We start from the raw sequence: 54,948 nt of genomic DNA, 5'->3' as shown, positions 1-54,948 counted from the left end.
GACGTCCTCATGCTCGGCTACCTCTTCTCGCCCGCCGAACTCAGGGCCCTGTTCGGCCGGTTGGGTCATGACCTGGACGACGAGACCTGGCGGCGCACGGTGGACTACTACCTGCGCCGCACCAGCCACGGCTCCACACTCAGCGGCCTGGTGCACGGCTGGGTGCTGGCCCGGGCACGGCGCACCGAGGCGTGGGAGTTCGTCCAGGAAGCCCTGCTGGGGGACATCGCCGATCTGCAGGGCGGCACCACGGGTGAGGGCATCCATCTCGGTGCCATGGCCGGGACGCTCGATCTCGTGCAGCGCGGGCTGACCGGCCTGGAGACCCGGGAAGGCGCACTGTGGCTGGACCCGGTGCCGCTCCCGGAGCTGTCGGAGTACGGCTTCTCGATCCGCTACCGCGGCCACTGGGGCGTACGGCTGCGCATGCGGCCGGGCCTGCTGCACATCGACGTTCCGGCCTCCGACCGCTCCCCCATCCACGTGGAACTGCCCGACCGCACGGTCACCATCGAGCCGGGCGACACCTCCGAACTGACGTTGCCCCACTGGGAGTGAACGCCGATCGGGTCCTACGGCCATGGGGCCCTTGGCAGGCTCGACGAGCCCGATCAACCTGCCGCAGTTCGTGACCTAGAACCGGCTTGCGTCGATACTGGGCCCGAGACACCAGCAGCCCTGCCTGCCAGTCCCATCAGGAGGTTCCCATGAAGATGCTCATCAACGTCGCGGAGACGGTGGTCGCGGACGCGCTGCGGGGTATGGCGGCCGCTCATCCCGAGCTGACCGTGGATGTCGAGAACCGGGTGATCGTGCGGCGGGACGCTCCGGTGGACGGGAAGGTGGGGCTTGTCTCGGGCGGTGGGTCGGGGCACGAGCCGCTGCACGGCGGTTTCGTGGGTCCCGGGATGCTGTCCGCGGCCTGTCCCGGCGAGGTGTTCACGAGCCCGGTGCCGGACCAGATGGTGCGGGCGGCGGCGGCCGTGGACAGCGGCGCCGGGGTGCTCTTCATCGTGAAGAACTACACCGGTGACGTGCTCAACTTCGACATGGCGGCGGAGCTGGCCGAGGACGAGGGCATCCAGATCGCGAAGGTCCTCGTCAACGACGACGTGGCGGTCACCGACAGCCTCTACACGGCCGGCCGTCGGGGTACCGGAGCGACCCTGTTCGTGGAGAAGATCGCCGGCGCGGCGGCCGAGGAGGGCCAGCCGCTGGAGCGGGTGGAGGCGCTGGCCCGGCAGGTCAACGAGAACGCACGCAGTTTCGGTGTCGCGCTGAGCGCGTGCACCACTCCCGCCAAAGGCAGCCCCACCTTCGACCTGCCGCCCGGGGAACTGGAGTTGGGCGTCGGGATCCACGGCGAGCCGGGCCGGGAGCGGCGGGCGATGATGACCTCGCGGGAGATCGCCGACTTCTCGGTGAACGCGATCCTGGAGGACATGGACCCCCGCAACCCCGTCCTGGTCCTGGTGAACGGCATGGGCGCCACCCCGCTTCTGGAGCTGTACGGCTTCAACGCGGAGGTGCAGCGGGTACTCGTCGAGCGCGGGGTCCCGGTGGCGCGCACGCTCGTCGGCAACTACGTCACCTCGCTCGACATGGCCGGCGCCTCGGTGACCCTGTGCCAGGTCGATGAGGACCTGTTGCGGTTGTGGGACGCGCCGGTGCGTACTGCGGGCTTGCGCTGGGGCATGTGAGACAAGGTCAACTTCCGTACCACGCAAGGAGATTCTGTGCTCGACGCCGACTTCTTCCGCCGTTGGATGACGGCGACCGCCGCGTCCGTGGACCGCGAGGCGGAACGGCTCACCGCCCTCGACTCGCCGATCGGCGACGCCGACCACGGCAGCAATCTGCAACGCGGCTTCACGGCCGTGACGGCCACGCTGGAGAAGGAGGCGCCGGACACGCCCGGTGCCGTCCTGATGCTCGCAGGACGGCAGTTGATCTCGACGGTGGGCGGTGCGTCGGGGCCGTTGTACGGGACGCTGCTGCGCCGCACCGGCAAGGCGCTCGGCGACGGGGTCGAGGTCAGCGACCAGGAGCTCACGGACGCGCTGCGCGCCGGTGTGGACGCGGTGATGCAGCTCGGCGGGGCGGCGCCCGGCGACAAGACCATGGTCGACGCGCTCGTGCCCGCGGTCGACGCGCTCGGTGATTCCTTCGCGGCGGCACGGGCCGCCGCCGAGGAGGGCGCCCTCGCGACCACGCCGTTGCAGGCCCGCAAGGGCAGGGCGAGTTATCTGGGCGAGCGCAGCATCGGGCATCAGGACCCCGGCGCCACCTCCTCGGCGCTCCTGATCGCGGCGCTCGCGGAGGCGGCCGGTGAGTCCGGTGAGTGATGTGCCGAGCGCGGCCGGGGGCGGCAAGAAGCTGGTGGGCATCGTGCTCGTGTCGCACAGCGCGGCGGTGGCCGCCTCGGTCGCCGAGCTGGCGACGGGCCTCGCGGGCGGCGGCACGACCGCTCCGGTGGCGCCCGCGGGTGGTATCGAGGGCGGCGGTCTCGGCACCAGCACCGAGTTGATCTCCGCCGCGGCCGCCTCCGTGGACCGCGGCGCCGGGGTGGCCGTCCTCACCGACCTCGGCAGCGCGGTGCTCACCGTGAAGACCCTGCTGGCCGAGGGCGACGAACTCCCGGCGGGCACCCGCCTGGTGGACGCGCCTTTCGTGGAGGGTGCGGTGGCGGCGGTCGTCACGGCGTCCGCGGGGGCGGACTTGGCAGCGGTGGAGGCGGCGGCTTCGGAGGCGTACACCTACCGGAAGGTGTGACCCGGTCCCGGGGGCTTGCGGTGCGGGCTCAGTTCCGCCGGACGAACTCCCGGGCCAGTCGCTCCCCTTGAGCGGCGGCCGCCCGGCGGCTCTCGATCGGAGCGGCGCCGGAGTCCTTGAACAGGATGTAGGTGACCCCGGAGGGCGTCCCGCCGCCGCGCGGGTCGGGGCGGATACCGAGGGCCCGGGCGGTGGCGTACGACGCCTCGCCGATGATGTCGTGGGGGCCGATGTCGCCGACGACCGCGTACTGGACGCGGTCGCGGTGGATCACGGCGGCGACCGTGCCGCCCCGGACGCCGTGCTCGCGGTGGTCCCAGATGTGGCTCGGGGCGGGCACGACGACGTACGGCAGTCGCTCGGCGCTCAGCTGACGCCCGTCCGACTGCTGGTAGGCGGTGGTGTCGGAGAAGAGCGCGTCGGTGTACTCGTTGCAGTGGCGGCCGGGCTGTCCGTCGCAGTCGATGTCCATGTCGGCCTTCCAGTAGACGGCGCCGCGCTTGCCGCACACGGGGATGTCCGCGGGCGTCCCATCGTCGCTGCGGTAGCGGCCGCGCGAGACGGGCGCGCAGTCACGCACCGCGGCCAGGAGGTCCGCGGCCCGGACGTTCCCCGCACGCTCCTGCATGGCCTCGTGCATGGCCTGGGTTGGTGGGGCGGCGGCGGGGAGCGTGGTGGGGGCGAGCAGGGCAGCGCCGGCCGCGGCCAGCGTCAGCGACTGGACACGCACGATAAGAGACCCTCTCCTGGACGGTACTGACGGACACTCAGCCCAATCTGGTGGAGTCTCGATCATGTGGCCACCGTTGGAGGTCCGTACGGTGCACGCCCGGTGACGGTTCGTCGGGGGCCGGGCGGCCGGGTCGTCATTGGCTCCGGCCGCCCGGCCGCCCTCGCCGGCGCGGGATCAGCGACGACAGCGTTCCGCACCGTCGGCGTGAACTCCCCTGCGACAAGGCCGAGTTCAGCCGCGAAGAGGATCAGCATACGTAACGTGCGGTCGATATTGCGAACGGCGGCCCTCTTGATGTGGTCACGCCGACGGCGTCATATTGGTCCGGACCAATCCCGTCGAGGGAGGGCAGGGCTGTGCGACGCGTACTCCTGCGAGCCGCTGCGGTCTGCGGCGCGCTGCTCATGACGGTGTCCTGCGGCTGGGGCGGGCAGGACGCGGGCGGCAGCGGCCGGCTGCCCGCGGCTCCCGCGGGGGTCACGGCGGCCGCGGGCAGCGCGACCAGCGTGCACGTCATGTGGAACCGGGTTTCCGGGGACCCCGAGGTCGCGCACTACGAGGTGTATCGCGGCGCCACGAAGGTGAAGGACGTACCGGGTTCACAGCACATGGTCGACGTCACCAGGCTCAAACCGTCGACCACCTACGCCTTCTCCGTACGGGCGCGGGACGCCGACGGGAGGCTCGGGCCGCCCAGCGAACGCGTGCGGGCCACGACGTCCGCCGCGACCGCCGCCGACGACCGGGCTCCGAGCCGCCCGGAGCGCCCGCACGGCAGGGCCGCCGGGAGCCGTGCCGCCCAGCTGTCCTGGGCCAGGTCCACGGATGACCGAGGTGTGGCCTCGTACGACATCCATCAGGGCGACACGAAGATCCACAGTGTGGGCGGCGCACAGACCGCGACCGTGGTCACCGGGCTGCGGCCGGGCACGCGCTACTCCTTCACCGTCCGGGCACGCGACGCGGCGGACAATGCGTCGCCGGCGAGCGAGGCGGTACGGATCACGACGGCAGCGGGCTCGGACGACGAGCCGGGCACGGGCACGGACACAGCCATGGCGCCGACCGGCTTCCGCGCGACGACGCATCGCGCCGACGGGGCGTACTACCTCGACCTGTCCTGGGTTCCGCCGAGCGCCGAGATGATCGACGGCGTGATCACGGAGTACCAGATCCAGCTCGACCGGAAGCCGGCCACCTCGCTCGTCTGGGGCGGGACCGCTCCCCGCGACAAGGCGACGTACAGCTTCTACGTGGGGCGGGAGGCCGGGGTCACCCAGCGGGTGCGGATCAGGGCGAAGCTGCCGGACGGGACCTGGGGCGGCTTCTCGGCGGAGCGGACTGTGACGACGGGTGCGGCGCCCCCGTAGACGGGACGGCCCGGCCACGGCAGGAGCAAACAGACCATAGGGGAAGCCTAGGATTCCTCGTATGACCCATAGGGAATCCAATGGCACCACGTCCACCGCGCCGCTCGACATCTCGCTGCTCCGGACGTTCCTCGCCGTGCACCGGGCCGGCTCGTTCACGGCGGCGGCGCGGCTGCTCGGGCTGTCGCAGCCGACGGTGACGACGCAGATCCGGTCCCTGGAGGACCAGTTGGGGCGGGAGCTGTTCGAGCGGCGGCCGCGGGGCGTGGTGTCGACCTCGGTCGCGGACGAGCTGGCCGCGCAGGTCGCGGAGCCGCTGGACGCGCTCGCGACGGTCACGGACCGCGGCGGGTTCGGGGCGGACCTGGTGCCGGATCCGGTCCATGTGGCGGGTCCGGCGGAGCTGCTGTGCACGCGGGTGCTGCCCGCCCTCGCCCCGCTGACCGGCCAGGGGGTGCGGCTGCGGGTGACCACCGGGCTGACCGACGGCCTGTTGGAGGGGCTGCGGGGAGGCCGCTTCGACCTGGTGATCGCCACGTCACGGCCGCGCGGCCGCACGCTGAGCGCGCTGCCGCTGGCGGACGAGGAGTTCGTCCTCGTCGCCGCGCCCGCGTGGGCCGAGCGGATCGGCCCGGACCGGGTCGCCGCCGAGGGGCCCGCCGCGCTGCGCGGGGTGCCGCTGATCTCGTACGCCGAGGATCTGCCCATCGCGCGGCGCTACTGGCGGCACGTCTTCGGCGTACGGCTGACCGGTCAGGCCGCAATCACGGTGCCGGATCTGCGCGGCGTCCTCGCGGCGGTGGTCGCCGGCGGCGGGATCTCGGTACTCCCCCGCTATCTGTGCCTCGACGAGCTGGCCTCCGGCGCGCTGGTCCCTCTTCTGGCCCCGGAGGACCCGCCGATCAACACCGCCTATCTGACGCAGCGCCCAGGGGTGTCGGACAACCCGCACGTCGCGCTCGTCCGGGAGCGGCTCCTGGCGGCCGGCCGCACCTGGTGACCGGCCGCCGCGAGGTGACCGCCGACGCCGGTGACACGCCATCGGCGGTCGGCCGGATGGAGGAATTCGTCACCTGCCCGGTCCCGGCCCGCATGCGGAACCGGTGACCGTCACATTGGCTCGGTCCCAGAGCAGCACGGACGTTCCCAATCCTCGGCGGCGCATGGGATGTCCCGCCAACCGTGCCGCCGGAGGGCAGTCCAATGCGTACTACTCAGATGCTCGTCCGCTCCGGGCTGACCGTGGCGGCCGCCGCGCTGCCGCTGGCCCTGACCGCCGGGGCCGCCGCCGCGGTGAGCACGGGAATCAATGTGACCACCAGTGGATCGACGGTGCAGGTGACCACCACCGACTGCTCCACCAGAGCCAGTGGCTCCATGGGGAATGCCTCACTGCTCTCCAGCGGTCAGGTGAACTTCGCACAGGGGCGCCAGGCAGCCTTGTCCGGGACCAGCGGCAGTCAGTCGGCCGCATGGTCGAACGTCACCGCCGGCACCTACACGGTCATCGTGGTCTGCGCCGACGGCACGACTGCGGGCACCCAGTCCGTCACCGTCTCCCCGGTCTCGAGCCCCACGATCTCCGCGACGGTGTCACCCTCGCCCTCACCGTCGCCGTCGCCGACGCGCGGGGTCATGGGCGGTATGGGCGGCGCCACGAAGGACTACGGCCCCGTCACCTACGCGGTGGGCGGCGTCCTGGTGACGGCGGGTGTCGGAGCCACGGTCTGGGTCCTGCGCCGCCGCTCCAAGCCGCACCGGCTGTGAACACGGCGACGGCCCGGCACCCCGGCCGAAGTCGGGGTGCCGGGCCGCCGTCCTGCAACAGCTCAGTCCGTCACGTGGCCGGGTCCGTCACGGGCAACCGCTCGAACTCCTCCAGCGCATGTGTCAGCCAGCCCGTCCAGAAGGTCTCCAAGTCGATTCCGGCGCGCAGGATCAGGTGCTGGAGGCGGTCCTGCGGCGCGTCCTTGCCGGGCGGGAAGTCGCGCTCCTGGATCTCCTCGTACTCGGCCAACTGCCGCCGGTGCAGGTCGAGATGGCGGCGCAGATCCGCCTCGATGCCCGCGGTGCCGACCACCGCCGCGGCCCGCAGCCGCAGCAGCAGCGTGTCACGCAGGGGCTTCGGGTCCTGGGAGGCGGCGGTCCACCTGGCCAGTTCGGCGCGGCCCGCGGACAGGACCTCGTACCGCTTCTTCTGCCCGCGGGTCGGCTGCTGCGACGGCAGGGCCCTGATGTAGCCCTCGGTCTCCAGTTTTCCCAGCTCGCGATAGATCTGCTGATGCGTCGCCGACCAGAAGTAGCCGATCGACTTGTCGAAACGCCGGGTCAGCTCAAGCCCCGACGACGGCTTTTCGAGCAGGGCGGTGAGGATCGCGTGCGGGAGTGACATGGAGTCATCCTAGGGACGGGCCGTGCGCCTCCAGGTCCTGTCGTCAATCTCCCGTCGTCCGCCCGGAGGGCGGGCCCCGCGGCGTCAGGTGCGTGCTCTGGGGGTCCCCCCGGCCGAAGGCTGGGGGAGTGCCGGGCGCAGGCCCTCGTACTGGACCGTACTTGGGTCTGTGCCCGGTGCGGCGAGAGTGCGTGCATGGCGTCGCGGGGCAGGCGGGAGATTGACGACAGGACCTAGAGCGCCGCTGCCAGCTCCGTGCCCTGCTTGATGGCGCGCTTGGCGTCGAGTTCGGCCGCCACGTCGGCGCCGCCGATGAGGTGGACGCTGCGGCCCGCGGCGCTCAGCGCCTCGTACAGGTCGCGGCGTGGTTCCTGTCCCGTGCAGAGCACGATCGTGTCGACCGGGAGGACGGAGTTCTGTCCGTCGACGGTGACGTGCAGGCCGGCGTCGTCGATGCGGTCGTACTGGACGCCCGGGACCATGGTGACGCCGCGGTGTTTGAGTTCCGTGCGGTGGATCCAGCCGGTGGTCTTGCCGAGTCCGGCGCCGACCTTGGACGGCTTGCGCTGCAGCAGGTGGACGGTGCGCGGCGGGGCGGGCCGCTCGGGGGTGCCGAGGCCGCCGGATGCCCGGTACTCCATGTCGACGCCCCAGTGCCGGAAGTACGTCGCCGGGTCCTCGCTCGCCTTGTCGCCGCTGTCGGTGAGGTACTCGGCGACGTCGAAGCCGATGCCGCCCGCGCCGAGGATCGCGACACGGTCGCCGACGGGGGCGCCGTCGCGCAGCACGTCGAGGTAGCCGACGACGCTGGGGTGGTCGACGCCGGGGATCTCGGGGGTGCGCGGGCTGACACCCGTGGCGACGACGACCTCGTCGTACGCGGAGACGTCCTCGGCACTGACACGGGTGTTCAACCGCACGTCCACGCCGTGCAGTTCGAGCTGTGTACGGAAGTAGCGGATCGTCTCGTCGAACTCCTGCTTGCCGGGGACCTTGCGGGCCACGTTGAGCTGTCCGCCGATCTCGGGCGCGGCGTCGTAGAGGGTGACGTCGTGGCCGCGCTCGGCGGTGCTCACCGCACAGGCAAGTCCGGCCGGACCCGCGCCCACTACAGCAACTCGCTTGCGCAGCCGGGTCGGTGACAGGACGAGCTCCGTCTCGTGGCAGGCGCGCGGGTTCACCAGGCAGGAGGTGATCCTGCCGCTGAAGGTGTGGTCGAGGCAGGCCTGGTTGCAGCCGATGCAGGTGTTGATGGCCTCGGGCCGCCCGTCCGCGGCCTTGGCGACGAAGTCGGGGTCGGCGAGCATCGGGCGGGCCAGCGACACCATGTCTGCGTGGCCTTCGGCGAGCAACTGCTCGGCGAGTTCAGGGGTGTTGATGCGGTTCGTCGTCACGAGCGGGATCGAGACGGCACCCATGACCTTCTTGGTCACCCAGGCGTACGCGCCGCGCGGCACCGAGGTCGCGATGGTGGGGATCCGGGCCTCGTGCCAGCCGATGCCGGTGTTGATGATGGTCGCCCCGGCAGCCTCGACGGCCTTGGCGAGCGTGATCACCTCGTCGAACGAGGAGCCGTCCGTGACCAGGTCCAGCATCGACAGCCGGTAGATGATGATGAAGTCCTCGCCGACCGCCTCACGGACGCGACGGACGATCTCGACGGGGAACCGCATGCGGTTCTCGTACGAGCCGCCCCAGCGGTCCTCGCGCTTGTTGGTCCGGGCGGCGATGAACTCGTTGATCAGGTAACCCTCGGAGCCCATGATCTCGACACCGTCGTAGCCCGCCCGGCGGGCGAGGCGGGCCGCGCGGGCGTAGTCGTCGATGGTCTGCTCGACCTCGTCGTCCGTGAGGGCGTGCGGCGGGTAGGGGCTGATCGGCGCCTGGAGTGCGCTCGGGGCGACCAGGTCCTGGTGGTAGGCGTACCGGCCGAAGTGGAGGATCTGCATCGCGATCTTCCCGCCCTCGCGGTGCACCGCGGCGGTGATCTCCGCGTGCTGCTCGGCCTCCGCTTCGGTGGTCAGCTTCGCACCGCCCTCTCCCGGCCGACCCGCCTCGTTCGGGGCGATGCCTCCGGTGACGATGAGGCCGACGCCGCCGCGCGCCCGGGCGGCGTAGAACGCGGCCATGCGCTCGAAGCCGCGCTCGGCCTCTTCCAGGCCGACGTGCATGGAGCCCATGAGCACGCGGTTGGGCAGCGTGGTGAAGCCCAGATCGAGCGGGTTCAGCAGGTGCGGGTAACGGCTCATCGGCCCCTCCGTACGCGGTGTCGTCCCTCTTGTTGTAGACGACGGACCGAGCTTTATGCAACTAGTTGCAAAAGGAGAAGGAGCCGATGTGACGAGGGCCTCGCCCCGGGCGGCGCCTCCCGGCGGTCTAGGGCTTTGTACCGATGACGACGGTCGCGTACAGCTCCTCCGAGACCTCCAGTCGCGGTATCAGGCCGGCGCGGGCGAAGGTCTCGACGGCCCGGTCCGCCTGACGTTCGCTCGTCTCGACGAGGAGGCTGCCGCCAGGGGTCAGCCACTCGGGAGCCTCGGCCGCCACGCGGCGCAGGATGTCGAGTCCATCCCCTCCCCCGTCGAGTGCCACCAGAGGTTCGTGGTCGCGGGCCTCCGGAGGCAGGAGTTCGACCTCCTCCGTGGGGACGTACGGCACATTGGCGGCCAGGACACCGACACGGCCGCGAAGGGTGCGCGGCAACGGCTCGAAGAGGTCGCCCTCGTAGACATGGCCGCGCCCGCCGACGTTCCGGCGGGCGCAGCGCACGGCGGCGGGGTCGATGTCGGCGGCATGCAGTTCGGCCCCGGGGAGGGACGCGGCGAGTGCGGCACCCACCGCACCCGAGCCGCAGCACAGGTCCACGACGAGCGGAGCCTCGGGTGCGAGGGCGACGGCCTGCCGGACCAGGAACTCGGTGCGGCGGCGGGGCACGAACACGCCCTGTTCCACGGCGATGCGCAGACCGCTGAACTCGGCCCAGCCCAGGACGTGTTCGAGGGGCAGGCCCGCGACGCGGCGGTCCACCATGGCGGTGAGTTCGGCGGGCGTGCGGGCGGTGGAGACGATCAGCCGCGCCTCGTCCTCGGCGAAGACACAGCCGGCGGAGCGGAGCGTGGTGACGACATGTGCGTAAGAAGGTGGCATGGAAGCCGAGAGCCTTTCGGGAAGCCGAAGGGCGCCCTCGAGGTCACCTGATGCCGGTGAGGCCCTGAGGTGAGAGCACCCGAGCTGACACAGCGGTAATGGGGCTCACCTCCCTGGTCCATCGACGGCTGGGGCGATCCGCAGCCGGACGGCAACATTACACGGCCGGGGCCTTCGGGCGGAGTTCGGGCCCGACTGCCTCCGCCGCGCCCCCGAAACCCTTCTAGTTGCGCTATGCAACTACTAGTTGTACTATGCAACCAGAACAGGAAGGGAAGACCCGTGAACACAGCCGATGCGGCCATCGAGACGATCCACCGCGAGATGACGGCCTTCGCCCGCCGCGCGCGGGCCTCGGCGGGACGCCTGCATCCCGAGCTGTCGCTGGTCTCGTACACGCTGCTCGGCCACCTCGAGGACGTCGGTGGCTGCCGGGCCACCGACCTGGCCGCGCACTACGCCCTGGACAAGTCCACGGTGAGCCGTCAGGTGTCGGCCCTCGAACGCGCCGGGCTGGTCGAGCGGCGCACCGATCCGCAGGACCAACGCGTCCAGGTGCTCCACCTCACCCCGGCCGGGATGGAGATCCTCGCCCAGGTGACCGCGAGCCGCCGGGTGGCGTTCCGCGAGCGGCTCGCGGGCTGGCCCGAGGAGGACCTGCGGCAGTTCGCGGGGTATCTGCTGCGGTACAACGCGGCGGGCGGGACACGGCGCGTGACCGCTGCAGCCGGCGACTGAGGCACTTCGGGAAGGCCAGTTGTCGGGCCGAAGCCGCGACACCACGATTCCCGCTCCGTCGCGTCTGCCGCGACACCACGACTCCCGGCCCCTCGCGCCCGCCGCGACACCACGTCTGCCGGCCCCTCGCGTCCGCCGTCACACCGCGTCTCCCGATCGCCCGCGGCGCTACCCGACCCCCACCACCTGTCCGTCCCCCAGCCGCTCCGGCACCCGCACCCCCCGGAACGTCGTCGTGCGCCGCACCCTGAAGCCCAGCGACTCGTAGAGCCGGATGGCGGCGGTGTTGTCAGCCGCGGTGTGCAGGAACGGGGTCTCGGCCCGAGCGCGTATGCCGTGGGCGACGGCCAGGGTCAGCCGGGTGGCTAGGCCCTCGCCGCGGAAGTCCGGGTCGGTGCAGACCGTGCTGATCTCGGTCCAGCCCGGCAGGTGCAGCCGCTCCCCCGCCATGGCGACGAGGTCGCCGCTCCTGCGTATCCCGAGATACGTGCCGAGTTCGACGGTGCGTGGCAGGAACGGGCCCGGTCTGGTGCGCTCGACCAGGTCCAGCATCTCCGGCACGTCGGCGGAGCCGAGCCGTACGGCCTCCGGGTCCGGCGCGGTGGCCGACCCGTCGAACACGAGCTGTACACCGTCCACACTGAAGGTCACGTCCCAGCCGTCCGGGATCTCCCCGCCGAAGCCGGGCAGGGGGATCTCCTGGCCGGGGCCCGCGAGCGCCGCGGCATCCGCCCAGTCCTCGGCGCCGGGGTCGTCGGGCAGGGCCAGCCACGGCGATACCTCGACGGGGTAGCGCAGCACGCGGCCGCGGCGCTCCGCGAACTTGGCGTGCGGGCCGGTCAGCGAGGCGAGCGCCGGGTTGTCCAGCGGGTGGCGCCCGGTGGTCCCGGTGCTCATATGGCGACCTCGATCACGACCTTGCCACGCGCGTGGCCGGCCTCGACGGTACGCAGCGCCTCGGCGGCCCGTTGCAGGGGGAAGGTCTGCGTCACCAGGGGGTCCAGCTTGCCGTCGACGACGAGCTGGGCCACTTCGTCGAGCACCGCTGCGGTACGGGCTCGTGCGACGGGCGAGCCGCCGAGGCGCGCCACGATGTCCTTGCCGCCCGCGGTGATCAGTTTCGTCCGGTCCGTCACCAGTTCGGCCGCGGCTTCGAGGACGGCACCGCCGACCAGGTCGTAGACGGCGTCCACCCCGTCGGGCGCGAGGGCCCGGACGCCGTGGACGAAGTCCGGGCCCGACGGCACGTGCGCGGCGCCGAGCGACTCGACCAGGTCCTTCTTGCCGGCGCTCGCGACACCGATGACGTTCAGTCCGTCGGCGCGGGCGATCTGGGTGGCCGCCACGCCCACCCCGCCGCCCGCGCCCGTGACCAGCAGGGTCGCACCGGCGGGCAGATCCAGCTGGCGGATTCCGTCGTACGCGGTCGCCGCCGCGACGGGCAGGGCAGCGGCGTCGGTGAAGGAGATCCCGGCGGGCTTGTGCGCGGTCACCGCCACCGGGAACAGGGCGTACTCGGCGTATCCGCCGGCGACCGGGTTGCCGAAGACCCCGTCCCCGACCGCGAAGCCCGTGACGCCCTCGCCGACTTCCTCGACGACTCCGGCGGCCTCGTTGCCGAACACGGCGGGCAGTGCGCGCGGCTGCTGGCCGGGGCGCTGGTAGCCGGTGCGCTGCTTCCAGTCGACGGGGTTCACGCCCGCCGCCCGTACGGCGACCAGCAGCTCGCCCGGACCGGGGCTCGGCCGGTCCTGGTCGACGAGGGCTTCGGCCTCGGGGCCGCCGTACTGGGTGAAGACGTACGCCTTGGGCATCTGCTTCCTCACTCTCCTTCGCGAAGCGCTCCGCGGGCGGGGCGACCATACGGACACCGCGGACCGTCGGTGGCTGGTCGCGCCCACGCGGCGGAGCCGCACACCGATACAGCCCCGCGCCCCTGAAGAGCGCGGTAGCGCACCCTGGCTTTGTTCGTTCCGCTCAGCTGCAAGGAAGATCGCGGGGCGGCTATTCCCGGGCGTCGGAGGATTCATACGGCCGCAATGGTCCGGTGGCCGAGCACGCCGACGGGCCCGGTACGGTTGAGGACGTAAGCAACGATCAAGGCCGCGGCTCGACCGGCCTGGAGGCTCCGCCCGTATGAATGTCACCCGAGGTTTCGCCGGGCGCCCGCGCGTCCAGAACGACCGGCTGCCGCCCGGTCAGTACGACGCGGGCGACGACTGGCCGGTCCTGTCCGCCGAGGTGACGCCGGAACTGGCGCCCGCGGAGTGGACGTTCGCCATCGACGGCCTGGTCGCCGAGCCACGCACGTGGACCTGGGACGAGGCGCACGCGCTGCCGTCGTCCGCGTACGAGGGCGACATCCACTGCGTGACGAGCTGGTCGAAGTTCGGGGTGCGCTTCGGGGGCGTGTCGCTCGACGCGTTCCTCGATCTCGTACGCCCGGCGCCGGAGGCCACGCACGCGGTCGCGTACTCGCACACCGGCTACACCACGAACCTCCCCCTCGCGGATCTGACCGGCGGGCGCGCCTGGATCGTCTGGGAGTACGGGGACGGGCCGCTGCCCGCCGAGCACGGTGGTCCGGCGCGGCTGCTCGTGCCGCATCTGTACTTCTGGAAGAGCGCCAAGTGGATCGCGGGCCTCAGGATCCTCGACCACGACGAGCCGGGCTTCTGGGAGCAGAACGGCTACCACCACCGCGGCAACCCCTGGGAAGAGCAGCGCTACTCCGGTGACTGAGACCTCCGCATCCTGGACGACCTCCACATCCTCGACGCCCGCCGTGCCCTCGGCGACCTCCGCGCCCACGACGGGCCGCACGCCGGCGACAGGCTTCACACCCCCGACCCGGTTCGCCGTGCCCGGCCGGATCGCCGTGGACAACCACACGGCGGCCACGTGGCAGCGCGCCACGCTCACCGAGATCCGCCGGGAGACCCCGCGTGCGGCGACCTTCCGGTTCGCGGTGCCGGACTGGGCGGGCCATCTGCCCGGCCAGCACCTGATGCTGCGGCTTCGGGCGGCGGACGGCTATGTCGCCCAGCGGCACTACTCGATCGCGTCGCCGCCCGACGACGCCGGGCACATCGAGCTCACCCTCGACCAGGTCGACGGCGGCGAGGTGTCCGGCTGGTTCCACACGGTCGCGCGGCCCGGTGACGAGGTCGAGGTCCGCGGCCCGCTCAGCGGCTTCTTCGCCTGGCCCGGCGACCGGCCCGCGCTGCTCATCGGCGCGGGCTCCGGTGTCGTACCGCTGATGTCGATGGTCCGTCACCATCGCGCGCGGGGGCTGTCGGTGCCGCTGCGGCTGCTCGTGTCGGCTCGCAGCCCCGAGGAGCTGATCTACGCGTCGGAGTACGGCGCCGAGACCACGCCCGTGTTCACGCGGAGCGCGCCCGAGGACGTGCCCGTGGGTCGTGTGTCGGCCGCACATGTGGCGCGGCTCCTGGCCGACCGGCCCGATGGTGGGTGGGAGGCCTATGTGTGCGGCTCGAACGGGTTCGCCGAGCACGCCTCGCGGCTGCTGGTGGACGCGGGCCAGCCGGTGGACCGTATCCGGATCGAGCGCTTCGGCTGATCGCTCGGAATCCTGTGACGGCTCTCAGCCGTGTGGCGGCTCTCAGTCGTGTGGCGGCTCTCAGTCGTGGGGGATCACGGCGACCGGGCACGTGGAGTGGTGGATCACGGAGTGCGCCGCACGGCCCAGGCCGCTGCCGACCGAGGTACGGCGGCCGATGACCAGCAGCCCCGCCCGGGTGGACGCCTTCAGCAGGTGGTGCCCGGCGTGCCCGTACAGGACCCGCTCCACGACCTCCGTCTCCGGGTACTTGTGGCGCCACGGCTGCAGAATCGCCCCCAGGGAACGCCACATGTCGTCCTCCTGCCCGGCCGCGTCGCCAGGAGGCCGTACGCCGGTGACGTAGTCGCGCAGCAGTGGGGGCGGCGTCCAGGCGGGCACGACGTGCAGGGGTGCCCGGCGGACGGCGGCCGCGTCGAAGGCGTAGCCGATGAGGTCGTCGGCCGGGCGCGCCAGATCGAGGCCGAGGGCCACCGGCAGGTACGGGGCCTGGGCCGGCGAGGTGTTCTCGTCGACGGGCATCCGCTCGTCCTCGGGGAGTTCGCCCTCGCGGACCAGCACCACAGGGCGTTCGGCGCCCGCGGCCACGGCGAGCGCCACCGAGCCGGCGAGGAACCCGACGAAGCCGCTGTAGCCGCTGAAGCCGCGTGAGCTCAGGACCACCGTCTCCGACTCCGCGGCGGCGGCGAGCAGCGCCGGGACGGCCGGTGTGTCGGTGCGGCGGGCGATGATGTCCAACGCCGGGTGGGCGTAGGAGAGTTGGACGGCGGCCCGGTCCAGGATGGTGCGGGTGGGTTCGCCGTCCGGAGGTCGTGCGGGTGCGGGAGGTTCGTCGCCCGCGTGCAGCAGCCGCAGGGCGAGGTGGCGGCGCTCGGCCTCCCGGGCCGCCCAGTCGGCGGCGTCCAGACTGGCGCGGGAGCCGTCGATGCCGACGGTGACACTCCGGGTGTCCTTGCTCATGGCTCGTGCCTCTCCAAGCTCATGTTTCGTGCCCCTCCAAGCTCATGGCTCGTACCTTTCGAAGCTCGTGCCTCCTGTCCTTCGCTTCCTTCGCTCGGGTCTTCGCGGATGTTGTCCCGGTGGTCAGCCCGACCAGGTCCACTCGGCGACCTCGGACAAGTCGGTGCCGTGCTCGTGGATCGAGCCCGGAGTTTCGGGTGCGGCATGCTGGGAACTCCGCCGGGAAAGGAGAATTGCCGGAAAAGCCGCTCCATGCCGGAAGCGTCCCGTGTGATGTCCGGGTACGTCTGCGGGTAGCTGCCCTCCAGCCAGGAGTTGGCGAGGACGGCGGGGCGAGGCTCGGCCGGCAGCGGGTTGCCGCGCAGGTAGATCTGCCCGACGGCCAGGTGGTTGGCGGCGCGGCAGTACGCGTCGAGCGCTGCCATGCGGTCCTTGGCCATGGTGGCGACTCCTGTTCCAAGGGGATGGGACGCGGGTTCCACGGGGGGCGCGGATCAGTCGTGGGCGGACGGAGGAGACGTACGACGGGGCGAACGCGGGCGGTGTACGACGGTGCGGACGCGACGAAAGGCGACAACGGTCACGAGCTGTGACGACAGGGAAGAGCGGTCGATCGTGGTGAGGAGGCCGGGACATGCGGACGCGAGTGCGCGGCTGGCGGTGGCGGCACAATCCGCTGCGTCGCCGCTCGGACGTCGTGGCGGCGTGGACCGCGCTGGTCGTCGCCGTCCTACTGTGCGTCGGTGCCCCGCTGGCCGGGCTCACCGTGGGCTGGCGGATGTACGACGGGGCGCGGGCCGCGGCCGCGGAGCAGCGCGCCGAACGCCACCGGGTGCGCGCGGAGGTCACCGAGCACGCACCCGCGGCGGTGCCCGTCGCCGAGGGCGACCGGCAGCCGACCTATCGGGTGACGGTCCGCTGGGCCGAGCCGGGCGAGCCGCCGCGTACGGACGAGACCCGGGTGCCCGCCGGTACCCGGGTCGGTGACCGCACGGACATCTGGCTGGACGACCGGGGCCGGATCGTGCCCGCCCCCGCGGACGGCACCGCGATCTGGCAGCACACGCTGACGGCCGGCGCCTGCGCCACGGGTGTGGTCGCGGCCTGCGTCCTGGGCGCGTATGCCGTCGTACGCCGGATCGCCACGCGCCGTCGTCTGGCCGAGTGGGAGCAGGAGTGGGCGCGTACGGGGCCCGAGTGGGGACGGCACTGGGCCTGACCGGGCCCGGGGCCCACCAGTCTTGGGGCGGGGACCGAGCACAACACATGCGCCGGGTTGGCTCCCGCCCAGCGGGTGCCTGAGCGTCAGTCGAGTAGCTGCATGCGCCGAGCGAACCGCCCGTGCTCCGTCAGCGCGTCGCGCAGCCCGGCGAGTACCGGCTCGCCCCGGTAGACGAGGACGCGGCCGCCGACCACTGTGGTCCAGGCGCGGCCGGGGCCGCAGCGCAGCCAGGCCTCGACCGGGTCGCTCAGCGCGCCCGCGAGCGCGACCTCGTGCAGGTCCCAGACCACCAGGTCGGCGCAGGCGCCCGGCCGCAGATGCCCCAACTCGTCGGCGCGGCCCAGGCACTGGGCCGACCCGCGGGTCGCGATGTCGAGGGCGTCGCGGGCGGTCATCGCGCCGGGTCCGCCCCGGTAGCGGCCGAGCAGGAGCGCGCCACGGGTCTCCATCCACAGCGACGCGTGATCCGTCGAGGCGGAACCGTCGCAGCCGATACCGACCGGCAAACCCAGTTCGCGCATCTCCCGCACGCGGGCGGTGCGGCAGACGGCATGGCGTCATCGTAGCCAGCACCGGCCAGGATCTGCCGGTCCGCGGACACGGTCTGGCGGCACTCCGGCTGCCCCCGTACGGTGTGATCATCCGCACCCTTATTCGTAGTAAAGGCGGTCTTCCATGGCCTTGTTCGACCTCCCCCTCGATGAGCTCCGGGACTATCGCAGCGCGTCCGTCGAGCCCGAGGACTTCGACGCCTTCTGGGGCAAGACGCTCGAGGAGGCGCGCGAGCACGACCTGGACGCCCGTTTCGAACCGGTCGAGACACATCTGAAGAACGTGAAGGTGTACGACGTCACGTTCGCCGGGTTCGGCGGTCACCCGGTGAAGGGCTGGCTGACGCTCCCGGCCTGGGCGAACACGCCGCTGCCCGCGGTCGTGGAGTTCATCGGCTACGGCGGCGGCCGCGGTCTTCCGCACACGCACCTGCTGTGGGCCTCGGCGGGCTTCGCGCACTTCGTGATGGACACCCGGGGCCAGGGCGGCGCGTGGGGCGGCGGGGGTGACACCCCGGATCCGGTGGGCAGCGCTCCCGCGTTTCCCGGGTTCATGACGCGGGGCATCGACGCCCCCGAGAACTACTACTACCGCCGGGTGTTCACCGACGGGGTACGGGCCGTGGAGGCGGCCCGCTCGCATCCGCTCGTCGACGCCCCGCGCACCGCGGCGGTCGGTTCGAGCCAGGGCGGCGGTATCTCGATCGCGGTGGGCGGTCTGGTGCCGGACCTGGCGGCGGTCGCGCCGGACGTGCCGTTCCTGTGCGACTACCCGCGCGCGACGAGGCTCACGGACCGCGATCCGTACCGGGAGATCGGCAACTACCTCAAGACGCACCGCGGTCGCACCGAGCAGGTGCACCGCACGCTCTCCTACTTCGACGGGGTGCACTTCGCGACGCGCGGCCGGGCGCCCGCCCTGTTCTCGGCGGCCCTGGAGGACCAGACGTGCCCGCCGTCGACCGTCTTCGCCGCCTTCAACGCGTGGGGACACGACGACAAGGCGATCGAGGTGTACGACTTCAACGACCACGAGGGCGGCGGCCCCTACCAGGAGGCGGCCAAGCTGGCCTGGCTGCCCAAGTACTTCTGAGGCAGTCGCGGTGGAGACGCGCGAGGCGGCCGAGCGGTTCGTACGGGTGTGGGAGCGGGCCTGGGCGGAGCACGACGTGGACGCGCTGCAGGCGTTGTACGCCGAAGAGTGCGTCCACCGTTCGATGCCGTTCCGCGAGCCGCATCGCGGGCGGGACGAACTCGCCGCGTATCTGCGCTGGTCGTTCGCGGACGAGCGGGTCGTCGACGTGCGGTTCGGTCCGCCGGTGATCGGTCGACATGGCCTCGCCGTCGCCGAGTTCAGGGTCCTCGCCGAGGAGGGCGAGGACCCTTCGACGCTGGCCGGTTGCGTCTTCGTGCGTTTCGACGCGGATGGTCTGGCCGTGGAGACCCGGGACTACTGGCACACCGCGCCGGGCCACCAGGAGCCCGCAGGGCCGCTGTTCCTCGCCTGAGCGCTCCGCTGGGAGGGCCTTTCCGCTGGGGGTTGTTCGGTATCTGCGGGCCGTCCGTGGCCGATCGTGCAGTTCCCTGCGCCCCTTCGGGCGCGAGTCCACCCAACCGCTTCCGTCCAGTCCGACCAGTCGGTACGTTCAGGGAAGCCGGGCCGCCCTTCCGCGCCCGGTGTTCCCGGCGGACGACGGAGGACCCATGTCCCAGGTGCAAGGCCACTGCGCGACACCCTTCGAGGCGGTGCGCGCCGCGTTCGAGGAGAACTTCCAAGGCCGCGCCGAGTTGGGCGCAGCCGTGACGGTCACGGTGGACGGCGAGACGGTGGTGGACCTGTGGGGCGGCTGGGCGGACGCGGCCCGGACGCGCGCCTGGGAGCGGGACACGCTGGTCAACGTGTGGTCGACCTCGAAGGGGCCGACGGCGCTGTGCGCGCACATCCTGGCGGACCGTGGGCTGCTCGACCTGGATGCGCCGGTGGCCGACTACTGGCCGGAGTTCGCGGCGGCGGGCAAGGAGTCGGTGCTCGTACGGCATCTGCTGTCGCACCGCGCGGGCCTGGCCGGACTGCGTGAGCCGCACTCGCCCGAGCAGCTCTTCGACTGGGAGCTGACCACGAAGCGGCTCGCGGCGACGGAGCCCTGGTGGGAGCCGGGGACGGGCTCGGGCTATCACGCGCTCACGTACGGATTCCTGGTCGGTGAAGTGGTGCGGCGGGTTTCGGGGCTGTTGCCGGGCGCGTTCCTGAAGCGCGAGGTGACCGGGCCGCTGGGCATCGACTTCACCATCGGGCTGCCGGAGAAGGAGGCCGGGCGCGCGGCCGAGCTGGTGCATCCGCCGGCCGCCTCGTCCAGTGAACAGGCGGCGATCTTCAGCCAGTTGGCGCCGGTGGCGCTGTCCGCCCTGGCCAATCCGGTGGTGGGCGCGACCGAGGCCAACACGGCGGCATGGCGGGCCGCCGAGATCCCGGCCGCCAACGGGCACGGCACTGCGCGTGCGGTCGCCGCGCTGTACGGAGTCTTCGCCGGGCGGGGGTCGTACGGTTCACATCGCGTCCTGTCCCCGGAGGCCGCCGAGCGAGTCCGTGAAGGACAGGGCGCGTGCCGCGATCTGGTCCTCGGCGCCGGCTTCGAGAACGAGACGGAGGCCGCCCTCGGCCTCTGGCTCAGCGGCTCCAACCGCTCCTACGGTCCGAATCCGAGGGCTTTCGGACACGACGGCTTCGGCGGTTCCTGCGGTCTCGCCGACCCGGAGGCGGGCGTCTCGATCGGCTATGTCATGAACCGGATGGGGCCGCATATCGCCGACGACCCCCGGAAGATGGCGCTCGTCGACGCCCTGTACAGCTCGCTCTGAGGTCGGGTCGCGCGGGCTGCGCGGCGACAGTCCGGGCGGCCTTGATTCAGCCTGATTTCGGCCGACCTGCCGGGACACCCTTCCTGTGTGGTTTAGACCAATGCTAGAGATGGTCCCGCAAGAGAGCCCGTGCTTCCGACACCCCACGGCTGGGATGCCGGAAAGCATGGGCTCGCAGCCCGCACGGCTACGTCTTGTCACAAGGGGAGCGCGGACATGGCCCGCAGCACCACGCACGATCACCCTCAGCCTCTTTACTCGCGCATCGCCTCGCAATTGCTCGGGGAGTTGCGCGACGGAACCATTCCACCCGGTGAACGGCTGCCGGGCGAGCGGCAGTTGGCCGCGCATTTCGGCGTCAGCCGCGAGACGGTGCGGCAGGCGCTGGAGATCCTGCGCCGGGGCGGCCTGGTCTCCACCGACCGGCGCGGCACCCACGCGACACTGCCCGGCCTCCCGGTCGGGCATCTCCCGTCGCTCAGCTTCCCGCTCGGCGCGCACACGACCCGGCCGTGCGCCGTCGACCGGGCCACCGTGGCCTGGGAGACTCCGCCGCCGGAGCACGCGGCGGCGCTCGGACTCGCCCCGCGGCGGCCCACGCTGGTCCACCGCTACGAGTCCGCCACGGAGGACGGGCGCGGGCGGCGGACGGCCGTGACGTCCTTCTCGGCCGTCGCCCTCACGGAGGTCGAGGAGCTCGCCCGCTACCGCGACCGCGCGGACGGCACGTCCTCGGCCCAACTGCGGCGGGCCTACGACTGGATGCGCCGGGCGGGCCTGGCCCTGCACCACCGCGACTCCATCACCCAGCCCGGCGACGCGGCCTCGGTCCGGGTGACGCGGCGGGTGCATGACCAGTACGCGCGTCCGCTGGAGATCACCGATCTGGTGGTGGACGCCCAACAGGATGCCTTGGTCTATGAATTCACACTTCCGGCGGTCAGCGAATTTAGTGGCCCATGAAGCCGGTTCGGGAGCACGGCCGGTCCATCCACGGCGTGAGTGAACTGCCCGTCAGCTGGTGACAGGGAACCAGGATGCGGTCTGAGACAGACGCAGGGGCGTGGAACTCCGAGGGCGGCGGGGCAAGCGCCGCGGCCCTCGGTCACACCGCGGCGCCCCTCCTGAAGTACAGGCGCACGACAGAACCCGCGGGGTCGAGCGCCTCCGTGACCAGATCGCTCAACTGCCGTACCACCCACATCCCGTGGCCGTTCACGGCCCGTGGGTCGGGCGGCAGATGGCCGGGGAACGGCGGGGCCGCGGCCGAGGCCGGTGTGCCGTCGTCGGACACCTCGCAGATCACGAAGTCGGAGTCGCTGCGCAGCCGCAGGACGCCCCGACCGCCCCCGAAGCGCACGGAGTTGTCGACAGCCTCGTACACCGCGGCCACCATGTCGTACATCCGCTGCTCGGGCACCCCGAGACCTCGGGCGTACGCGGACAGGGCGCGCCGTACGTGCGCCGACCGGCCACGGGCGAAGGGGACGTCGTCGCGGCCCGCGGGCAGGCCGCACGGCTGTCCCCTGTCGCATTCGGCGTAGAAGTCGGCCGGGTCGGCGTAGCGGCCGCTGGGCGCCGACTCCCGTGCCCCCAGGACCAGTTCGGGGTGGGTGCGGATCGCCGAGCGGACGACGCCCGCCGGGAGGGCACGGGTGTCGTACGGGCAGACGATCCAGTGAGGGGTGCCTGCGAAGGCGACGTTGAGCAGCGATTCGTAGCGCATCCACTCGCGGGTCTCGAAGTCCGTACGGTCCGGCCAGACGGGCTCACCGATGATCCGGACCCGGCGGGGGCGACCCGTCTCGTCCGTGTCGTGGGCGGCGCAATAGGCGTTGTACTGGCCCATGGTGCGGGACGGACAGCCGTACCAGTCGTCGGCGTCGATGAACTCGACCTCGCCGGAGCGGTGACCGAGCGCCTCGTCGAGGAGAGCGATGTTGCGGGAGGCGACGACGGCGAGGACGGTGTCGCCGGCGCCCAGACCGTCGCGGGCGAACGTCAGCGTCCCTTCGAGGAACTCGTCGTCCGTGCCGTAGCACAGCGCCTGGTGCACGAACCCCGTACGGCCCACGAGCCCACTCCTTCCGCCAGGTCCCCTTACTCGACCTGCTCGACACACAGTCCGGGAATGCGGTCCCAGCCGGTGACCCGCATCAGCCGCTGGATGTGCGGGGCGACGCCGTGCAGGACGAGGGTGCCGCCCGACGCGGACAGGGCGAGGGCCGCGAAGACCAGCAGGCGCAGCGCGCCGACGTCGATGAAGCGCAGGTCGCGCAGGTCGATCCGGGCGCGCACACCGTTCGCCCGGCGGGCGCGGGCCCGGGCCGTCTCGGCGTGCAGGGCGCGGGCCATCGCGGTGACGTTCGTGTCGTCGACCTCTCCGGCGAGCGCGAGGCCGGGCGGAGCGAAGGTGCGGGTGATGGACAGCAGTTCGTCGTGCCAGACGAGGTCGGCGGCCACCCGGCCGTGGTGCAGTCCGTCGAGCGGGGCCAGGTCGCCCTCGTCGAAGACGCGGCGGTCGTACTGGCAGATGCCGAGGACCGGCAGGGACGCGAAGACGGGTTCGAGGAGGAGTTCGCTGTCGTGCAGCATCTTGAGGCCCTTGCCCGCCTGGCCTCGCATAACTTCCATGCTGACGCGCAGGCCGAGGTAGCCGTCGCCGACCGCGCGGCGCGTCTCGCGGCGGATCACCTCATCAAGGTCCCACAGGCCATCGGGGCTCGCGAGGTGCGGGTCCACGGTGAGCCGCCCGGCGGCGAGTTCGTCGTCGACGACGCAGCCGTGGGCCTCCAGGAAGGTGAGGGCGAGCTCGGCCGGCAGGTCGGCCGGGCCCAGCACGAGGCCGCGGTGCCCGCTCGCCAGCCCGTCGAGAAGGAACGAAGCGACGACGGTCTCCCGCTCCTCGTCCGCGTCGTAGCCGAGGAGCAGATGATCCCCGGCGCGCATCTCTCCCACTGATCGCGGTGCGGGCACGGTCTCCATCCCCCGCACCTCCCAAGGTCGCCGCTCGGCGTGCCGGGACGCATCCACGCTACGCCTCAAGCGGCCCCGGTGTGAGGGCGAGTGCCTGATTCCCGGTCACCCGACCGGGGGGTCGGACAGCGGCGTTCCAGGGGGTTAAGGTGACCGCCATCGGTCGGGTGGAGGGGGAACCATGGGGGCCTCTGTACGCAACGGCAGGACCGGCAATCTGCCCGCCGAGGCCAACGTCTTCGTCGGCCGCAGGTCCGAACTGGCCGAAATCTCCGCCCTGTTGGGCACCGCACGGCTCGTCACCCTCACCGGCCCCGGCGGGGTCGGCAAGTCACGGCTGGCCCTGCGGGCCGCGCACACCGCACAGGCCGCCTTTCCCGGCGGGGTGTGGCTGGTGGAACTGTCCGACCTGAAGAACCCGGACCTCCTCACGAACGCCGTCGCCGAGGCGACCCGGCTCACCGAGCAGACACTGCGCCCGCTCCTGGAGGCGGTCTGCGAACACCTCGACGACGGGCAGCTCCTGCTCGTCCTGGACACCTGCGAGCACGTACTGGACGAGTGCGCACGTGTCGTACAGGAACTCCTCGCGCATGTACCGGAGTTACAGGTTCTGGCCACCAGTCGGCAGCCGCTGGGCGTGCCCGGCGAGCATCTGCTGGCCGTGACGCCGCTGCCGCTGGGCGAACGCGACGACGCGGTCGCCCTGTTCGCGGCCCGCGCCGCGGCCGCCGTGCCGTCCTTCGCGCTCACCGATGCCAACCGGGCGAACGTGGCGGCGGTCTGTGCCCGGCTCGACGGGATCCCGCTGGCCCTGGAACTGGCCGCGGTGCGACTGCGCGGCTTCCCCCTCGACCGCCTTCTGGAGGGCCTCGACTCCCGTTTCGACCTGCTCGTATCGCCCGCCCGGCCGCGGCTCGCCCGGCATCAGACGCTGCGTACGGCGATCGGCTGGAGCCATGAGCTGTGCACGCCGCTGGAGCGGCTGCTGTGGGCCCGCCTCTCCGTGTTCGCGGGCGGCTGGGACGTGGAGGCGGCCGAATTCATGTGCCACGGCGGCCCGTTGGACGCGGAGGAGATCCTGGCGCTGCTCGCGTCGCTCACCGAGAAGTCGATCGTGACGCGCGAGGGCGACGGCGTGGCCGGCCGCTACCGCATGCTCGACACCGTGCGGACCTTCGGCGCCGAGTGGCTCACCGGCCTCGGCGAGCAGGACGCCGTACGCGCTCGTCACCGCGACTACTTCCGGTGGATCGCCCGCCAGGGAGAGGCCGAGTGGCTGGGCCCCGGCCAGCGGATGTGGGCCGAGCGGCTGAGCGTGGAGCACGCCAACCTGCGGCTCGCACTGGAGGAGTGCCTGGCGGCGCCGGAGCCCGAGACGGCGCTCGAACTCGCGGGCACCCTCTGGTACTTCTGGTTCGCCTGCGGCTTCGCCGAAGAAGGCCGCGGCTACCTGGAGCGGGCACTGCGCCGGGCGCACGACGGCGGCCCCGAGCACACCCTGGCGACCTGGGCGCACCGCATGGTCACCGTCGTCCCGGACGATCTGGAGGCTGCCGAGTCGGTGAGCGCCGCGTACGTGTGGCTCGCCCAGGAACGCCGGCTGCCCGTCCCCGCACTGCCGTTGACGGGGGCGAGCCTCGCGGTGCGCGGCGAGTCGGCCCGGTCCGCCCTGCTGTACGGCAGCAGCACGCAGGGGCCGCGCGGCGGCGGCGGAGCGGAGTTCTTCCAGCTGCTGACGCTGGCCCTGCAGGCGTATCTCCTGGCCGGCCAGGGCGCGTTCGAGCGGTGTGCGGCGGTGGCCGAGCGGCTGCGCGCCGACTGCGCGAAACGCGGCGAGCTGTGGATGCGGGCCTGGGGTGACTTCTTCGTCGCCCTCGCCGGGATCGGGCTCGGGCGGCCGGACGACGCACTGCACTCCGCGCGTGAGGCGCTGGCCGCCAAGTGGCGCGTCCACGACCGTCTCGGCGCCGCGGCCGTCGCCGACCTCCTCGTCGCCGCGGAGGCCGCGCGCGGCGAGCCCGAACGCGCCGCCCGGCTCCTCGGCGTGGGCACCCGCCTCTGGTACGCGGCCGGACTCCCCCAGCTCAGCGACACCGAGACGACCGTCTTCCGCAGGGAGTACGCACGCCACCTCCGCACCGCCCTCGGCGACACCCGATTCGCCGAAGCGGTGCACGAGGGGCGGGAGTTGAGCCCTGAGGCGGCGATGCGGCTCGCGCTGGACGGCGTACTGGACGAACCGGACCTCTGATCGGCCGGACGGAGGCATACCGGCCACAGGTCCGGTCCGCGAATACAGTCATGTGACAGATGGCAGGAGCGCCGCGCGAGGCTAACGTCGACGGCATGCCCCCTCGCGCCGCACAACAGATCGAGCGATCACTCGTTCGGCGGACCGAGGTGAAGGTCGACTCGGAGAACCCGGAGCACGGCTCGCTGCTGATCATCTCGGGCGAGAAGGACCACACCGTGCCCCGGGCGACCGCCAACGCCTCGTACAAGAAGCAGCAGCGCAACCCCGGCATCACGGAGATCACCGAGATGCCGAACCGGAGCCACGCACGCACCATCGACAACGGCTGGCAGGAAGGGGCTGACACCGCGCTCGCATTCGTGCGGCGCTTGGTCTGACCGCTCCGCCGCCTCGTCCGATCGTTCCGCAGAGAAGAGAGACAGCCATGGGAACCCTCACCACCAGCGACGGCACCGAGATCTTCTACAAGGACTGGGGCACCGGGCAGCCGGTCGTCTTCAGCCACGGCTGGCCGCTCAACGCGGACACCTGGGACGGCCAGTCCCGACTGGTCGCCGACAACGGCTTCCGTGCCGTCGCCCACGACCGTCGTGGTCACGGCCGCTCGGGGCAGCCGTGGCAGGGCAACCACATGGACCAGTACGCAGACGACCTGGCCGAGCTCATCGAGGCGCTCGACCTCAACGACGTGGTCCTGGTGGGCCATTCGACGGGTGGCGGCGAGGTGACGCGCTACATCGGCCGCCACGGCACCGCGCGGGTCGCCAAGGTCGTCCTGCTGGGAGCGGTCCCACCGCTGATGCTGAAGACGGCGGACAACCCGGAGGGCACGCCGATCGAGGCCTTCGACGGGATCCGGGCCGGAGTCGCGGCGGACCGCTCGCAGTTCTACTGGGACCTCAGCGAGGCCTTCTACGGCTTCAACCGGCCCGGCGCCGCCCAGTCGGAAGGCATGCGCCGCGCGTTCTGGATGTGGAGCATGCAGGTCGGACTCAAGGCGGCGTACGACTGCATCAAGCAGTTCTCCGAGCAGGAGTTCACCGAGGACCTGAAGCGCATCGACGTGCCCACGCTGATCGCACACGGCGACGACGACCAGATCGTGCCCATCGCGGCCTCCGCCCACAAGACGGCCCGGATCGTCAAGGACGCCACCCTCAAGGTGTACCCGGGCGCCCCGCACGGCCTGGTCGGCGAGTACGAGCAGGCCTTCAACGCCGACCTGCTCGACTTCATCAAGGGCTGAGGCGTCTCAGCTTTCACGGCCACGGCGGCCGTCACGCGCTGACGGCCACGTACCCCACCGGTTGCGGGCGAAGGACCTGACCCGCAAACCGGTGGGGTACGACAGGTGTCAGCCCCAGGCCGACGCCTCCGGCACGGCGGTCGTCGACGCTCGGGGCATGAGTACACAGGACCGCCCCCGCACGGTCGCGTCACCGTTGAACCGGCTGAGCTGGCCGCTGGTGGCCGGGCTCGCGTCCCTCGCTCTGCTGCGGCCGCTGTTCTCGGCCTCCGGGCTGAGCGACGCGCTCGGCGAGCCCGCCACTCCGATCGTCCTGACCGTGGTCATCACACTGGCGTGGATTCTCACCGTGGGCCTCTCCCGGGTGCGCGAACCCGTGCTGACGCTGGTCGCCGCTGGTCTCGCCTACGCGGCCGCCGCGATCGTGCTCAGCGGCGTCCTCTCCCCGATCCTCGACGGCGAGCCGGACGGACCCCTGGCACATCCCCGGGCCATCGTCCCGGTCTTCCTCGTCAACGCGTTCTGGGGAGCGGTGTGCGGAGTCTGCGCCCTGGGCGTGAGGCGGCTGCGCGGTGTCCGGTCATGACACCGGGCCAACCCGCGGGAGCAGGGCCTGAGCGGTTCTCGGCGAAGTCCACTGCGGTAGAGCAGCGCCCCGAAGGGGCGCGGGGAACTGCGCGACCAGCCACGACGGACCCGCGCGTGACGACCAGACTTCCAGCGGAGTGCCTAGGCGGACGCCATGGTGACCGGGGCCGCCGTACGTCCGTGGATGCCGCGTGGTCGCGCGGCGGACGTGGCTGTGGCCGGCGGGATCTTCGTCCTCTCGGTCGTCGGCAGTCTGCGGGCGTTCATCGGCGCGCGCGAGGAGTCCTGGCTCGTCACGGGCCTCGGCTGGGTGCTGATGGCGGCCGCCTGCGGTGCGCTGTACTTCCGCCGGCGCCGTCCCGTGGCCGTCGCCGTCTTCGTGCTGGTGGTCACGGGCGCGTACTACCTGAGCAGCGTCTACGACGGCCCGCTGATGGTGGCGGTGATCGTGGCGCTCTACACCGTCGCCGCCGAGGGGCAGCTGCAGGCGGCCGTCGCCCTCGGCGCACTCATCGTGATCGGCGTGAGCGCCGGCACCCTGGCGGGCAACCACGACGTCAACGGCGTCGCCGTGTTCATGCTCACCGGCTGGCTGGTCGGAGTGGTCGCGCTCGGCTGGGTGCGGCACAGCCGCCTGGCCCACGCCCGGGAAGTGGAACAGCGGGCGGCCGGCGAGGAGCGGCTGCGCATCGCGCGCGAGCTGCACGACGTCATCGGCCATCACATCTCGCTGATCAACGTGCAGTCCTCCGCGGCACTGCACCGCCTCGAGAAGGATCCCCGGCAGGCCAAGACCGCGCTCGCCGCGATCAAGGAGTCGAGCCGGGAGGCGCTGCGTGAGCTGCGTACCACCCTCGGCGTGCTGCGCCAGGTCGACGAGGAGGCGCCCACCTCGCCCGCGCCGGGCCTGGAACGGATCGGTGAGCTGGTCGAGTCGGCACGCGTCGCCGGGGTCGACGTCCGTACGACAGTCACCGGAGCGCGGCGGCCGCTGCCCACCGAGGTGGACCTGGCGGCGTACCGCATCGTGCAGGAGTCACTGACCAACGTGACCCGTCACGCGACCGCCACCGCCACCACCGTGACCGTCCGCATCGACCAGGGGCCACGGGAGGTCACGGTCGAGATCACGGACAACGGGCGGAGCCCGGCGGCCGGTTCGGGGGCACCCGGCAGCGGCATCGCCGGCATGCGTGAGCGCGCCCGCGCCCTGGGCGGCGAACTTTCCGCAGGTCCCCGGCCCGGCGGCGGTTTCGCCGTACGGGCCCGCCTGCCGTACGCGAACGGAGCGTCTCCGCAGCCATGCTCTCCATGGACTACGAGGTGTTCCTCGTCTCCCGCATCCACGAGGAGTGGGAGCGCACCAAGGACCCATCGCTCGCGGTCCGTGAGGGCCTGGCCGCCACCGGCAAGGTCATCACCGCCGCCGCGGCCATCATGATCGTCGTGTTCGCCGCCTTCGTGCTCAGCCCCAGCCGGATGCTCCAGCAGTTCGGACTCGGCCTCGCGGTGGCGATTCTGCTGGACGCCCTGGTGATCCGCTGCCTGATCGTGCCGGCCGTCATGCAACTGCTGGGCAGGCGCGCGTGGTGGCTGCCCATCGCGGTCGCCAGGAGGCTGCCGAAGGTGGCGCTCGAACGCCCGGGCAACGGCTGACGCCGCTCACGGGACGTCCTGTCGGCCGGTGACGGCGCGGGTCGGGACGCGGCGACAGGCCGCCGGTACGACGACGGATAGGTGGTCTGACCTTGGCCGGGGTCAGTCTGACCTTGGCCGGGGTCAGACGGCATTCAGAGCCAGCCGTTGCGGCGGAAACCCCGGTGGATGACGAGGCAGAGCGTGGCGATGACGCCGAGCGCGAGGGGGTAGCCGTAGGTCCAGCGCAGTTCGGGCATGTGATCGAAGTTCATGCCGTACAGGCCGCAGATCATGGTGGGCACGGCGACGATGGCAGCCCAGGCCGTGATCTTGCGCATGTCCTCGTTCTGGGCGACCGTGACCTGGGCCAGGTGGGCCTGGAGGATCGAGTCGAGCAGCCCGTCGAAGGCGTTGATCTGCTCGGTGACGCGGGCGAGATGGTCGGCGACGTCGCGGAAGTACGGCTGGATGTCCGGCGAGACGGCCACAGGCGGCTCGTGGGCGAGGATCTGCAGGGGGCGGTGCAGGGGAACAACGGCCCGTTTGAGTTCCAGGAGTTCCCGCTTGAGCTGGTAGATCTGGCCGGCGTCACCGCGGGCGGTGTGTTCGGTGAACACCGCGGTCTCGACGGCCTCTATGTCGCTCTGCACCGCGTCGACGACCTCCAGGTAGTCGTCGACCACATGGTCCACGATGGCGTGCAGGACGGCGGAGGGTCCCTTCGCCAGCTGCTCGGGCAGGGTCTCCAGCGCTTCACGCAACGGGCCCAGCGAGCCGTGACCGCCGTGCCGGACGGTGATCACGAAGTCGTTGCCGATGTAGACCACCAGCGCCCCGGTGTCGACCACCTCGCTGGTCGCGGTGAGTTGCTCGTGCTCGACGTAGCGCACGGTCTTGAAGACGGCGAACAGCGTGTCGTCGTACCGCTCCACCTTCGGCCGCTGATGCTCCTGGACGGCACCCTCGACGGCCAGCGGATGCAGGCCGAAGAGCTTGGCGAGGCCCGCGAACTCCCCCTCCGTGGGCTCGTGCAACCCGATCCACACGAAGCCGTCCCGGCCCTTGCGGGCCCGTCGGATCGCCTCGTCCGGCGCCCAGTCGCCGGGCTGCCGCCCGCCCTCGCGGTAGACCAAGCAGTTCACCACGGCGCTGCCGAGCGGGGAACGGACGGGATGGCTGAGGTCCACGGAGCGGCGGTACGCGCGACGCACGGCTCTGCTCAGGTTACGGATCATGGGCACGGGCTGGGCTCCTTCGGTGACCGGGTCAGTGTGCCACCGGTTTCCGGTCACGCCGCGCACAGATACCGACGCCGAGGATCGATGGGCCTGGTCCTCAAGACCTCGGCCGCCGCCACGGTGGCGGACCCGTTCCCGCCGGTCAGCCGGTTTTGCGGCCCCACCAGGTGTCGATGCGCTCCCACTCGTCGGCCCACTGGTCCATGCGGCGCCGGTCGAGGCGTACGCGTACGGTCTGGGCGGCTCCCCAGACAACCCCGCCGGTGACCGTCACGGCCAGGGCGCCCGCGAGGGCGGACTGCAGGACCGCCTCCGTGTGCGACACGGGCTTCGACGCCAGGGCGTCGTGTTCATCGGTCCACACCGTCACCTGAGACCCGGCCTGGGAACCGAGCGGGACTCTGGTCTGTCCCGAACGCGGCGAGCCGTCCGACGCGGTCCAGCGCGCCGTGACCCACACCCGTTGGTCGTCCACCGTGATCGCGGATGACGTGGCCACGGCGTCCTCGGCGAGCACGGCGGTGACGGCATGCCGCACCAGCCGCTGCCGGTCCAGGCTTTGCTGCATCACGTCCTGCGTCACCAGTCCCGCCAGCAGGCCGCCCACCACGGCGACGGTCCAGGCGGCCAGCACGACCCAGGCTTCGACGACGTCACTGCGCCGCCTGAGCGCATTGCGCCGCCACCGCCACCAGCGCACCCTCGTCCGCTGTGTCCTCGCCACCGTCGACACCCCTCATGAGTACCGACACCGACCCCCTTCAATTGTGCTCCCTGGAACGTTCGAGGGAGCCGGCCCGTCGTCGACGGTTGGCGCGGGGATCACTGCCGTTTCCACCGGGAGAACGGCTCCTTTACGTCGCGGGGCGCGGCGGCGAGGGCGTCGTCGTCGGGGTCGGCCGGGGTGACATGAGGGAGGTGGACGACAAGGTCGTAGGCGTCCGGTGGGCTCTGTTCGGAGTAGAAGGTGCCCATGCCGAAACGCTGCCGGGAGACAGCCCGCAGGGTGGTGGCGACAGTCGCCGCAGGTCGACCGCGAAGGGGCCGTCGGTCACCGGGCGTGCGCCCGCTCATGGCGGGGTTCGTACAACCCGAGTTCGCTGCCGCCCGGCAACCGCAGCGCGGTGATGAGCCCCCAGCCCTCATCACTGACCGGTTTAGTGAACTCCACGCCTTTGTCCGCCAGTTCGGTCACCGTCTCCGCCACGTCGTCGCACATCAGGAACAACTCGTGGGAGTCCGGGCCCGCCGACGGATGCAGGGCGAGCTCCGCGGGCGGCAGCTTGAAGATCAGCCATCCGTCGCCCGCGTCGACGTTCGGGTACTGGAGCACGTCCCGGAAGAAGGCCCGGTCCGCCTCAGCGTCGCGGCTGTAGATGATGACGTGAGCGCCGTTGATCATGATCTGCCCTCGGTGGGAGCGGTTGTTGGCTTCACGCTAGGAAGTGTCCGGTCACCCTGCCACCGGGCCTTGGGCATGCGCGATCGAGGAGCACGACGCCGAAGGTCCCGCCGACCGTCGAGCCGGCGGGACCCGGGACGTGCGACCGGATGACCCTCGACCGGGCCGGATCGCCCTCGACCGGACCTGCTCAGCCCTGCGCCTGGGTGACGTTGACCATCCAGGGGACGCCGAACCGGTCCGTACACATGCCGAACACGTCGCCCCACATCTGCTTCTCGAGCGGGACGGACACAGTGCCGGCGCCGGACAGCTTCTCCCAGTAGCCGCGCAGCTCGGCGTCGTCGTCACCGCTGAGGCTCACCGCGAAGTTGCTGCCCTGTGAGTACTCCATGCCCGGCGGGGTGTCGGCGCCCATCAGGGTGAAGCCGTTCGGAGTCTCCAGCATGCCGTGCATGATCTTGTCCGCTTCGGGGGCGTCCGGCGAACCGAAGTCCCCGAAGGTATTGAGCGCCAGCGTGCCGCCGAAGACCTCCTTGTAGAACTCCAATGCCTGACGGGCGTCGCCGTCGAAGCTGATGTACGGGTTGAGGCGCGAAGCCATGGAAAACCTCCCAGATCGAGCCAAACGATCAGATCTGCGCAGACTAGCGCGGGCCACTGACAACGGCCCGTCGTAGCTGATGGGGGTACACGAAGGACAGGTGAACCGCGCGGGCCGGACAGGGCTTTGGGCCGGACGGCTGCCCTATGACACCGGATTCTCGATCAGCGTGACCCGATTGCCGTCGGGGTCGTGGACAGCCGCGAACCGCACCCTCCGGCCGCCCGGCTGGACCGGCCCCGCCGTGATGCCGCGGTCGGCGAGTTCCGCCAGCACCTTGTCCAGGTCGTCGACGACGAGATTGACCAGAGCCCCTCCGGCATGCTCGGGCGACTCGAAGACCTGCACCCAGCCGGTCGTCGAGATGTGCCAGTCGGCAAGCCCCGCCATCGGCCTCGCGTCTGCGGGACGTCCCAGGAGCTGCTCGTACCAGGCAACCGCGGACTCGATGTCGCCCACGGGCGCGACTGCGAGAACATGCGTGAAAGCCATGTGACCGTCCCTTCGATCCCTTCGATGCGCATACGCTCCCTACGCCCATAGGACTCCCCGCACACCGGAAACTCATCGCCGGACACGGGGACACCGGGATCCGGGGATCCGGGGATCCGGGGATCCGGTCGTCAGGCTCATCGACAGCTGATCGCGCAGACCAGCCTTCGCGCCTGTCAGGTCCTCGCTTCGTCGTGTGAGGTCATCGGCGGAGTCTCGGGTGTCGTACGGCGGGCATCCGACCGCTTTCCCGTGGCGCGCGCCAGAGCGGCGAGCATCGCGGCCGCCGCCAGCGTCGCTCCGGCCGTGGCGATCCCGGAGACGTGCAGTCCACGGGCGAAGCCGTTCGCGAACTCCGCCGTACCCACGTGGGTTCCGGCATACGTGCCGACGATGAGCCCCAGCACAGCGACACCCAGGGCCGTGCCCACCTGGCGGGTCGTACTGATGCTCGCGGCGGCCAGACCGGAGCGCTCCATCGGAAGCGCGGCCATGCCGGCCAGTTGCGTGGGACCGATGGCCGCCCCCATCCCCGCGCCGAGTACCACGGAGACAGCCGTCAGCGGGCCCAGCCCCGTGTCGGCGTCGAGGAGGACGAGTCCGGCGAGACCGAGGCCGGAGACGAGATAGCCGACCGCCATGACGTGGACCGGCCCGAACCGCCCGCACAGTGTGCTCGCGAACGGCGCGACGGCGCAGATGGACAGCGTCAGCGGCAGGAAACGCAGGCCCGTCTGCATCGCGGAGTGGCCCTGGACCTGCTGGAGGTAGAGCGAGAGCAGGAAGAACACGGCGCTGGTGCCGAAGCCGAGAACCAACGAGGCGACGTTGGGCACGGTGAACCGCGGGTCCCGGAAGAGCCGTACCGGCAGCATCGGCCGTACCGTGCGGCGTTCCCACCACACGAAGAGGACGAGGGCGACCAGGGCCGTGGCGAGCGGCAGGATCGTGTGGCCCGACGTCCAGCCGTACGCACGACTCTCGATCAGGCCGTAGGTGAGCGTGCCGAGCAGGACCAGGGCGAGGATCTGCCCGGCGAGGTCGAAGTGGGCGTGCTCGGGGTCGGAGCTCTCGGGGAGCGACCGCGCGCCGAGCCAGAGGGTCAGCAGGCCGACCGGCAGGTTGATCAGGAAGATGCCGCGCCAGCCGACCGTGTCGACCAGGGCTCCGCCGACCAGCGGGCCGATGACGATCGCCGAACCGCCGACGGTGCCGTTCAGACCGATGATCCGGGCTCGTTCGCGATGGTCCGGATAGGCCTGCACAAGATTGGAGAGGGTGCCCGTGAAGACCAACGCGGCCGCGGCGCCCTGTACGGCACGAGCGGCGACGAGCACTCCGATGGAGGGCGCGGACGCGCAGGCGAGCGAAGCCAGCGTGAAGACGGCGACGCCGGTCAGATAGGTGCGCTTACGGCCGTGGCGGTCGCTGATCACTCCGCAGGACAGCAACAGGGCGGAGAGGAGCAGGACGTAGGCGTCGACCACCCACTGCATACCGGACGTACCGGCGCGCAGATCGGATCCGATGTCGGGCAGGGCGACGGTGACGATCGAGACATCGAGCAGGGCGATGAACGCACCGAGCATGAGCCCGACGGGGAGCTGCCAACCGGGACGTGAAGACATGGAGGCATCCTTCGACAACGGTTTTCATTGCGAGGCGCCCACGGTGCGACCTAAAGTCGGCTTGATGTCAACCGGGACCGAACCATCACCCGCGTCCCCGCTCTCGCCGTCCGCCTACGGCATCGGCGACGTGGCGGCGCGGTTCGGCGTGGCCGTGTCCACCCTCCGCTGGTGGGAGCACTGCGGACTGCTCACGCCCGCACGCACCTCGGGGCGCCGCGTGTACGGCGACGCCGACCTGCGACGCATCGCGCTCATCCAACTCCTGCAGAGGGCGGCGATGATGAGCCTGCCGGAGATCGCCGCGCTGCTGGCCGGCAGCAGCGCGGACCAGGACTGGCGTACGGCGGTCCACTCACGGGTCGCCGAATGCGAGGACCAGATCGCCCGCCTGACGGCGGCCCGCGGCTACCTCACCCACCTGCTGGACTGCCCCAGCGATCACCCCACCGACCGGTGCCCCTATCTGGCCGCCGAGATCGACGCTTACCTCGCGACCGGCCGCCTGTCGGCGCCTTCGAACGTCGCCGAAGACTGAGCCGCCGCCCCCATACCCCGTCTCCCCGCGTTCCGCCGATCTGCTGCGCCATCGGCAGCCCGCGACCTAGAGTCCCCAGCAACGAAAACCGTTTCCAATTACTGCAAAGCGTCGACTGCCGTCGACACCTCTGGGGAGGGGCCGGTTCGTATGACCGCGCAGCAGCACACCACCATCGGAGACGTCTTCAGCGCCGGGGCAGAGGAGTTCCACCGCTGGTCCCCGTTGCTCTGGGACCGGGTCGGGGACGCCACGGCGGCCGCGGCCGCTCCGGAGCCCGGCGAGCGCGTACTGGATGCCTGCTGCGGGGCCGGGGCGTCGGCGCTGCCCGCCGCACGGGCCGCCGGCGGGGGCGGAACGGTCGACGCGGTCGACCTCTCCCGCTCGCTGCTGGACATCGGCGAACGCCGTGCGCGGGAGGAGGGCCTGGAGAACATCCGCTTCCACCGCCACGACGTGACGAAGTGGAGCCTTCCCGACGACGGGAACGACAGCGGCTACGACGTGGTGCAGTGCGCGCTCGGGGTGTTCTTTTTTCCCGACATGGACCGGGACACCGCTGCACTCGCCCGCCTGCTGCGACCTGGCGGACGCCTCGCGGTGACGGTGTGGGAGAAGGGGGCGCTGGGCGGCTGGGGACAGGCATTGAAGAGCGCGGTCGAGACCGAACGCGCGTGGCCGGGCTCCTCGCAGTCGGCCCAGCTCGCCAGGATCGAGACCGCCGAGAGCCTCGCCTCCTGGATGAAGGGGCTCGGACTCACGGATCCTCATGTCGTGCGCCGAGAGCTGGACGTTCCGCTCACCGTCGAGTCGGCCTGGGACCTGGCGGTGGGCAGCGGCACACGCGCGCTGCTCGACGGCCTGGCTCCCGCCGCGGTCGAGCGGGTTCACGCACGGTTCACCGACCTGATCGCCACCGCGTCGGTCACCGATCTGGACGTACGGATCCTGACGGGAACGGCCGCCGCTGCCTGAACGGTCGGACGGGCCGGACGACGCGTGACGCGGCGGCCGAGCAGTCCGGCCTCGGGATTCTGATCAGTACCCGCTGTCCGGCCCGGCTCCTATGGAACGGCGGTTGCCGGCAGGTCGGGGTGGTTCTGCGACCGGTCGGCCGCCGCCTGGACCGTGAGGACCAACGACATGGGTTCGTGCTTCTTCAAGTGCGCCCCGGTCCATCCGGGGCGCACCCAGGCTCTGTCCGTTCCGGGCGGCCGCCGAGCGGCCCTTGGGTGTTCTTCGCGCGAGTTGGCTGTTTGTTCACGCGTTCTTGGCGGCGACCGGCGGAGTGATCACAAAGAGGCGATTCCAGACCGGACTTTTACGCCATTTGTAGGGATTTAGCGAAATCCTGACGCTCTCTTAACGCCCAGGCGGGCAGCGCTCTCGGGATACGGGCTGTTTCGGCGCTTACGCTCGCGCCGTGTTCAATGTGACTGGTCTGCTGAAACGCCTGGTGATCGGCCGGGCCAAGCGCAGCGAAGAGCTGCACGAGACGCTGCTGCCCAAGCGGCTCGCCCTGCCGATCTTCGCCTCCGACCCGCTGTCGTCGGTGGCGTACGCGACGCAGGAGATCCTGCTCGTGCTCACCCTCGGCGGGCTGGCGTATCTGCACTTCACGCCGTGGATCGCGGCGTCGGTCGTGGCACTTATGACAGTGGTGGTGCTCTCGTACCGTCAGGTGGTGCACGCCTACCCGAGCGGCGGCGGCTCGTACGAGGTGGTCTCGACGAATCTCGGCCCCTCGGCCGGTCTCGTGGTGGCCGCGTCGCTGCTCGTCGACTACGTCATGACGGTGGCCGTGTCGGTCGCCTCTGGCGTCGACAACATCATCTCTGCGATCCCCCAACTGGCCGAGCACCGCGTCCTGTTGGCACTGTGTTTCGTCGCCCTTCTGACCGCCATGAACCTGCGCGGCACACGAGAGTCGGGGAAGGCCTTCGCGGCGCCGACATACCTCTTCATCGGCGGCTTACTGATCATGGTTCTCACCGGTCTGATCCGCTATCTGCTCGGCGACGCGCCGGTCGCCGAGAGCGCGAAGTACGGTGTGACACCGGAGCACGGGGACGCGAATCTCACCGGGCTCGCGCTGATGATGCTGGTGCTGCGGGCCTTCTCGTCGGGCTGTACGGCGCTCACCGGTGTGGAGGCGATCTCCAACGGCGTACCCGCGTTCCGCAAGCCCAAGTCGCAGAACGCGGCGAGCACGATGGTGGCGATGGGCGCCATCGCGATCGTCATGTTCGTCGGGGTCACGACGCTCGCGCTGATCTCCAAGGTGCGGATCACCGAGGACGCCTGCCGCCTCACCGGCCTCGACGGCAGCTGCGAGAGCCACACCCAGCGCACGGTCATCGCGCAGATCGCGGCCGCCGTGTTCGGCGGTGAGAACAGCGTCGGCTTCTACTTCATCCAGGCGGCCACCGCACTGGTGCTGATCCTCGCCGCCAACACCGCCTTCAACGGCTTCCCGCTGCTCTCCTCGATCCTGGCCCAACACCGCTATCTGCCCCGCCAGTTGCACAACCGCGGGGACCGGCTCGCCTTCTCCAACGGCATCCTGGCCCTCGCCGTCGTCGCCGGTCTGCTGCTGTGGGGCTTCAAGGCGAACGTCACAGACCTCATCCACCTCTACATCCTGGGCGTGTTCACCTCCTTCACGCTCTCCCAGACGGGCATGGTCCGGCACTGGAACCGCGAGCTGCGCGCCACGACCGACCCCGCGCGGCGCCGCCGCCATCAGACCGCGCGTGTGATCAACGCGCTGGGCGCGATGGTCACCGGCCTGGTCCTGGTGATCGTGCTCGCCACGAAGTTCACCCAGGGCGCATGGCTGGCGGTGCTCGCCGCGATCGTCCTGTGGCTGATGATGCGCGGCATCCGCCGGCACTACGACGCCACCGCCGCGGAGCTGGCCGTGACCGACCCGCGCGATGAACTCGTCCCGCCGTCAAGGGTGTTGGGCATCGTCCTGGTCTCCACCATTCACAAGCCGACGCTGCGGGCACTGGCGTACGCGCGTGCTTTCCGGCCGGACCGACTCGAGGCGCTGACGGTGTCGGTGGACCGCGACGAGGCGGCCGCGCTGCGGGAGCGCTGGGAGGAGTACGGCATCGAGGTGCCCCTCAAGGTCATCGACTCGCCCTATCGCGAGGTGACCCGCCCGGTCGTCGAGTATGTGCGCTCGCTGCGCCGGGAGAGCCCGCGCGATGTCGTGGCGGTCTTCATCCCCGAGTACGTCGTCGGGCACTGGTGGGAGAACCTGCTGCACAACCAGTCCGCCCTCTGGCTGAAGAGCCGTCTGCTGTTCACGCCCGGTGTGATGGTCACCAGCGTGCCGTGGCAGCTGACGTCCTCGGCCCGCGCCGACCACCCTGCCGCCCGCGCGCCGGGCGCGGTGCGCCGGGGCGAGCCCGCCGGCACCGCCGCGCGAGAGGACGATCACCTCAGCCGGCACTGAGCCTCGCTCGCCCCGGCCCCCTTCGGTGGCGGAGGGTCGCATTCCGGACGGCCACCGTATGACACGCGTCATTTTCGTCGGTCGCCGAGTCAGCGATGCATCAAGCCGCTCCCACCGCGTGACGCGCGTGCCTAGCGTCACGCGCATGTCTCGACGAATCGAGGAACCCGCGTCAGGCCGTTTCCCCGACCTGCCGCCGTACGACGACGGGCCCTGGGTGCACGACGGCGCGTGGGCGGGTGAGGCGCGCTCGGCCGTGGGCTGTGCCGTGCTGTTTGTGGGGCTGTTGTTGCTGTTCGACGCGGAGTCGGGGCGCCTCACGGCGCTCCGGGCGCTGCTGTGGACGGCGCTGGCCTGCCTCCTGTTCGCCGTGCTGCTGCCCACGCGTGTGTCCGCGTGCGAGGGCGTGCTCGTGTGCCGGGGACTGCTCGGGCAGCGGTCCGTACGCACGGACCGTCTCGTGGCGGTGCGCCGCTCGGACGGTGTGGCCCAACGCCTCGTCCTGCGCGACGACCTCGGCGGACGCGTCGAGTTCGACCCCCGGATCCTGGTCGCCAACCCACCGCTGTGGCGGCTCCTGGACGAGGGTGCCCGTGTCTCCGCGGCAGGCGGCTCGCTCGTCTGCGGTACGGCGGAGCTGCGGCGGCTGTCGGAGCGGCTCGACCGGGAGACGGCCTGGACGGTGTTCCGGATCTCCGGGCTGGAGTAGCTATCCCGGGTGCCCCGGCCTGGTGGCCACCACCATCCGGCAGCGCGGGCTGCCGTCGTCCCGGCGTCCGAACTCGGGGAGGGCGTAGTGCTCCACGGTGAAACCGGCGCGGGCCAGTTCCCGTCGTACATCGCCCAGGCGGAACGCCCGGTAGTACATGACGAACGGGGGACGCCACACCGCGTTCCGTACGCGCATCGCCGTGTCGAAGCCGAGCAGGGCCCAGTAGCCTCGTGAGCCGGGGCGCGCGGGGGCCGCGATCGGGAAGACGAACCGTCCGCCGGGGCGCAGCACCGAGTGGACCTGTGCGAACAGGCCGGGCAGTTCCCGGGGCAGGAAGTGCCCGAACGCCCCGAAGCTCACCACCAGGTCGAAGGCCGGCCCGAACGGCAGGGCCCGCGCGTCGCCGCGCACCCACGCGGCCGGTGGTCCGCCGGGCCGCACCGCCCGTTCCCGGGCCACGGCGAGCATGCCCGCGCTGATGTCGACCCCGGTGACCCGCTCCCGGCACACCGTCCGCAGCACGTCCATGCCCGCACCGGTGCCGCAGCACAGGTCGAGCCCGCTCTCGAACGGCCCGATCCTCCGCAGCGCCCGCGCCACGGCCCGGAGAACCGAGTCCGGCGTACGGAACGGCGTGTGGTCGAACTTCGGCGCGAGCAGATCGTAGCCATGCTCGACGGACGACAACGCCTGCACGGCGAGCTCGCGGAACGTGGGTCCTTGCGGAGTGAACATCGCTGATCAGCTTAGGGCGTGCAGGGTGGAGAAGCCCGCCTTCCCGCACCCACCAGGAACCCTTGGCCAAGGTTCTCGGCCGAGGTGTCACTCCCCAGGCTCTGGCCATGGCGCGGCCTTCCCGGACCTTCCCCCGCACTGTCACCCTCGACAGTGCCGACGCCGGTCCCGCGGTCCGATGCCGGCGGTGCCGTCACGTGCCCGACGTTTCGCTCAGGGAAAGGCTGTACCTGCCCTATGACCTCCTTCCGTCCCGCACCCGCCTGGCTGGCCGACGCCGTGTTCTACCAGATCTACCCGCAGTCGTTCGCGGACTCGAACGGCGACGGGATCGGTGACTTCGACGGCATCGCCGAACACCTCGACCATCTGGCCTGGCTCGGGGTGAACGCGGTCTGGCTCAACCCGTGTTTCGCCTCGCCGTTCGGGGACGCCGGGTACGACGTCGCCGACTATCTGGCCGTGGCGCCGCGCTACGGCTCCAACGACGACCTGGCGAAGCTCGTCGACCACGCGGGCCGCAGCGGCATCCGCGTGCTGCTCGACCTGGTCGCCGGTCACACCTCCGACGAGCACCCGTGGTTCAAGGAGTCGGCGAACAATCCGGGCGACCACCGCTACATCTGGGCGCCGGAGGGCCCAGCGGGCCGCCCGGACGGCTTCGTGGCCTCGCCGGGAAGCCGTCCCGGCGCGTATCTGCCGAACTTCTTCGACTTCCAGCCCGCCCTCAACTTCGGCTACGCGCACGAGAATCCGGCCGAACCGTGGCGGCAGCCCGTGGACGCGGAGGGGCCGCGCGCCAACCGCGAGGCCCTTCGCACGATCATGGACCACTGGCTGCGCCTCGGCCTCGCGGGCTTCCGCGTCGACATGGCCTCGTCGCTCGTCAAGGACGACCCGGGCAAGGCCGAGACGAGCAAGCTCTGGACGGAACTGCGCCACTGGCTGGACCGTACGCATCCCGACGCGGTACTGCTCTCGGAGTGGGGCGAGCCCGAGGTCTCCGTCCCGGCGGGGTTCCACACCGACTTCTTCCTCCAGTTCGGCGGCCCCACCGACGGTCTCGCCCTGCGCTCGCTGTGGAGCAACGGCACGGGGACCGTCGATCTCGACTGGGATCCGCTGGACTGCTTCTTCGACCCGAGCGGCAGGGGCTCACCGCGCCCATTCCTGGAGGCCTGGCAGCAGGCCTCGGCCGCGCTGGGCGACAGCGGCTTCGTCTCCCTGCCCACCGCCAACCACGACTTCTCCCGCCTCAACTGCGGTCCCCGCACGGCCGAGCAGCTCCCGGCCGCCTTCGCCTTCCAGCTCACCTGGCCCACCCTCCCCGCCATCTACTACGGCGACGAGATCGGCATGCGCTACGTCCCGGACCTCCCCGACACCGAGGGCAGCGTGCTCGGCCCCCGCTACAACCGCGCGGGCTCCCGCACCCCCATGCAGTGGGACGACACCCCCAACGCCGGTTTCTCGACGTCCGACCACCCCTATCTCCCGGTCGACCCGGCCCCCGACCGGCCCACCGTCGCCGCCCAGCGCGCCGACGAGAGGTCCCTCCTCCATCTCGTACGCCGCCTCATCGCTCTCCGTACGACGACGCCGGAACTCGGCCCGGGCGGCTCGGTGGAGGTCCTGCACGCCGGGTACCCGTTCGTGTACGTACGCGGCGGGCGGTATCTCGTGGTCGTCAACCCCCAGCAGGGGCAGGCAAGTCACCCTCTCGGCGGCATCCGCCCCGGCCGAGCCCTGGAGGCGTCCGGCGTCGAGATCGACGGCGGCACGGTCACGGCTCAGGGGTTCGGTTACGGGATCTTCGAAGTAGACGGATAGGCGTTCACGAGCTCGCCGGGCGCGAGGGGGCGGCCCGCGTGGCGACGGTCTCGCGCGGCCCGCCCGGACCGTGCCCCGTCGGCCGTCGCAACCGGCCCAGCAGGACCACCGCGACGGCCATCCCGGCCACCGCGAGGATGACGCACGCGACGAACGCGGCCTGATACCCCTGCGTCAGCGCCGCGAGCCGGTCCGCGCCACTTGTGTACGACACCGCGACCGACGAGACGACGGCGACTCCGAAGGCACCCCCGATCTGGAAGGCCGCGGTGTTGATCCCGGAGGCCACCCCGGACTCCCGCTCCCCCACCCCGGTCAGCGCGGCGATGGAGCCCGCCACCGCACAGGCTCCGAGCCCCGGCCCGAAGACCAGCAGCCCGGGGAACAGATCGGGGACGAACCCGCCGTCCACCGGCACGCCGGCCAGCAGCAGACTGCCCACGCCGACCAGCGTGAGGCCGCCGACCGCGACCCGGCGCGGGCCGACGCGGGTGACCAGTGCCTGGCCGATGTACGAGCCGATGACGGCCGTCGCGGGCATCACGACGTTGTAGAGGCCGAAGCGCAGCGGCGAGTAGCCGAGCACGCCCTGCCCGTACTGGGAGACGGTGTACGACATCCCGAAGGCACAGCTGCCGAGCAGGAACACCACCACGTTCCCGCCGCTCACCGAACGCGCGCGCAGCAGCCGCGGCGGAACCAGGGGTGCCTTCGACCGTGCCTCGATACGCACGAACAGCAGAGCCAGCGCGGCGGCAGCGGCCAGCAGGCCGACCGTCTGCGCCGACAGCCATCCGGCACGCGGTGCCTCGACGACGGCGTACACGCAGGCGAGGAGCGCGGCGGTGATGGTCAGGGCGCCGGCCGGATCGTACGAGCGGGTGCGTGCCTCGGTGCGGCTCTCGCGCAGCAGCACCGGGCTCAGGGCGATCAGCACCAGCGCCACCGGCACGTTCAGGAAGAACACCCACTCCCAGCCGAGGACGTCGGTGAGCGGGCCGCCGATCAGCAGCGCCGCCGTGGCGCCGAAGCCGCCGCTGCCGGACCAGAGCGCGAGGGCCTTGTTGCGCTCGGAGCCTTCCTCGAAGGTGTTCAGCAGGATGGAAAGAGCGGTGGGTGCCATGACGGCGGCCGACACGCCCTGGACCGCGCGCGCCGCGACCAGCACGCCCGCCGTCCAGGCGAACCCGCACAGCAGCGACGACAGTCCGAACAGCAGGGTGCCGGTCATGAAGACGCGGCGGCGGCCCAGCAGATCGGCGATCCGGCCGCCGAGGAGCAGCAGCCCGCCGAAGCTGAGCAGGTAGGCGCTCATCACCCACTGGGCGCCGCCCGCGGTGAAACCCAGTCCGTCGGCGATGGACGGCAGCGCGAGGACGACGATCTGCGAGTCGAGGATCACCATGAACCCGGCCACGCAGAGCAGCGCGAGGGCGCGCCAGCGGCGCGGATCGGGGGTCGTGGCGGGCATCGCACCGGGCGTGGTGGCAGCCATGGCTCAGCCCCCCAGCCGGATGCCCGCGAGCCACACGTCCGGCCCGCCCGGGCTCTGGTCGAACGGAACCTCGGGCGCGTGCCGTGGCCGACGCCGCAGGCGCAGGCGCAGCACAGCGAGCCGCGGAACAGCGAGAATCTTCCTCGTACGGCGCGTGGGAACGATGGCGGTCATGGGAACCTCCCGTGTCGTATGGGTGCTTTCACCCCACCGACGAACCGCCTCACTCCGATCGACACTCCGCGAGACGCTTCTCCAGAAACTTCCGTTCGGCCTCGTTCTCCACCAGCTCCAGCGCCTGCCCGTATGCCTCGGCCGCCTCCCCCGTACGCCCCATGCGCCGCAGAAGGTCCGCACGGGTGGCGGGCAGCAGGTGGTAGCCCGCCAGATCGCCCGCCTCCTCCAGCTCCGCCACCAGGGCCAGTCCCGCCTCGGGGCTCTCGGCCATGCCGACGGCGACCGCGCGGTTCAGCCGCACCACGGCCGACGGCACGAAGCGCGCCAACTCCCCGTACAGGGCGGCGATATCGGCCCAGTCCGTGTCGTCGGGCGTGGCCGCGGTGGTGTGGCAGGCCGCGATGGCGGCCTGGATCTGGTAGGGCCCCGGCCGCCCCCGGCGCAGCGCGGTCTCCAGCAGCGCGGCACCCTCGTCGACCTCGGCCCGGTCCCACCGCGTACGGTCCTGGTCCTCCAGCGTGACCAGCTCCCCCGCGGCGTCCACGCGCGTGTTCCGCCGGGCGTCGTGCAGCAGCACAAGCGCGAGCAGGCCGAGCACCTCGGGCTCGTCGGGCATGAGCCGGGCCAGCACGCGGGCGAGCCGGATGGCCTCCTCGCAGAGGTTCGTACGCACCAGGTCGGCGCCGGACGAGGCGGCGTACCCCTCGTTGAAGAGGAGATACACCACGCCCAGCACCCCGGTCGTCCGCTCGGGCAGCAGGTGCGCGGGCGGCACCCGGTAGGGGATGCCGGCGTTGCGGATCTTCCTCTTGGCCCGCACGAGGCGTTGCGCCATCGTCGCCTCGGGGACGAGGAAGGCCCGGGCGATCTCGGGCGTGGTGAGCCCCGCGAGGGTACGCAGTGTCAGGGCGACGCGGGCCTCGATGGGCAGCGCGGGATGGCAGCAGGTGAAGATCAGCCTCAGCCGGTCGTCCGCCACTCCGCTGCCGCCCTCGAAGTCCGGATCGTTCGGGTCGTACGGTCCCTCGTTCCGCGCCAGCACCGCCACCTCCCGCAGTTTCGCCGCCCCCACGGCCTCCCGGCGCAGCACGTCCAGGGCGCGGTTGCGCGCGGTCGTGGTCAGCCAGGCGCCGGGGCGGCGTGGCACTCCGTCGCGCCGCCACCGGTCGAGGGCCTGGGCGAAGGCGTCCTGCGCGCATTCCTCGGCGAGGTCCCAGTCGCCGGTCACCCGGATCAGGGTGGCGACGACCTGGCCCCATTCCTCGCGGAAGGCGGCGGCGACGGCCCTCTCGACGTCACCCGCCCCTTCGCTGTCGTTCACTCCCAGACCGGCCGCACCTCCACCGAGCCGCCGCCCAGCGCCGCGGGGTGTCGCGAGGCAAGCGAGATGGCCTCGTCGAGATCGGCGACCTCGATGATGTCGAAGCCCGCGACGTACTCCTTGGACTCCACGAACGGCCCGTCGCTGAGCAGTACTTCGTCGCCCTGGACGCGCACGGTGGTGGCGTCGGTGGCGGGCCGCAGCCGCGCGCCGCCCTTCACCACGCCGCTGCCGCGCACCTCGTCGATGTACGAGGTGAAGCGGGGGTCGTCGGCGATCTCCTCGGGGCTGAGTTCTTGGCCACCGACGGGGGTGCAGATGAACATCACGTACTTCATGACCGGGCCTCCTCGGTTCCGGCGATTCCGGCGTCGAACGGGACCGACATGTGCTGGTGGACGATCCGCCACCGGTCGCCCGCGGCGCGGTAGCCGGTGGTCACCCGGACCGTGCTGTCCAGCGGTTCGCCGGTGGTGAGTGTGGCGCGCATCCGCACGAGGGCGTGGCTGAACGCGACGCTCTCGTCCACCTGCAGCCGGTATTCGAGGACCTCGCGGTCCACGGGCCCGGTCACGGTCGAGAACCACCACTCCTGGGCCTTCTGGAAGGCGTCGGTGCCGCGCTGCTCCAGACCGCTCATGGGGTGGAAGACCTCGGCGTCCGGCGCGTACAGGGCCGCCATCCGGTCGACGTCCCGCTCGCGCGTGGCGGCGGTGAGTTCCTCTTCGAGGCGGCGGATCTGCGTCTCGGCTTCCTCGGCCTCCTCGCGGTCCCAGAAGGCGCGCACCTCCATGGCTCCGATGGTCGCCACGGGATGCTTGGCGGCCACCTCGATGGCCTCCTCCATGGTGTCACACTCGATGATGTCGTATCCCGCGACGTACTCCTTGGTCTCCGCGAACGGCCCGTCGGTGCGCAGCACTTCGCCGCCGCGCACCCGTACGGTGACCGCCTCGGCGGGGAGGCGCAGCCGGTGGCCGTGCAGGCGTACGCCGCGCTGGGCGCCCTGCTCCTCGACCCAGGGTTCGACGGGTGCCATGCCGGAGGCGTCCGCGGTGTCGTCACCGCAGACCAGCAGCATGTATTTCATGTTTCCTCCCGGTGCTCATGAGGTCCGTGCACCCCACCGACGAACGGGCCCGCGCCGGATCGACACTTCCATACTGATCTCTTTCCCGGGCCGGGACTCGCCTGGGGTCAGACGCGTACGGGAAGGGCCCGCACGCTGTTGCCCACGAAGCTGCGGTACCGGGGCAGCTGTGCCTCGGGCACCGCGAGATCGAGGTCCGGGAAACGGGTGAACAGCCGCTCCAGAGCGATGGCGGCCTCCAGCCGGGCGAGCGGCGCTCCGAGGCAGTAGTGGGCGCCGTGCCCGAACGACAGATGCCGTACGGAGCCGGGCCGCCCGGGCCGGGTGACGTCGAACCGGTCGGCGTCCGGCCCGTGCGCGGCCCTGTCCCGTCCCGCCGCCGAGTAGCCGGCCAGCACCGGCGTGCCCTTGGGAATCACGGTGCCGTCGAGCGTCAGGTCGCGTACCGGGTAGCGGAGGGGAAAGTAGCTGACGGGGGCATCCCAGCGAAGCGTCTCCTCGACCACGTCCGGCCAGCCCGCCCTGCCCGTCCGCACGAGGGCCAGCTGGTTCCGGTGACCGCACAGCGCGCGGACCGCGTTGACGATGAGGTTCAGCGTGGTCTCGTGCCCGGCGATGATCATCAGCACCAGTGTGCCGATCAGCTCCTGCTGGCTGAGCCGGTCGCCGCCCTCGTCACGGGCGGCGATCAGCGCGCTCGTGAGGTCGTCGCCCGGCTGCGCGGCCCGGGCGGCGGCGATCGCGCTCAGCAGGGCCACCAGCTCCCGGTTGGCGGCGACGGCCTTCTCCGGGCCGATGTCCGTGGCCACCACCCGGTTGGACAGATGGTGCAGCTGGTCCCGGAACTCCGCGTCGACGCCGAGGAGTTCGCCGATGACCGCCATCGGCAGCGGCAGCGCGAAGTGCCGCCGCAGATCGGCGACGCCCTCGCCCTCAGCGGCCGCGCGGCCCAGGTCGTCGAGCAGCCCCGCCGTCAACTCCTCGATCCTGGGCCGCAGTTCCTCAATCCGCCGGGCGGTGAACGCCTTGCTCACCAGCGACCGCAGCCGACGGTGGTCGTCACCGTCGGCGGTGGTCATGCCCTGCACGGTGGCGAAGGTCATCAGCGGCCAGCCCTCGGCGATCCGCCCCTCGCGCAGGTCCGTGAAGTGCCGGGCTCCCTTGGCGACATCGGGATGCGCGAGGAACTCCTTCAACGCCTCGTGCCCCAGCACCGCCATGCCCTCCACCTCACCGGGCAGCACCACCTGCACGACGGCACCCCGCGCGAGCAGCCGCGCGTTGTCGGCGTGCGGGCAGCCGCCGGTGGAGGCCATGCGGTACGGCGTGCCGGGCGTGGTGTCCCGCGGATTCCCGGCGGTCACAGGAACGGGGTACCCGGGTCGACTCCCGACAGCACGCGGCCGTAGATCTCCAGGTTGGTGGCCGGGTTGACGAAGGAGTGCAGGCACAGGGCGTGGATGTCGCGGGCGATGCGCTGCATGGGCACCTCCTGCTGGAGGGAGGAGGCCCCGGCGGCGGAGGCGAGCAGATCGACGGCCTCCTTGCACAGGCGGGTCAGATAGCCGCTCTCGGCGCGGATCCTGGCCCGCTCCCGCGGGGTGTAGGGGGCGCCGTCGCGGGCCTTCGTCTCGATCTCGGAGGTCAGCCGGGCGGCCACCAGCTCGGCGCTGGAGATCCTCATCTCGGCCTCGGCCGCCTGTAAATGGGTGACGGTGGCCTCGTTCTGCCGCTCGTAGAAGGTGTACGTGATGCCACGCCGGTGGATGCGCTCGCCGAACTCCGCCATCGCCGCCCGCGCCAGGCCCAGCGCCACCGGTGCCGCCCAGGCGCAGAACAGCAGCAGCACCGGCATGCGGTAGAACGGGTCGTCCGCGTTGGCCTTCGACGGGAACCGGCCGGCGAGCATCGGCCCGACCGGCAGCACGCGGTGCGCCGGGACGGGAATGTCCCGGGCCACGACGGTGTTGCTGCCAGTACCGGCGAGACCCGTGACATGCCAGTCGTCCAGGATCTCCAGCTCGGACATCGGCACCGCGGCCCACAGCATCTCCGGCGGACCGTTCGCGGGCCGCCCGTCCGCGGGAGTGACCGCGGCCGTCAGCAGATGCCAGTCCGCGTGGTGGCAGCCGGTCGCGAAGGCCGAGGCGCCGTTCACCCGATAGCCGCCGTCGTACGGCACCGCCGTGGCGCCGGGGACCAGCGTGCCGCCGATCCTGGCGTCCGGGCCGCCCGGGCCGGTGAAGAAGTCGTCCTGCGCCTCGTCGGGGAAGAGCGCCGCGATGTACGAGACTCCCGCCTGACTCAGCGTCATCCACGCCGTCGAACCGCACTCGGCGGCGATCTCGGCGAAGGCGTCGACCTGGGTGCGCAGCGGAGTCTGGTAACCGCCGTAGCGCCGCGGGACGTTCATCCGGTGGATGCCGGTGCCGGTCAGCGCGGCGACGACCTCGTCCGGCACGCGCCGTCCACGCTCGGCGCGCAACGCGTTCTGCCTGATCAGGGGCCGTAGTTCCCTTACGCGTTCGACGATCCCGGCATCGACCATGCCGACCACCGTGACGTGCGGCCTCTTTCATGTCAACGCCACGGGATTCGGCCATCGCGGAAGGGAACAGGGCCCCCGCCGGAGGGAGGAGTGCTACAGTTCCATCAGCACTTGTGTACGCCCTCTTCCTGGGCGCCGGTGCCGAATCCCTCTCATCCAGCTGATCCACCCGGTCATCTCTCTGTTCTGACCGGCGTAGCAGCTTCTCCGCACCACCTCTCCTCGTACGACACGTACGACTCGTGCGGCCCCGGGCGTTCCCGTCCGCCGTACGCAGCGCGCGAGAGGTGATGTCTCCGCCGTGCCGGGGCGTGACGACCATGCCGCCCCTTCTTCGGCCTCTCCCTCATCCCCCATGACCCCATGAACCCGTCCGCGAAAGGACACACCCACCATGACCACCACACTCGAACGCCCGGCCGGCCCCCTCACACAGGAGCAGGCCGCGACCGGTGTACTCGACATCGCCTCGAACGGGCAGGGCCACCTGCGCGCCGCGAGCCTGCTTCCCGGACCCGCCGACCTTCAGGTCTCCCCCGCGCTCATCCGCCGGTACGGCCTGCGCAAGGGCGATCTCGTCGAAGGCGTACGCGGCCGGCAGCGCGCCCTCACCGAGGTCGAGCGGATCAACGGCCGCCCGGCCCAAGAGCTGCGCGGCCGCCCGCACTTCCGTGACCTGACCCCGCTGCACCCGCGTGAGCGGCTGCGGCTCGAACACCCGGCGGGCGGTCTGACCACCCGCGTCATCGATCTCGTCGCGCCGATCGGCAAGGGCCAGCGCGGCCTGATCGTCGCCCCGCCCAAGACCGGCAAGACGGTACTGCTCCAGCAGCTGGCCGCCGCCATCGCCGGCAACCACCCCGAGTGCCATCTGATGGTGGTGCTCCTCGACGAACGGCCCGAGGAGGTGACCGACATGCGCCGTTCCGTACGCGGAGAGGTGCTCGCGTCCACCTTCGATCAGGCTCCGAAGCAGCACATCGCGCTTGCCGAGCTTGCCGTGGAGCGCGCCAAGCGGCGCGTCGAAGCGGGCCAGGACGTCGTGATCCTCCTCGACTCGCTCACCCGGCTGTGCCGGGCCCACAACAACGTGGCCGCCGCCGGTGGCCGCACCCTCAGCGGCGGCGTCGACGCCGCCGCGCTCCAGGGGCCCAAGCGGTTCTTCGGCGCCGCGCGACTCGCCGAGGAAGGCGGTTCGCTCACCATCCTCGCCACGGCCCTGGTGGAGACCGGCTCCCGCGCCGACGACTACTACTTCGAGGAACTCAAGAGCACCGGCAACATGGAGCTCCGCCTTGACCGCACGCTCGCGTCCCGGCGTACCTACCCGGCCGTCGACATCACCCCGTCCGGCACCCGTCGCGAGGAACTCCTCATCCCTGCAAGCGAGTTGACGGCCGTACGAGGCCTGCGCCGCGCCCTGCACTCCCGCGGCGACGCCCAGGCCGGCCTGGAAACCCTGCTGGACAAACTGCGCCAGACCCCGAACAACGCAACGTTCCTGCGCCAGGTCCATTCGACGGTGCCCGGCGGGCAGTAGGCCTTGGCGCGCCGCGCCCGCGGACGGGCCGAGAGCGGGCCTGGGTCTCGGGCCGGCCAAGAGGCCGCTGCGGCATCCGGGTGTTCGATGCCTCCTCCCGGCCCGGGCACCCCCGCTCGCGACCTGCGCGTTCCTACGTTTGCGGTATGACTATCGGATTCTCTTCCCGCGTGGCCGTCTCCTGCTCAGCCGTCTGTGTCGTCGGAGCGCTGGCCCTTGCGCCGGGGCCGGCGACGGCCCTCGGCGGAGCGGACGCGAGCGACGTCCGTTCCCGCGCCGACGCAGGCACCGCGCACGCCGGGCCCAAGCCGGACCCGGCGGCCCCGCGGCCCTCGACGCTGTATCGGCCCGGGACGCAGGTACGACCGCGGGCCGGGGCGCCCAAGGTGCCGCGGGACGTCTCCGCCCGGTCATGGCTGGTCGCCGACGCCGGTACCGGCGAGGTGCTGGCGGCACGCAACGCGCACCTCAAGCTGCCGCCCGCCAGCACACTGAAGACCCTCTTCGCGGTGACCGTGCTGCCGGTCCTGCCCGCGGCGGTCCGGCACACGGTCACTGAGGAGGAACTGGCGGGCGTCGGCCCCGGCAGCAGCCTCGTCGGCGTCGCCGCCGGGCGTACCTACCGCGCGTCGGACCTGTGGCGGGGTGTCTTCCTGAACTCCGGCAACGACGCCGTGCGCGTGCTGGCCGCGATGAACGGCGGCTGGCGCAACACGGCCGCCCAGATGCAGGCCAAGGCCCAGACCCTGGGCGCCCGCGACACGCGGGTCGTCTCACCCGACGGCTACGACACGCCCGGCCAGGTGTCGTCCGCGTACGACCTGGCGGTCTTCGGGCGGGCCGGGCTGCGCAACGAGGACTTCGCGCGGTACGCCGCCACCGTCCACGCGAGGTTCCCGGCCGACAGATGGTCGTACGACATCCACAACACCAACCGGCTGCTGACCGGGGCCGACGGGGTCGAGTCCTATCGGGGGCTCGTCGGCATCAAGAACGGTTACACCTCTCGGGCAGGCCACACCCTCGTCGCCGCCGCGCACCGGGGCGGGCGCACCCTCGTCGTCACCGTGATGAACCCTCAGGAGGGAGGCGGCTTCGCCGTGTACGAGGAGGCGCGCTCGCTGCTCGACTGGGGTTTCGAGGCCGCCGGGCGTGTCGAACCGGTGGGATCGCTCCTGCCGCCGCGCCCTGTGGAGCAGGCGGGCCCGGTGGCGCTGCCCGCGGCCGCGACGGACGGCGACGGCTCCGGCGACTGGCTGGCGGAGGCGGGCACGCTCGCCGGCGCCGCCGGCCTGGGCGCGGGCGTCGTGTCACTGGCGCTCCGTCTCCACGGCGGGCGGTTCGCGCGCGGCTGACCGACGGGCAGCCCGAGCAGCAGGCCGAGGGTGATCCACACATACGCGCTGCCGCCGACGAAGCCGTCGATGCCCGACGCGTCGTCGAACCACAGCCACACCACACTGCTGCACAGCAGTACGTACAGGACTCCCGCGAGCCACAGCAGCCGCCTGCGCCGGAGCCCCGCCTCGACCAGGATCGCGAACGACGGCAGCAGCCAGACGAGATGGTGCACCCAGGTGATCGGGCTGATCAGACAGGCGGCGAGCCCGGTGAGGGCGAAGGCGCCGAGGACGTCGTCCGTGGCGAGAGCCCGGCGCACGCGCCACGCCCACACACCGAGGACGACCAGCGCCGCCAACGCCCAGGCGGCGCGGCTCGGTTCGGCGGGGTCGGCGAGCCGGGCCAGTACCCCTTGCAGCGACTGATTGGAGACGTAGTCGAGGCGGCCGATACGGGTCGTGTCCCAGACGGCCTCGGTCCAGTAGAAGCGGGAGGCGTCCGGCGCGGCCCAGGCCGCGAGGGCGGTGCCGGCCGCGGCGACGGCCGTCGCGGTTCCGGCGGCGCGCGGGCGTCTGGCGAGCAGCAGCAGGACGATGAAGATCGCGGGGGTGAGTTTGATCGCGGCGGCCAGGCCGATCCCGACACCCGCCCAGCGCTCACGGCCGGTCGACAGCAGCCAGGCGTCGCCGAGCACGAGAGCCAGCAGCAGGAGATTGACCTGGCCGAAACTGAAGGTGTCGCGGACCGGTTCGAAGAGGGCGAGCATGCAGACGGTCACCGCGATGCCGAACCAGCCGCACTCGCGCAGCCTGCGCCCGGCCACCACGTGCAGGACGAACGCCGTCGCCGCCAGGTTGAGCAGCAGGGTCACGGTGATCGCGGCGTGCAGCCCGAGCAGCGCCATCGGCAGCATGCTGACGGCCGCGAACGGCGGATACGTGAAGCCGTACGTCGTCCCCGGCACCCGGTAGTCGTAGACGCTGCCGCCGTGGTGGATCCAGGAGTCGACGGCGCCGTGGTAGACGCGCAGGTCGAAGAAGTCCCGCAGCAGCGGCACGGTCGCGGTGAAGACGGTCACGGCGAGGGCGAGGGCGAGCACGAACAGCAGCCGCCCGCGGTCGGTGCGCGGCAGCCTCATGCCGTCCTCTCCAGCGCAGGCGCGGTCGTCGTCTGGTGGGCCTGCCAGAGCACGACCAGCGCGAGCATTCCGCCGGACACCGCCAGGGCAAGCTGCTCGGCGTCGGGCGGGCCGCCGCTGGGCAGTACGCCGAGGGCGAGTATCCCGGTCACGGCGGCGACCCGGTGGCGTACGGAGGTGCTGGGCGCGGCCGCGGCGATGAGGAACAGTCCCCACAGCGCGTACCAGGGGCGGATGGCCGGGCCGAGGACGGCCACCGCGGCCAGGCTGAGGCCCAGCGCGTAGACGGGGCTGAGGCGCGGGCGGCGCAGCCATATGGCGAGTATGGCGACGGCCGTGGCCGCGAGGCCGAGGGCGTGCCAGGCGGGCAGGGCGAAGGGCGCGAGATCGCTGCCCAGGCCCCGCAGCAAGTCGCCCGTGGCCCGGCCCAGGACGCTCGTCAGTGACCAGTTGTGCGGGGACACGGGCGTCTTCAGCGCGCCGATCCACCCATATCCCGTACCGGCGGCGGCCGTTGCCGCGACGGTGGTGGCGAGGGCGGCGGCCGTGGTCGTCACGGTGGCCTTCAACACCCCCCGCCCCGCTCGTACTTGAAGGGCCACGACGGCCGCGAGGCCGAGTACGGCAGGGGCCTTCACGAGGGCGGCGAACGTCACGAGGACAGCACCCAGCACGGGCCATCGGCCGAGCGCGGCCACCAGCCCCGCGCCCAGCAGACCGAGCATGATGGCGTCGTTGTGCGCTCCGGCGACGAGGTGCAGCAGCACGAGCGGATTGAGCGCGCCGAGCCACAGCGCGGCGGCCGGGTCGGCGCCGCTGTGCCGGGCCAGCCTCGGCAGCGCGGCCGCCATCAGTGCCACGCCGAGCAGCGCGACGACCCGCATCCCGAACAGCCCGGCGGGCACCTCGCCCCGCGTCAGACCGGACAGCGCGGAGGCGACGGCTAGGAAGACAGGACCGTACGGTGTCGCGGTCCGCCGCCACACCGGCGCCACCTCGTCCGCGAGCGGACCGCCGAGGATCGCCGGCCCGTGCGTGTAGACGTCGATGTGCGCGTCGACCATCGCGCCCTGCGCCAGATAGCTGTAGACGTCCCGGCTGAACAGGGGCGGCGCGAGCAGCAACGGCGCGGCCCACACGGCGAGTACGACCAGCAGTGCTCGCGGACTCGGCGGCTCGGGCCCTCGGATCACCCGCCCCAGCAGGGCCCAGGCGGCGATGAGCAGCACCACTCCGAAGTACACGCCGACCAGCCCGAGCGCCGCCCGTCCGGACGCGAGGGCCGGCAACTCCCGTACGGGCAGGGCTCCGGCCGTCTCACCTCCCAGCGCGAGGACGACCGAGCCCGCGAGCCCGAGCAGCTGACAGCGACGCAGATCGACGGAGAAACCCTTGGCCAACACTCGGTCAGCGTGTCAACGCGGGGTGGCCGGAAAGCGACGCGCCTCTCTCTCCGCGGCAGCCGCAGTATGTCTGCCGTCTTACCGGACGGCATCCGTCACTTCGGGGTCCGGTCGAGGCGCCCCTGGAACCGCCCCTAGAACACGGAGACGCCCGTGAGGGTCGTGAAGCGGTCCAGGGCCGCGACCCCCGCCACCGAGTTGCCCCGCTCGTCCAGGCCGGGGCTCCAGACGCAGAGCGTGCAGCGGCCGGGGACGACGGCGATGATGCCGCCGCCGACGCCGCTCTTGCCGGGCAGGCCCACGCGGTAGGCGAAGTCGCCGGCCGCGTCGTACGTGCCGCAGGTGAGCATGATCGCGTTGATCTGTTTTGCCTGGCTCTGGGTCAGCAGGCGGGTGCCGTCGGCGCGGATGCCGTGGCGGGCGAGGAAGCCGGTGGCGAGGGCGAGGTCGGCGCAGGAGGCCTCGATGGAGCACTGGTGGAAGTACTGGTCGAGGAGGACCGGGACCGGGTTGTCGATGTTCCCGTACGACGCCATGAAGTGGCCCAGCGCGGCGTTGCGGTCGCCTCGGGTGGACTCGGAGACGGCGACGTCTTTGTTGATGGCGAGCCGCTCGTTGCCGCTCTCCGCGCGCAGGAAGTCGACGAGGGTGCCCGCCGCGTCGCCTGTGTGGGTGTGGAGCCGGTCGGTCACGACGAGGGCGCCCGCGTTGATGAACGGGTTGCGCGGGATGCCGTTCTCGTACTCCAGCTGCACGAGCGAGTTGAATGGGTTGCCGGAGGGTTCGCGGCCGACGTGTTCCCACAGTTCGTCGCCCTCGTTTGCCAGGTCGAGGGCGAGGGTGAAGACCTTGGTGATGGACTGCGTCGAGAACGGCTGCCGCCAGTCGCCGACGCCGTACACCGTGCCGTCCAGCTCCGCGACGGCCATGCCGAACCGGTGCGGGTCGCATGCCGCGAGCGCCGGGATGTAGTCGGCGGGCCGACCACGTCCGGGGGTGTTCTCGATCTCGTCGGCGATGCGCTGCAGGACGGGCTGGAAGGTCAAGGGCGAACTCATGATCACCATTGTGTCGTCGAGGACGGTACGTGGACGCGCCATGGAGTGGGTGGCGGAGGTGTGCGGGCGGGTGCGGATTGTCGTGGGCTGGTCGCGCAGTTCCCCGCGCCCCTAAAGACAGGCCGCCTGTTCACCCCGGGTGACAAAGGCGCCCCCTCAGGGGCGC

At 71.6% G+C, this 54,948-nt stretch carries 55 protein-coding genes and 2 pseudogenes (1 of these 57 only partly in view); 28 read left to right on the top strand and 29 right to left on the bottom strand.

Annotated elements, in window-relative coordinates:
- From GAS53_RS35995 to GAS53_RS35980, 4 genes are all read left to right on the top strand, one after another.
- On the top strand, positions 1-558 hold the final stretch of the coding sequence (locus GAS53_RS35995) for a glycoside hydrolase family 65 protein (protein WP_151481966.1). Its footprint begins 1,836 nt before the window's first position; the window shows 558 of its 2,394 coding nt (coding positions 1,837-2,394); its start codon lies beyond the left edge, outside the window; it ends in the stop codon at positions 556-558.
- 149 nt (positions 559-707) lie between these two features.
- Positions 708-1,700, top strand: a complete 993-nt coding sequence (dhaK, locus tag GAS53_RS35990) for a dihydroxyacetone kinase subunit DhaK (protein ID WP_151481965.1) — start codon at positions 708-710, stop codon at positions 1,698-1,700.
- 36 nt (positions 1,701-1,736) lie between these two features.
- Entirely contained in the window at positions 1,737-2,345 is a 609-nt protein-coding gene (gene dhaL / locus GAS53_RS35985) for a dihydroxyacetone kinase subunit DhaL (protein ID WP_151481964.1), read from the top strand.
- Positions 2,329-2,772, top strand: coding sequence for a PTS sugar transporter subunit IIA domain-containing protein (locus GAS53_RS35980; protein ID WP_404829373.1), 444 nt, complete (start codon positions 2,329-2,331; stop codon positions 2,770-2,772). Before dhaL ends, GAS53_RS35980 begins: the two co-directional genes overlap by 17 nt.
- Positions 2,773-2,800: 28 nt before the next feature.
- On the opposite strand, the gene GAS53_RS35975 is transcribed toward GAS53_RS35980, so the two are convergent.
- Positions 2,801-3,502: a glycoside hydrolase family 75 protein gene (locus tag GAS53_RS35975; RefSeq protein ID WP_151481963.1), complete on the bottom strand. Its 702-nt coding sequence runs from the start codon at positions 3,500-3,502 to the stop codon at positions 2,801-2,803.
- A 407-nt stretch (positions 3,503-3,909) separates the two neighbouring features.
- On the opposite strand from GAS53_RS35975, the gene GAS53_RS35970 reads away from it, so the two are divergent.
- From GAS53_RS35970 to GAS53_RS35960, 3 genes are all read left to right on the top strand, one after another.
- A complete protein-coding gene (locus GAS53_RS35970; protein ID WP_151482003.1) occupies positions 3,910-4,875 on the top strand; it encodes a fibronectin type III domain-containing protein in 966 nt (321 codons plus the stop codon).
- A 61-nt stretch (positions 4,876-4,936) separates the two neighbouring features.
- Positions 4,937-5,875: a LysR family transcriptional regulator gene (locus GAS53_RS35965; RefSeq protein WP_151481962.1), complete on the top strand. Its 939-nt coding sequence runs from the start codon at positions 4,937-4,939 to the stop codon at positions 5,873-5,875.
- 203 nt (positions 5,876-6,078) lie between these two features.
- On the top strand, positions 6,079-6,642 hold the full coding sequence (locus GAS53_RS35960; RefSeq protein ID WP_151481961.1) for a hypothetical protein: 564 nt from the start codon (positions 6,079-6,081) through the stop codon (positions 6,640-6,642).
- Positions 6,643-6,712: 70 nt separating this feature from the next.
- On the opposite strand, the gene GAS53_RS35955 is transcribed toward GAS53_RS35960, so the two are convergent.
- From GAS53_RS35955 to GAS53_RS35945, 3 genes are all read right to left on the bottom strand, one after another.
- Complete coding sequence (locus GAS53_RS35955) at positions 6,713-7,267, bottom strand: PadR family transcriptional regulator (RefSeq protein ID WP_151481960.1); 555 nt, start codon at positions 7,265-7,267, stop codon at positions 6,713-6,715.
- Between the two features lie 233 nt (positions 7,268-7,500).
- Positions 7,501-9,516, bottom strand: a complete 2,016-nt coding sequence (locus GAS53_RS35950) for an NADPH-dependent 2,4-dienoyl-CoA reductase (protein WP_151481959.1) — start codon at positions 9,514-9,516, stop codon at positions 7,501-7,503.
- Positions 9,517-9,643: 127 nt separating this feature from the next.
- A complete protein-coding gene (locus tag GAS53_RS35945) occupies positions 9,644-10,414 on the bottom strand; it encodes a putative protein N(5)-glutamine methyltransferase (RefSeq protein WP_151481958.1) in 771 nt (256 codons plus the stop codon).
- A 324-nt stretch (positions 10,415-10,738) separates the two neighbouring features.
- On the opposite strand from GAS53_RS35945, the gene GAS53_RS35940 reads away from it, so the two are divergent.
- Entirely contained in the window at positions 10,739-11,152 is a 414-nt protein-coding gene (locus GAS53_RS35940; RefSeq protein WP_263974197.1) for a MarR family winged helix-turn-helix transcriptional regulator, read from the top strand.
- Between the two features lie 168 nt (positions 11,153-11,320).
- On the opposite strand, the gene GAS53_RS35935 is transcribed toward GAS53_RS35940, so the two are convergent.
- Together GAS53_RS35935 and GAS53_RS35930 are read right to left on the bottom strand one after the other, a co-directional pair.
- The gene (locus tag GAS53_RS35935; protein WP_151481956.1) at positions 11,321-12,049 is read right to left on the bottom strand and encodes a GNAT family N-acetyltransferase; all 729 of its coding nucleotides are present in this window, start codon (positions 12,047-12,049) and stop codon (positions 11,321-11,323) included.
- A complete protein-coding gene (locus GAS53_RS35930; protein WP_151482002.1) occupies positions 12,046-12,966 on the bottom strand; it encodes an NADP-dependent oxidoreductase in 921 nt (306 codons plus the stop codon). The genes GAS53_RS35935 and GAS53_RS35930 overlap by 4 nt, the downstream gene beginning before the upstream one ends.
- 322 nt (positions 12,967-13,288) lie before the next feature.
- Between GAS53_RS35930 and GAS53_RS35925 the strand changes: the two genes are divergently transcribed.
- Positions 13,289-13,894 (top strand): sulfite oxidase-like oxidoreductase, encoded by a 606-nt coding sequence (locus tag GAS53_RS35925; RefSeq protein ID WP_151481955.1) that lies wholly within the window; start codon positions 13,289-13,291, stop codon positions 13,892-13,894.
- Positions 13,895-14,012: 118 nt separating this feature from the next.
- Positions 14,013-14,732 carry a ferredoxin reductase gene (locus GAS53_RS35920; RefSeq protein ID WP_192583435.1) on the top strand — a complete coding sequence of 240 codons (720 nt, stop codon included), beginning with the start codon at positions 14,013-14,015 and terminating at the stop codon, positions 14,730-14,732.
- Between the two features lie 60 nt (positions 14,733-14,792).
- Here GAS53_RS35920 and GAS53_RS35915 read toward each other — a convergent pair whose 3' ends face one another.
- Both GAS53_RS35915 and GAS53_RS35910 read right to left on the bottom strand, forming a co-directional pair.
- The gene (locus GAS53_RS35915) at positions 14,793-15,692 is read right to left on the bottom strand and encodes a universal stress protein (RefSeq protein ID WP_151481954.1); all 900 of its coding nucleotides are present in this window, start codon (positions 15,690-15,692) and stop codon (positions 14,793-14,795) included.
- A 165-nt stretch (positions 15,693-15,857) separates the two neighbouring features.
- Positions 15,858-16,132: pseudogene (locus GAS53_RS35910) on the bottom strand (phosphoketolase family protein); the annotation flags it as partial.
- 194 nt (positions 16,133-16,326) lie between these two features.
- Here GAS53_RS35910 and GAS53_RS35905 point away from each other — a divergent pair.
- Positions 16,327-16,911 carry an Rv1733c family protein gene (locus tag GAS53_RS35905; protein WP_151481953.1) on the top strand — a complete coding sequence of 195 codons (585 nt, stop codon included), beginning with the start codon at positions 16,327-16,329 and terminating at the stop codon, positions 16,909-16,911.
- A gap of 86 nt (positions 16,912-16,997) precedes the next feature.
- Here the strand turns inward: GAS53_RS35905 and GAS53_RS35900 are convergent, their stop codons facing one another.
- Positions 16,998-17,444 carry an amidohydrolase family protein gene (locus tag GAS53_RS35900; RefSeq protein WP_263974195.1) on the bottom strand — a complete coding sequence of 149 codons (447 nt, stop codon included), beginning with the start codon at positions 17,442-17,444 and terminating at the stop codon, positions 16,998-17,000.
- A gap of 145 nt (positions 17,445-17,589) precedes the next feature.
- Between GAS53_RS35900 and GAS53_RS35895 the strand changes: the two genes are divergently transcribed.
- The 4 genes from GAS53_RS35895 (at position 17,590) to GAS53_RS35880 (ending at position 21,287) form a co-directional block, all read left to right on the top strand.
- Positions 17,590-18,558: an acetylxylan esterase gene (locus tag GAS53_RS35895; protein WP_151481952.1), complete on the top strand. Its 969-nt coding sequence runs from the start codon at positions 17,590-17,592 to the stop codon at positions 18,556-18,558.
- A gap of 10 nt (positions 18,559-18,568) precedes the next feature.
- A complete protein-coding gene (locus GAS53_RS35890; RefSeq protein WP_151481951.1) occupies positions 18,569-18,973 on the top strand; it encodes a nuclear transport factor 2 family protein in 405 nt (134 codons plus the stop codon).
- A gap of 196 nt (positions 18,974-19,169) precedes the next feature.
- Positions 19,170-20,324: a serine hydrolase domain-containing protein gene (locus GAS53_RS35885; protein ID WP_151481950.1), complete on the top strand. Its 1,155-nt coding sequence runs from the start codon at positions 19,170-19,172 to the stop codon at positions 20,322-20,324.
- A gap of 216 nt (positions 20,325-20,540) precedes the next feature.
- Entirely contained in the window at positions 20,541-21,287 is a 747-nt protein-coding gene (locus tag GAS53_RS35880; RefSeq protein ID WP_151481949.1) for a GntR family transcriptional regulator, read from the top strand.
- A gap of 142 nt (positions 21,288-21,429) precedes the next feature.
- On the opposite strand, the gene GAS53_RS35875 is transcribed toward GAS53_RS35880, so the two are convergent.
- Positions 21,430-22,398: a sensor histidine kinase gene (locus GAS53_RS35875; RefSeq protein ID WP_151481948.1), complete on the bottom strand. Its 969-nt coding sequence runs from the start codon at positions 22,396-22,398 to the stop codon at positions 21,430-21,432.
- Positions 22,399-22,424: 26 nt separating this feature from the next.
- A complete protein-coding gene (locus tag GAS53_RS35870; RefSeq protein WP_151481947.1) occupies positions 22,425-23,309 on the bottom strand; it encodes an MEDS domain-containing protein in 885 nt (294 codons plus the stop codon).
- Between the two features lie 172 nt (positions 23,310-23,481).
- Between GAS53_RS35870 and GAS53_RS35865 the strand changes: the two genes are divergently transcribed.
- From GAS53_RS35865 to GAS53_RS35840, 6 genes are all read left to right on the top strand, one after another.
- Entirely contained in the window at positions 23,482-25,554 is a 2,073-nt protein-coding gene (locus GAS53_RS35865) for an ATP-binding protein (protein WP_151481946.1), read from the top strand.
- A 95-nt stretch (positions 25,555-25,649) separates the two neighbouring features.
- A complete protein-coding gene (locus tag GAS53_RS35860; RefSeq protein ID WP_225859295.1) occupies positions 25,650-25,934 on the top strand; it encodes a hypothetical protein in 285 nt (94 codons plus the stop codon).
- 47 nt (positions 25,935-25,981) lie between these two features.
- Positions 25,982-26,803, top strand: a complete 822-nt coding sequence (locus GAS53_RS35855; protein WP_151481945.1) for an alpha/beta fold hydrolase — start codon at positions 25,982-25,984, stop codon at positions 26,801-26,803.
- Between the two features lie 157 nt (positions 26,804-26,960).
- Positions 26,961-27,389 carry a hypothetical protein gene (locus tag GAS53_RS35850; protein ID WP_151481944.1) on the top strand — a complete coding sequence of 143 codons (429 nt, stop codon included), beginning with the start codon at positions 26,961-26,963 and terminating at the stop codon, positions 27,387-27,389.
- Positions 27,390-27,545: 156 nt separating this feature from the next.
- Positions 27,546-28,832 (top strand): sensor histidine kinase, encoded by a 1,287-nt coding sequence (locus GAS53_RS35845; protein ID WP_225859294.1) that lies wholly within the window; start codon positions 27,546-27,548, stop codon positions 28,830-28,832.
- Positions 28,715-29,047 carry an MMPL family transporter gene (locus GAS53_RS35840; protein ID WP_225859299.1) on the top strand — a complete coding sequence of 111 codons (333 nt, stop codon included), beginning with the start codon at positions 28,715-28,717 and terminating at the stop codon, positions 29,045-29,047. Before GAS53_RS35845 ends, GAS53_RS35840 begins: the two co-directional genes overlap by 118 nt.
- Positions 29,048-29,181: 134 nt before the next feature.
- Here the strand turns inward: GAS53_RS35840 and corA are convergent, their stop codons facing one another.
- From corA to GAS53_RS35810, 7 genes are all read right to left on the bottom strand, one after another.
- Positions 29,182-30,264 carry a magnesium/cobalt transporter CorA gene (gene corA / locus GAS53_RS35835; RefSeq protein WP_151482000.1) on the bottom strand — a complete coding sequence of 361 codons (1,083 nt, stop codon included), beginning with the start codon at positions 30,262-30,264 and terminating at the stop codon, positions 29,182-29,184.
- Positions 30,265-30,409: 145 nt separating this feature from the next.
- The gene (locus tag GAS53_RS35830; protein WP_225859293.1) at positions 30,410-30,991 is read right to left on the bottom strand and encodes an Rv1733c family protein; all 582 of its coding nucleotides are present in this window, start codon (positions 30,989-30,991) and stop codon (positions 30,410-30,412) included.
- Positions 30,992-31,089: 98 nt separating this feature from the next.
- Positions 31,090-31,242, bottom strand: a complete 153-nt coding sequence (locus GAS53_RS55490) for a hypothetical protein (protein ID WP_192583432.1) — start codon at positions 31,240-31,242, stop codon at positions 31,090-31,092.
- A 76-nt stretch (positions 31,243-31,318) separates the two neighbouring features.
- Positions 31,319-31,669, bottom strand: a complete 351-nt coding sequence (locus GAS53_RS35825) for a VOC family protein (protein WP_151481943.1) — start codon at positions 31,667-31,669, stop codon at positions 31,319-31,321.
- A 190-nt stretch (positions 31,670-31,859) separates the two neighbouring features.
- Complete coding sequence (locus GAS53_RS35820; protein ID WP_151481942.1) at positions 31,860-32,273, bottom strand: VOC family protein; 414 nt, start codon at positions 32,271-32,273, stop codon at positions 31,860-31,862.
- 144 nt (positions 32,274-32,417) lie between these two features.
- Complete coding sequence (locus tag GAS53_RS35815) at positions 32,418-32,765, bottom strand: VOC family protein (RefSeq protein WP_151481941.1); 348 nt, start codon at positions 32,763-32,765, stop codon at positions 32,418-32,420.
- Between the two features lie 176 nt (positions 32,766-32,941).
- Positions 32,942-34,393 (bottom strand): MFS transporter, encoded by a 1,452-nt coding sequence (locus GAS53_RS35810; protein ID WP_151481940.1) that lies wholly within the window; start codon positions 34,391-34,393, stop codon positions 32,942-32,944.
- A gap of 64 nt (positions 34,394-34,457) precedes the next feature.
- Here GAS53_RS35810 and GAS53_RS35805 point away from each other — a divergent pair, with 64 nt between their 5' ends.
- The 4 genes from GAS53_RS35805 (at position 34,458) to GAS53_RS35790 (ending at position 39,103) form a co-directional block, all read left to right on the top strand.
- Positions 34,458-34,931 (top strand): MerR family transcriptional regulator, encoded by a 474-nt coding sequence (locus GAS53_RS35805; RefSeq protein WP_151481939.1) that lies wholly within the window; start codon positions 34,458-34,460, stop codon positions 34,929-34,931.
- A 150-nt stretch (positions 34,932-35,081) separates the two neighbouring features.
- Complete coding sequence (locus tag GAS53_RS35800; RefSeq protein ID WP_151481938.1) at positions 35,082-35,906, top strand: class I SAM-dependent methyltransferase; 825 nt, start codon at positions 35,082-35,084, stop codon at positions 35,904-35,906.
- A 448-nt stretch (positions 35,907-36,354) separates the two neighbouring features.
- On the top strand, positions 36,355-38,394 hold the full coding sequence (locus GAS53_RS35795; RefSeq protein WP_151481937.1) for an amino acid permease: 2,040 nt from the start codon (positions 36,355-36,357) through the stop codon (positions 38,392-38,394).
- 145 nt (positions 38,395-38,539) lie between these two features.
- Entirely contained in the window at positions 38,540-39,103 is a 564-nt protein-coding gene (locus GAS53_RS35790; RefSeq protein WP_225859292.1) for a hypothetical protein, read from the top strand.
- Here GAS53_RS35790 and GAS53_RS35785 read toward each other — a convergent pair whose 3' ends face one another.
- Positions 39,104-39,841, bottom strand: coding sequence for a class I SAM-dependent DNA methyltransferase (locus tag GAS53_RS35785; RefSeq protein WP_151481936.1), 738 nt, complete (start codon positions 39,839-39,841; stop codon positions 39,104-39,106).
- Positions 39,842-40,078: 237 nt separating this feature from the next.
- Between GAS53_RS35785 and GAS53_RS35780 the strand changes: the two genes are divergently transcribed.
- Positions 40,079-41,671 carry an alpha-amylase family glycosyl hydrolase gene (locus GAS53_RS35780; protein ID WP_151481935.1) on the top strand — a complete coding sequence of 531 codons (1,593 nt, stop codon included), beginning with the start codon at positions 40,079-40,081 and terminating at the stop codon, positions 41,669-41,671.
- Positions 41,672-41,675: 4 nt separating this feature from the next.
- On the opposite strand, the gene GAS53_RS35775 is transcribed toward GAS53_RS35780, so the two are convergent.
- The 7 genes from GAS53_RS35775 to GAS53_RS35750 all read right to left on the bottom strand — a co-directional run bounded on the left by GAS53_RS35775 (position 41,676) and on the right by GAS53_RS35750 (position 48,302).
- Positions 41,676-43,166: an MFS transporter gene (locus GAS53_RS35775; protein WP_225859291.1), complete on the bottom strand. Its 1,491-nt coding sequence runs from the start codon at positions 43,164-43,166 to the stop codon at positions 41,676-41,678.
- A 3-nt stretch (positions 43,167-43,169) separates the two neighbouring features.
- Complete coding sequence (locus tag GAS53_RS55485; RefSeq protein ID WP_192583431.1) at positions 43,170-43,340, bottom strand: hypothetical protein; 171 nt, start codon at positions 43,338-43,340, stop codon at positions 43,170-43,172.
- A 49-nt stretch (positions 43,341-43,389) separates the two neighbouring features.
- Positions 43,390-44,664: an RNA polymerase sigma factor gene (locus tag GAS53_RS35770; protein ID WP_151481934.1), complete on the bottom strand. Its 1,275-nt coding sequence runs from the start codon at positions 44,662-44,664 to the stop codon at positions 43,390-43,392.
- Positions 44,661-45,002, bottom strand: a complete 342-nt coding sequence (locus GAS53_RS35765) for a YciI family protein (protein WP_151481933.1) — start codon at positions 45,000-45,002, stop codon at positions 44,661-44,663. Before GAS53_RS35765 ends, GAS53_RS35770 begins: the two co-directional genes overlap by 4 nt.
- Positions 44,999-45,754: an SgcJ/EcaC family oxidoreductase gene (locus GAS53_RS35760; RefSeq protein ID WP_151481932.1), complete on the bottom strand. Its 756-nt coding sequence runs from the start codon at positions 45,752-45,754 to the stop codon at positions 44,999-45,001. The genes GAS53_RS35765 and GAS53_RS35760 overlap by 4 nt, the downstream gene beginning before the upstream one ends.
- A gap of 107 nt (positions 45,755-45,861) precedes the next feature.
- The gene (locus tag GAS53_RS35755; protein WP_151481996.1) at positions 45,862-47,070 is read right to left on the bottom strand and encodes a cytochrome P450 family protein; all 1,209 of its coding nucleotides are present in this window, start codon (positions 47,068-47,070) and stop codon (positions 45,862-45,864) included.
- Positions 47,071-47,114: 44 nt separating this feature from the next.
- Positions 47,115-48,302 (bottom strand): flavin-dependent monooxygenase, encoded by a 1,188-nt coding sequence (locus GAS53_RS35750; protein ID WP_151481931.1) that lies wholly within the window; start codon positions 48,300-48,302, stop codon positions 47,115-47,117.
- A gap of 394 nt (positions 48,303-48,696) precedes the next feature.
- Between GAS53_RS35750 and rho the strand changes: the two genes are divergently transcribed.
- Positions 48,697-49,842, top strand: a complete 1,146-nt coding sequence (gene rho / locus GAS53_RS35745; RefSeq protein WP_151481930.1) for a transcription termination factor Rho — start codon at positions 48,697-48,699, stop codon at positions 49,840-49,842.
- Between the two features lie 146 nt (positions 49,843-49,988).
- Positions 49,989-50,909 (top strand): annotated as a pseudogene (locus GAS53_RS56835) (D-alanyl-D-alanine carboxypeptidase family protein); the annotation flags it as partial.
- Between the two features lie 11 nt (positions 50,910-50,920).
- Here the strand turns inward: GAS53_RS56835 and GAS53_RS35735 are convergent.
- From GAS53_RS35735 to GAS53_RS35725, 3 genes are all read right to left on the bottom strand, one after another.
- Positions 50,921-52,321, bottom strand: coding sequence for a glycosyltransferase 87 family protein (locus GAS53_RS35735; RefSeq protein WP_151481928.1), 1,401 nt, complete (start codon positions 52,319-52,321; stop codon positions 50,921-50,923).
- Positions 52,318-53,724, bottom strand: coding sequence for a polyprenol phosphomannose-dependent alpha 1,6 mannosyltransferase MptB (gene mptB / locus GAS53_RS35730; protein ID WP_192583430.1), 1,407 nt, complete (start codon positions 53,722-53,724; stop codon positions 52,318-52,320). Before mptB ends, GAS53_RS35735 begins: the two co-directional genes overlap by 4 nt.
- Positions 53,725-53,858: 134 nt before the next feature.
- On the bottom strand, positions 53,859-54,791 hold the full coding sequence (locus GAS53_RS35725; protein WP_192583434.1) for a glutaminase: 933 nt from the start codon (positions 54,789-54,791) through the stop codon (positions 53,859-53,861).
- Positions 54,792-54,948 lie beyond the last annotated feature (157 nt).

This window comes from Streptomyces albicerus (assembly GCF_008905045.1).
Classification (GTDB): Bacteria; Actinomycetota; Actinomycetes; order Streptomycetales; family Streptomycetaceae; genus Streptomyces; species Streptomyces albicerus.
Note: the sequence above shows the minus strand (reverse complement) of the source record. Positions and strands in the feature narration are given on the sequence as shown.

Excerpts from the sequence above, each read along its gene's own strand:
- GAS53_RS35870 (WP_151481947.1), bottom strand. The coding sequence starts at position 23,309 with ATGGAGACCGTGCCCGCACCGCGATCAGTGGGAGAGATGCGCGCCGGG.
- GAS53_RS35735 (WP_151481928.1), bottom strand. The coding sequence starts at position 52,321 with ATGAGGCTGCCGCGCACCGACCGCGGGCGGCTGCTGTTCGTGCTCGCC.
- GAS53_RS35820 (WP_151481942.1), bottom strand. The coding sequence starts at position 32,273 with ATGGCTTCGCGCCTCAACCCGTACATCAGCTTCGACGGCGACGCCCGT.
- GAS53_RS35845 (WP_225859294.1), top strand. The coding sequence starts at position 27,546 with ATGGTGACCGGGGCCGCCGTACGTCCGTGGATGCCGCGTGGTCGCGCG.
- GAS53_RS35850 (WP_151481944.1), top strand. The coding sequence starts at position 26,961 with ATGAGTACACAGGACCGCCCCCGCACGGTCGCGTCACCGTTGAACCGG.
- dhaK (WP_151481965.1), top strand. The coding sequence starts at position 708 with ATGAAGATGCTCATCAACGTCGCGGAGACGGTGGTCGCGGACGCGCTG.
- GAS53_RS55485 (WP_192583431.1), bottom strand. The coding sequence starts at position 43,340 with ATGACCGCCATCGTTCCCACGCGCCGTACGAGGAAGATTCTCGCTGTT.
- GAS53_RS35940 (WP_263974197.1), top strand. The coding sequence starts at position 10,739 with ATGACGGCCTTCGCCCGCCGCGCGCGGGCCTCGGCGGGACGCCTGCAT.
- GAS53_RS35780 (WP_151481935.1), top strand. The coding sequence starts at position 40,079 with ATGACCTCCTTCCGTCCCGCACCCGCCTGGCTGGCCGACGCCGTGTTC.
- GAS53_RS35765 (WP_151481933.1), bottom strand. The coding sequence starts at position 45,002 with ATGAAGTACGTGATGTTCATCTGCACCCCCGTCGGTGGCCAAGAACTC.
- GAS53_RS35970 (WP_151482003.1), top strand. The coding sequence starts at position 3,910 with ATGACGGTGTCCTGCGGCTGGGGCGGGCAGGACGCGGGCGGCAGCGGC.
- GAS53_RS35895 (WP_151481952.1), top strand. The coding sequence starts at position 17,590 with ATGGCCTTGTTCGACCTCCCCCTCGATGAGCTCCGGGACTATCGCAGC.
- corA (WP_151482000.1), bottom strand. The coding sequence starts at position 30,264 with ATGATCCGTAACCTGAGCAGAGCCGTGCGTCGCGCGTACCGCCGCTCC.
- GAS53_RS35800 (WP_151481938.1), top strand. The coding sequence starts at position 35,082 with ATGACCGCGCAGCAGCACACCACCATCGGAGACGTCTTCAGCGCCGGG.
- GAS53_RS35855 (WP_151481945.1), top strand. The coding sequence starts at position 25,982 with ATGGGAACCCTCACCACCAGCGACGGCACCGAGATCTTCTACAAGGAC.
- GAS53_RS35925 (WP_151481955.1), top strand. The coding sequence starts at position 13,289 with ATGAATGTCACCCGAGGTTTCGCCGGGCGCCCGCGCGTCCAGAACGAC.
- GAS53_RS35965 (WP_151481962.1), top strand. The coding sequence starts at position 4,937 with ATGACCCATAGGGAATCCAATGGCACCACGTCCACCGCGCCGCTCGAC.
- GAS53_RS35785 (WP_151481936.1), bottom strand. The coding sequence starts at position 39,841 with ATGTTCACTCCGCAAGGACCCACGTTCCGCGAGCTCGCCGTGCAGGCG.
- rho (WP_151481930.1), top strand. The coding sequence starts at position 48,697 with ATGACCACCACACTCGAACGCCCGGCCGGCCCCCTCACACAGGAGCAG.
- GAS53_RS35880 (WP_151481949.1), top strand. The coding sequence starts at position 20,541 with ATGGCCCGCAGCACCACGCACGATCACCCTCAGCCTCTTTACTCGCGC.
- GAS53_RS35950 (WP_151481959.1), bottom strand. The coding sequence starts at position 9,516 with ATGAGCCGTTACCCGCACCTGCTGAACCCGCTCGATCTGGGCTTCACC.
- GAS53_RS55490 (WP_192583432.1), bottom strand. The coding sequence starts at position 31,242 with ATGGGCACCTTCTACTCCGAACAGAGCCCACCGGACGCCTACGACCTT.
- GAS53_RS35915 (WP_151481954.1), bottom strand. The coding sequence starts at position 15,692 with ATGAGCAAGGACACCCGGAGTGTCACCGTCGGCATCGACGGCTCCCGC.
- GAS53_RS35815 (WP_151481941.1), bottom strand. The coding sequence starts at position 32,765 with ATGGCTTTCACGCATGTTCTCGCAGTCGCGCCCGTGGGCGACATCGAG.
- GAS53_RS35805 (WP_151481939.1), top strand. The coding sequence starts at position 34,458 with ATGTCAACCGGGACCGAACCATCACCCGCGTCCCCGCTCTCGCCGTCC.
- GAS53_RS35935 (WP_151481956.1), bottom strand. The coding sequence starts at position 12,049 with ATGAGCACCGGGACCACCGGGCGCCACCCGCTGGACAACCCGGCGCTC.
- GAS53_RS35725 (WP_192583434.1), bottom strand. The coding sequence starts at position 54,791 with ATGGTGATCATGAGTTCGCCCTTGACCTTCCAGCCCGTCCTGCAGCGC.
- GAS53_RS35750 (WP_151481931.1), bottom strand. The coding sequence starts at position 48,302 with ATGGTCGATGCCGGGATCGTCGAACGCGTAAGGGAACTACGGCCCCTG.
- GAS53_RS35775 (WP_225859291.1), bottom strand. The coding sequence starts at position 43,166 with ATGGCTGCCACCACGCCCGGTGCGATGCCCGCCACGACCCCCGATCCG.
- GAS53_RS35860 (WP_225859295.1), top strand. The coding sequence starts at position 25,650 with ATGCCCCCTCGCGCCGCACAACAGATCGAGCGATCACTCGTTCGGCGG.
- GAS53_RS35905 (WP_151481953.1), top strand. The coding sequence starts at position 16,327 with ATGCGGACGCGAGTGCGCGGCTGGCGGTGGCGGCACAATCCGCTGCGT.
- GAS53_RS35945 (WP_151481958.1), bottom strand. The coding sequence starts at position 10,414 with ATGCCACCTTCTTACGCACATGTCGTCACCACGCTCCGCTCCGCCGGC.
- GAS53_RS35955 (WP_151481960.1), bottom strand. The coding sequence starts at position 7,267 with ATGTCACTCCCGCACGCGATCCTCACCGCCCTGCTCGAAAAGCCGTCG.
- GAS53_RS35885 (WP_151481950.1), top strand. The coding sequence starts at position 19,170 with ATGTCCCAGGTGCAAGGCCACTGCGCGACACCCTTCGAGGCGGTGCGC.
- GAS53_RS35960 (WP_151481961.1), top strand. The coding sequence starts at position 6,079 with ATGCGTACTACTCAGATGCTCGTCCGCTCCGGGCTGACCGTGGCGGCC.
- GAS53_RS35930 (WP_151482002.1), bottom strand. The coding sequence starts at position 12,966 with ATGCCCAAGGCGTACGTCTTCACCCAGTACGGCGGCCCCGAGGCCGAA.
- GAS53_RS35865 (WP_151481946.1), top strand. The coding sequence starts at position 23,482 with ATGGGGGCCTCTGTACGCAACGGCAGGACCGGCAATCTGCCCGCCGAG.
- GAS53_RS35825 (WP_151481943.1), bottom strand. The coding sequence starts at position 31,669 with ATGATCAACGGCGCTCACGTCATCATCTACAGCCGCGACGCTGAGGCG.
- GAS53_RS35790 (WP_225859292.1), top strand. The coding sequence starts at position 38,540 with ATGTCTCGACGAATCGAGGAACCCGCGTCAGGCCGTTTCCCCGACCTG.
- GAS53_RS35760 (WP_151481932.1), bottom strand. The coding sequence starts at position 45,754 with ATGAAATACATGCTGCTGGTCTGCGGTGACGACACCGCGGACGCCTCC.
- GAS53_RS35755 (WP_151481996.1), bottom strand. The coding sequence starts at position 47,070 with ATGGCCTCCACCGGCGGCTGCCCGCACGCCGACAACGCGCGGCTGCTC.
- GAS53_RS35810 (WP_151481940.1), bottom strand. The coding sequence starts at position 34,393 with ATGTCTTCACGTCCCGGTTGGCAGCTCCCCGTCGGGCTCATGCTCGGT.